Source organism: Neorhizobium sp. T25_13 (genome assembly GCF_002968675.1).
Taxonomy (GTDB): Bacteria; Pseudomonadota; Alphaproteobacteria; order Rhizobiales; family Rhizobiaceae; genus Neorhizobium; species Neorhizobium tomejilense.
In genome coordinates this window covers 1-49176 of sequence record NZ_PVBI01000022.1, presented here as the reverse complement: position 1 = coordinate 49176, position 49176 = coordinate 1, and the positions used below count along the sequence as shown (strand labels likewise).

45 protein-coding genes, 2 tRNA genes and 4 pseudogenes are annotated in these 49176 nt (G+C 61.1%); 26 read left to right on the top strand and 25 right to left on the bottom strand.

From position 1 onward, the window contains the following. Positions 1 to 118 (top strand): annotated as a pseudogene (locus tag C5J22_RS29025) (IS630 family transposase); the annotation flags it as partial. An 89-nt stretch (positions 119 to 207) separates the two neighbouring features. Here the strand turns inward: C5J22_RS29025 and C5J22_RS29020 are convergent. From C5J22_RS29020 to C5J22_RS28980, 9 genes are all read right to left on the bottom strand, one after another. Continuing rightward, positions 208 to 283, bottom strand: a tRNA-Phe gene (locus tag C5J22_RS29020). A gap of 167 nt (positions 284 to 450) precedes the next feature. After that, positions 451 to 660 (bottom strand): DNA gyrase inhibitor YacG, encoded by a 210-nt coding sequence (gene yacG, locus C5J22_RS29015; protein WP_105441082.1) that lies wholly within the window; start codon positions 658 to 660, stop codon positions 451 to 453. Between the two features lie 133 nt (positions 661 to 793). Further along, positions 794 to 1414: a Maf-like protein gene (locus C5J22_RS29010; RefSeq protein ID WP_046607347.1), complete on the bottom strand. Its 621-nt coding sequence runs from the start codon at positions 1412 to 1414 to the stop codon at positions 794 to 796. A 25-nt stretch (positions 1415 to 1439) separates the two neighbouring features. Then, complete coding sequence (gene infA / locus C5J22_RS29005) at positions 1440 to 1658, bottom strand: translation initiation factor IF-1 (RefSeq protein WP_004435948.1); 219 nt, start codon at positions 1656 to 1658, stop codon at positions 1440 to 1442. Between the two features lie 152 nt (positions 1659 to 1810). Continuing rightward, entirely contained in the window at positions 1811 to 2290 is a 480-nt protein-coding gene (locus C5J22_RS29000; RefSeq protein ID WP_105441081.1) for a low molecular weight phosphatase family protein, read from the bottom strand. Between the two features lie 2 nt (positions 2291 to 2292). Next, positions 2293 to 2766, bottom strand: a complete 474-nt coding sequence (locus C5J22_RS28995; RefSeq protein ID WP_046631669.1) for a UPF0262 family protein — start codon at positions 2764 to 2766, stop codon at positions 2293 to 2295. A gap of 3 nt (positions 2767 to 2769) precedes the next feature. Beyond that, positions 2770 to 4083, bottom strand: a complete 1314-nt coding sequence (gene hisD, locus C5J22_RS28990) for a histidinol dehydrogenase (RefSeq protein ID WP_105441080.1) — start codon at positions 4081 to 4083, stop codon at positions 2770 to 2772. Between the two features lie 67 nt (positions 4084 to 4150). Continuing rightward, the gene (locus C5J22_RS28985; RefSeq protein WP_105427427.1) at positions 4151 to 4585 is read right to left on the bottom strand and encodes a DUF2948 family protein; all 435 of its coding nucleotides are present in this window, start codon (positions 4583 to 4585) and stop codon (positions 4151 to 4153) included. A 205-nt stretch (positions 4586 to 4790) separates the two neighbouring features. Then, positions 4791 to 5681, bottom strand: coding sequence for a LysR family transcriptional regulator (locus C5J22_RS28980; protein ID WP_105441079.1), 891 nt, complete (start codon positions 5679 to 5681; stop codon positions 4791 to 4793). A 103-nt stretch (positions 5682 to 5784) separates the two neighbouring features. Here C5J22_RS28980 and C5J22_RS28975 point away from each other — a divergent pair, with 103 nt between their 5' ends. Beyond that, positions 5785 to 6654 carry an SDR family oxidoreductase gene (locus C5J22_RS28975; RefSeq protein ID WP_105441078.1) on the top strand — a complete coding sequence of 290 codons (870 nt, stop codon included), beginning with the start codon at positions 5785 to 5787 and terminating at the stop codon, positions 6652 to 6654. A 39-nt stretch (positions 6655 to 6693) separates the two neighbouring features. Continuing rightward, entirely contained in the window at positions 6694 to 7167 is a 474-nt protein-coding gene (locus C5J22_RS28970; protein ID WP_105441077.1) for an SRPBCC family protein, read from the top strand. A 163-nt stretch (positions 7168 to 7330) separates the two neighbouring features. On the opposite strand, the gene C5J22_RS28965 is transcribed toward C5J22_RS28970, so the two are convergent. The 3 genes from C5J22_RS28965 to C5J22_RS28955 all read right to left on the bottom strand — a co-directional run bounded on the left by C5J22_RS28965 (position 7331) and on the right by C5J22_RS28955 (position 9960). Continuing rightward, entirely contained in the window at positions 7331 to 8173 is an 843-nt protein-coding gene (locus tag C5J22_RS28965) for an oxidoreductase (protein WP_105441076.1), read from the bottom strand. Positions 8174 to 8313: 140 nt separating this feature from the next. Further along, positions 8314 to 9606, bottom strand: a complete 1293-nt coding sequence (gene murA, locus C5J22_RS28960; protein ID WP_046669444.1) for a UDP-N-acetylglucosamine 1-carboxyvinyltransferase — start codon at positions 9604 to 9606, stop codon at positions 8314 to 8316. A gap of 123 nt (positions 9607 to 9729) precedes the next feature. Then, on the bottom strand, positions 9730 to 9960 hold the full coding sequence (locus tag C5J22_RS28955) for a hypothetical protein (protein WP_105441075.1): 231 nt from the start codon (positions 9958 to 9960) through the stop codon (positions 9730 to 9732). Positions 9961 to 10112: 152 nt separating this feature from the next. On the opposite strand from C5J22_RS28955, the gene C5J22_RS28950 reads away from it, so the two are divergent. The 4 genes and pseudogenes from C5J22_RS28950 to istB all read left to right on the top strand — a co-directional run bounded on the left by C5J22_RS28950 (position 10113) and on the right by istB (position 12835). Next, positions 10113 to 10187: transfer RNA gene (locus C5J22_RS28950), tRNA-Thr, on the top strand. 81 nt (positions 10188 to 10268) lie between these two features. Beyond that, complete coding sequence (locus C5J22_RS32125) at positions 10269 to 10514, top strand: DUF6538 domain-containing protein (protein ID WP_371412681.1); 246 nt, start codon at positions 10269 to 10271, stop codon at positions 10512 to 10514. An 88-nt stretch (positions 10515 to 10602) separates the two neighbouring features. Next, positions 10603 to 12159 (top strand): annotated as a pseudogene (istA, locus tag C5J22_RS28940) (IS21 family transposase). After that, positions 12101 to 12835 (top strand): IS21-like element helper ATPase IstB, encoded by a 735-nt coding sequence (gene istB / locus C5J22_RS28935; protein ID WP_105441073.1) that lies wholly within the window; start codon positions 12101 to 12103, stop codon positions 12833 to 12835. Before istA ends, istB begins: the two are co-directional and overlap by 59 nt. Positions 12836 to 12927: 92 nt before the next feature. Here the strand turns inward: istB and C5J22_RS28930 are convergent, their stop codons facing one another. Further along, on the bottom strand, positions 12928 to 13308 hold the full coding sequence (locus C5J22_RS28930) for a hypothetical protein (RefSeq protein WP_105441072.1): 381 nt from the start codon (positions 13306 to 13308) through the stop codon (positions 12928 to 12930). A 317-nt stretch (positions 13309 to 13625) separates the two neighbouring features. Then, a pseudogene (locus tag C5J22_RS31830) lies at positions 13626 to 13902 on the bottom strand (ATP-dependent DNA ligase); the annotation flags it as partial. A 1134-nt stretch (positions 13903 to 15036) separates the two neighbouring features. Between C5J22_RS31830 and C5J22_RS28915 the strand changes: the two are divergent. The 3 genes from C5J22_RS28915 to C5J22_RS28905 all read left to right on the top strand — a co-directional run bounded on the left by C5J22_RS28915 (position 15037) and on the right by C5J22_RS28905 (position 20443). Continuing rightward, on the top strand, positions 15037 to 16236 hold the full coding sequence (locus C5J22_RS28915; RefSeq protein ID WP_105441071.1) for an IS256 family transposase: 1200 nt from the start codon (positions 15037 to 15039) through the stop codon (positions 16234 to 16236). A gap of 449 nt (positions 16237 to 16685) precedes the next feature. Further along, entirely contained in the window at positions 16686 to 17528 is an 843-nt protein-coding gene (locus C5J22_RS28910) for a glycosyltransferase family 2 protein (protein ID WP_205837239.1), read from the top strand. Positions 17529 to 18610: 1082 nt separating this feature from the next. Next, the gene (locus C5J22_RS28905) at positions 18611 to 20443 is read left to right on the top strand and encodes an ABC transporter ATP-binding protein (RefSeq protein ID WP_371412682.1); all 1833 of its coding nucleotides are present in this window, start codon (positions 18611 to 18613) and stop codon (positions 20441 to 20443) included. Between the two features lie 77 nt (positions 20444 to 20520). Here the strand turns inward: C5J22_RS28905 and C5J22_RS28900 are convergent, their stop codons facing one another. From C5J22_RS28900 to C5J22_RS28890, 3 genes are all read right to left on the bottom strand, one after another. Beyond that, positions 20521 to 21387, bottom strand: a complete 867-nt coding sequence (locus C5J22_RS28900) for an alpha-1,2-fucosyltransferase (RefSeq protein ID WP_172746814.1) — start codon at positions 21385 to 21387, stop codon at positions 20521 to 20523. Next, positions 21384 to 22157: a glycosyltransferase family 25 protein gene (locus tag C5J22_RS28895; protein WP_105441068.1), complete on the bottom strand. Its 774-nt coding sequence runs from the start codon at positions 22155 to 22157 to the stop codon at positions 21384 to 21386. Before C5J22_RS28895 ends, C5J22_RS28900 begins: the two co-directional genes overlap by 4 nt. A 127-nt stretch (positions 22158 to 22284) precedes the next feature. Continuing rightward, positions 22285 to 23166, bottom strand: coding sequence for a glycosyltransferase family 10 domain-containing protein (locus tag C5J22_RS28890; RefSeq protein WP_172746813.1), 882 nt, complete (start codon positions 23164 to 23166; stop codon positions 22285 to 22287). A 369-nt stretch (positions 23167 to 23535) separates the two neighbouring features. On the opposite strand from C5J22_RS28890, the gene C5J22_RS28885 reads away from it, so the two are divergent. Together C5J22_RS28885 and C5J22_RS28880 are read left to right on the top strand one after the other, a co-directional pair. Continuing rightward, positions 23536 to 24930: a sensor histidine kinase gene (locus tag C5J22_RS28885; protein ID WP_245440577.1), complete on the top strand. Its 1395-nt coding sequence runs from the start codon at positions 23536 to 23538 to the stop codon at positions 24928 to 24930. Beyond that, the gene (locus C5J22_RS28880; RefSeq protein WP_172746815.1) at positions 24927 to 25595 is read left to right on the top strand and encodes a response regulator transcription factor; all 669 of its coding nucleotides are present in this window, start codon (positions 24927 to 24929) and stop codon (positions 25593 to 25595) included. The genes C5J22_RS28885 and C5J22_RS28880 overlap by 4 nt, the downstream gene beginning before the upstream one ends. On the opposite strand, the gene C5J22_RS28875 is transcribed toward C5J22_RS28880, so the two are convergent. Continuing rightward, positions 25575 to 26219: a hypothetical protein gene (locus C5J22_RS28875; protein WP_105441064.1), complete on the bottom strand. Its 645-nt coding sequence runs from the start codon at positions 26217 to 26219 to the stop codon at positions 25575 to 25577. The genes C5J22_RS28880 and C5J22_RS28875 overlap by 21 nt on opposite strands. A gap of 530 nt (positions 26220 to 26749) precedes the next feature. Between C5J22_RS28875 and C5J22_RS28870 the strand changes: the two genes are divergently transcribed. The 3 genes from C5J22_RS28870 (at position 26750) to C5J22_RS28860 (ending at position 28229) form a co-directional block, all read left to right on the top strand. Further along, on the top strand, positions 26750 to 27550 hold the full coding sequence (locus C5J22_RS28870; protein WP_105441063.1) for a DUF1236 domain-containing protein: 801 nt from the start codon (positions 26750 to 26752) through the stop codon (positions 27548 to 27550). Between the two features lie 22 nt (positions 27551 to 27572). Further along, on the top strand, positions 27573 to 27758 hold the full coding sequence (locus C5J22_RS28865) for a hypothetical protein (protein ID WP_105441062.1): 186 nt from the start codon (positions 27573 to 27575) through the stop codon (positions 27756 to 27758). Positions 27759 to 27830: 72 nt separating this feature from the next. Continuing rightward, a complete protein-coding gene (locus C5J22_RS28860; RefSeq protein WP_105441061.1) occupies positions 27831 to 28229 on the top strand; it encodes a DUF1236 domain-containing protein in 399 nt (132 codons plus the stop codon). A 93-nt stretch (positions 28230 to 28322) separates the two neighbouring features. Here the strand turns inward: C5J22_RS28860 and C5J22_RS28855 are convergent, their stop codons facing one another. The 4 genes from C5J22_RS28855 to mscL form a co-directional block, all read right to left on the bottom strand. Further along, positions 28323 to 29105 carry a polysaccharide deacetylase family protein gene (locus tag C5J22_RS28855; protein WP_105441060.1) on the bottom strand — a complete coding sequence of 261 codons (783 nt, stop codon included), beginning with the start codon at positions 29103 to 29105 and terminating at the stop codon, positions 28323 to 28325. 132 nt (positions 29106 to 29237) lie between these two features. Further along, positions 29238 to 30272: a UDP-glucose 4-epimerase GalE gene (gene galE, locus C5J22_RS28850; protein WP_105441059.1), complete on the bottom strand. Its 1035-nt coding sequence runs from the start codon at positions 30270 to 30272 to the stop codon at positions 29238 to 29240. Between the two features lie 159 nt (positions 30273 to 30431). Further along, complete coding sequence (locus tag C5J22_RS28845; protein WP_105441058.1) at positions 30432 to 31601, bottom strand: pyridoxal phosphate-dependent aminotransferase; 1170 nt, start codon at positions 31599 to 31601, stop codon at positions 30432 to 30434. Between the two features lie 117 nt (positions 31602 to 31718). Beyond that, positions 31719 to 32144, bottom strand: coding sequence for a large conductance mechanosensitive channel protein MscL (gene mscL / locus C5J22_RS28840; protein WP_105441057.1), 426 nt, complete (start codon positions 32142 to 32144; stop codon positions 31719 to 31721). Positions 32145 to 32341: 197 nt separating this feature from the next. Here mscL and C5J22_RS28835 point away from each other — a divergent pair, with 197 nt between their 5' ends. Then, the gene (locus C5J22_RS28835) at positions 32342 to 35857 is read left to right on the top strand and encodes a PAS domain-containing hybrid sensor histidine kinase/response regulator (protein WP_105441056.1); all 3516 of its coding nucleotides are present in this window, start codon (positions 32342 to 32344) and stop codon (positions 35855 to 35857) included. Positions 35858 to 36055: 198 nt separating this feature from the next. Further along, positions 36056 to 37291 carry an OpgC family protein gene (locus tag C5J22_RS28830; protein WP_105441055.1) on the top strand — a complete coding sequence of 412 codons (1236 nt, stop codon included), beginning with the start codon at positions 36056 to 36058 and terminating at the stop codon, positions 37289 to 37291. 212 nt (positions 37292 to 37503) lie between these two features. Here the strand turns inward: C5J22_RS28830 and C5J22_RS28825 are convergent, their stop codons facing one another. Next, a complete protein-coding gene (locus C5J22_RS28825; protein ID WP_105441054.1) occupies positions 37504 to 39036 on the bottom strand; it encodes a UxaA family hydrolase in 1533 nt (510 codons plus the stop codon). Positions 39037 to 39070: 34 nt separating this feature from the next. Continuing rightward, the gene (locus C5J22_RS28820) at positions 39071 to 39772 is read right to left on the bottom strand and encodes a FadR/GntR family transcriptional regulator (protein ID WP_046638285.1); all 702 of its coding nucleotides are present in this window, start codon (positions 39770 to 39772) and stop codon (positions 39071 to 39073) included. Positions 39773 to 40066: 294 nt separating this feature from the next. Between C5J22_RS28820 and C5J22_RS28815 the strand changes: the two genes are divergently transcribed. The 9 genes from C5J22_RS28815 (at position 40067) to C5J22_RS28775 (ending at position 49052) form a co-directional block, all read left to right on the top strand. After that, the gene (locus C5J22_RS28815) at positions 40067 to 41617 is read left to right on the top strand and encodes a sugar ABC transporter ATP-binding protein (protein WP_105441083.1); all 1551 of its coding nucleotides are present in this window, start codon (positions 40067 to 40069) and stop codon (positions 41615 to 41617) included. Positions 41618 to 41626: 9 nt separating this feature from the next. After that, the gene (locus C5J22_RS28810; RefSeq protein WP_105441053.1) at positions 41627 to 42655 is read left to right on the top strand and encodes an ABC transporter permease; all 1029 of its coding nucleotides are present in this window, start codon (positions 41627 to 41629) and stop codon (positions 42653 to 42655) included. A gap of 97 nt (positions 42656 to 42752) precedes the next feature. Beyond that, on the top strand, positions 42753 to 43694 hold the full coding sequence (locus tag C5J22_RS28805) for an ABC transporter substrate-binding protein (RefSeq protein ID WP_046607376.1): 942 nt from the start codon (positions 42753 to 42755) through the stop codon (positions 43692 to 43694). Between the two features lie 75 nt (positions 43695 to 43769). Then, on the top strand, positions 43770 to 44783 hold the full coding sequence (locus tag C5J22_RS28800) for an aldo/keto reductase (protein WP_105441052.1): 1014 nt from the start codon (positions 43770 to 43772) through the stop codon (positions 44781 to 44783). Between the two features lie 2 nt (positions 44784 to 44785). Further along, positions 44786 to 45604: an amidohydrolase gene (locus C5J22_RS28795; RefSeq protein WP_105441051.1), complete on the top strand. Its 819-nt coding sequence runs from the start codon at positions 44786 to 44788 to the stop codon at positions 45602 to 45604. Positions 45605 to 45608: 4 nt separating this feature from the next. Next, the gene (locus C5J22_RS28790; RefSeq protein WP_105441050.1) at positions 45609 to 46616 is read left to right on the top strand and encodes a zinc-binding alcohol dehydrogenase family protein; all 1008 of its coding nucleotides are present in this window, start codon (positions 45609 to 45611) and stop codon (positions 46614 to 46616) included. An 11-nt stretch (positions 46617 to 46627) separates the two neighbouring features. Further along, complete coding sequence (locus C5J22_RS28785) at positions 46628 to 46957, top strand: L-rhamnose mutarotase (protein ID WP_041364556.1); 330 nt, start codon at positions 46628 to 46630, stop codon at positions 46955 to 46957. 65 nt (positions 46958 to 47022) lie between these two features. Next, positions 47023 to 47757 carry an SDR family oxidoreductase gene (locus tag C5J22_RS28780; protein ID WP_105441049.1) on the top strand — a complete coding sequence of 245 codons (735 nt, stop codon included), beginning with the start codon at positions 47023 to 47025 and terminating at the stop codon, positions 47755 to 47757. Between the two features lie 17 nt (positions 47758 to 47774). Further along, positions 47775 to 49052 (top strand): L-fuconate dehydratase, encoded by a 1278-nt coding sequence (locus C5J22_RS28775; protein WP_105441048.1) that lies wholly within the window; start codon positions 47775 to 47777, stop codon positions 49050 to 49052. Between the two features lie 6 nt (positions 49053 to 49058). On the opposite strand, the pseudogene C5J22_RS28770 reads toward C5J22_RS28775, so the two are convergent. Beyond that, positions 49059 to 49176 (bottom strand): annotated as a pseudogene (locus tag C5J22_RS28770) (IS630 family transposase); the annotation flags it as partial.

The window sequence follows — 49176 nt, the reverse complement described above, 5'->3', positions numbered from 1 at the left end:
ACAAAAGCGCACCATCGATGACACCTGGCGTCACATCGGCAGACTGGTCGAAACAATCCTGCCCGACGAATGCGCCAACTATCTCACAAATGCAGGATATGCTTCCGTCAAAACATGAACCGCTCTAAGCCGCACGCGTGATTAGGAAACTTCGCAACACGCTGAAAGGTGCAACTGCACCAAACGCCTGATTTCTTAAAGAAGAAATGGTGCCCGGAGGCGGATTTGAACCACCGACACGCGGATTTTCAATCCGCTGCTCTACCAACTGAGCTATCCGGGCATCGAGGCCTATGAAGCCTTCCGGCCCGAGGCCGGCGGGGGCGTATCCCCCGGAGCGAGCGGGGTTATAACATCTTGTTCGGCCATGTCCAGCGCCAGAGACCACTTTTTTGACAGGTTTGCGAAAATCGCGATTTCCTGAACAAAAACAGGCGCGACCCGCCCGGCTCAGTCGTCCGAACCGTCGGCCTTGGTCTCGTCGTCCGAGACGGGAATGGCATATGAGCCCGTCAGCCAGCGCGACAGGTCCAGCGTACGGCAACGGTCGGAGCAGAAGGGATAGTGGTCGCGCGCCGAGGGCTTGCTGCATTCCGGGCAGGGCCTCGTCTTCCTGAGCGGCTCGACCTTGCCGCCGGTCTTGATCGGTTCTGATGTCATCTTTGAATACTCCTTTCTACAGGGGGGGGAATGGCGCATTCGGCAGCCTTCCAACGCCGATGACACCCTGCGGGCGCAGCCGGAGCGCCTTTCGGCCTGCTCCATCGGCCTGCACCGTCTGGACCCGCCTCTATCAGCCCTCCGGCCAGGCCGCCACCACGTCGAAGCCTTCGCCGGCCAGAAGTCCCGTCACCTCGAAAAGCGGCAGCCCGACGACATTGGTGTAGGAGCCGACGAGTTTCTGGACGAACGATCCGGCAATACCCTGGATCGCGTAGGCGCCCGCCTTGCCGCGCCATTGCCCGGACGCAATATAGTTTTCGATCTCGCGGGTGGAAAGCCGCTTGAAGCGCACCTTGGTCTGCACGACCTTCTGGCGGAACTGGCCGCCGGGGGTGATCAGGCAGATGCCGGTATAGACCCAGTGGCCGCGCCCGGAGAGCAGGTGCAGGGCGGACGAGGCCTCCTGCGTATATTCGGTCTTTTCGAGAATGCGGCGGCCGACGGCGACCACCGTGTCGGCCGACAGGATATAGCTGTGCCGCCAGGCCGGATCGTTTCTGATCCCTGCCAACGCCGCTTCGGCCTTTTCGGTCGAAAGCCTGCGGGCGAGCGAGCGCGGATGTTCGGATTTCTTCGGCGTCTCGTCGATATCCATCGGCATCAGCCGCGCCGGCGTAATGCCGGCCTGGTTGAGGAGGTCGAGGCGGCGCGGAGAACCGGAGGCCAGTATCAGCTTTTGTTCCAGCGCCATGAGAGCCCGCCGCGGATGATGAGGATTACTTGAAGCGGTAGGTGATGCGGCCCTTGGTCAGGTCGTAAGGCGTCATTTCGACGAGCACCTTGTCGCCGGCCAGAACGCGGATACGGTTCTTGCGCATGCGGCCGGCGGTGTGGGCAATGATCTCGTGTTCGTTTTCCAGCTTCACGCGAAACGTCGCGTTGGGCAGGAGTTCGGTCACGACGCCCGGGAATTCGAGGACTTCTTCTTTAGCCATCTATAGTTTTTCTTCCTGTGTTGGTTTGGGCCGGCAACGCTTTTCGCGCCCGCCCGGAAATTTGCGCGGAAACTACACAATCATGTCCGCTTTGTGAACCTCGCTTGAGCGCTATTCTCAATGTCGTTTCAAGCGGCCTGCGGCGAGCGGTTTCAGGCGGTCTCGGCCGGATGCCGGCTGATGCGGGAAAGGCGCTCGTCGATCAGCTTCCAGAGATGGTCGCGAACCTCCCGATAGGCACCCAGCATCTGGTCGCGGGTGCCTGTCGCAGCGGTCGGGTCCATGGTCGGCCAGTAGACCACGTCCACGGCATTTGAACGGGTCAGTTCCAGCGCGGCATGGTGGGCTTCCGGAGTCAGCGTGACGATCAGGTCGAAAAAATCGTCCTCGAGTTCCTCCAGCGTACGCGGCTGATGGCGGCCGATCGAAAGCCCGACCTCCTCCAGTACCGCATCCACGAAGGGATCGCGCTCGCCGGAGCGCACGCCAGCCGACTGGACGTAGATATCGGGTGGCAGCAGCCGCTTTGCAATGGCCTCCGCCATCGGCGAACGGATGACGTTGAAGCCGCACATGAAAAGAATGGCGCCCGGTCTTTTGGCCTTCATCAGGGGAGCGGGCACTGCCTCCATGCTCAGCCGCGCCAGTAGAGCACGCAGACCAGCGTGAAAAGCCGCCGCGCGGTATCGAAATCGACGCGGATCTTGCCGTCCAGCCGGTCCATCAGCGTCTGCGAGCCTTCGTTATGGACGCCGCGGCGGCCCATGTCGATCGCCTCGATGCGGCTTGGCGTCGAGGAGCGGATCGCCTCGTAATAGCTCTCGCAGATCATGAAGTAGTCCTTGATGATCCGCCGGAAGGGGGTCAGCGACAGGATATGGGTCGCGACCTGCTCGTCTTTGTCCGTCGTGATGCCGAGCATCAGCTTGGCATCGACGAGCGAGAGCTTCAGCCTGTAGGGGCCGCCGGCATGGCCGAGCGGCTCGAAGGAGTTCTCCTCGACGAGGTCGAAGATGGCGACCGCCCGCTCATGTTCCACATCGGGCGTCGAGCGCCCGATCGAGTCGTCGAGAACGACGTCGTAGAGCCGGAAGTCCCCTTGCCCCATCCGTCAGCCCTCGTCGTCGAGGGGCAAGCCGTTCAGGCGGATCGCAACGGAACGGGCGTGGGCATCGAGGCCTTCGGAATGGGCAAGCGTGATCGCCGCGGGCGCAAGCTGGCGGAGCTGATCGGGGCCGAGCCGCAGGATCGAGGTGCGCTTGACGAAATCGAGCACCGAAAGGCCGGACGAGAAACGGGCCGAGCGGGCGGTCGGGAGCACGTGGTTGGAACCGCCGACATAGTCGCCGATCACTTCCGGCGTATGGCGGCCGACGAAGATCGCGCCGGCATTGCGGATGCCCGGCAGCAGCGTATCGGGATCGGCAACGGCAAGCTCCAGGTGCTCGGCGGCGATGCGGTTGGCAAGCGGCAGCGCGGCCTGCAGGTCCGGCACCAGGATGACGGCGCCGAAATCACGCCAGCTGGCGGCAGCGGTCTGCGAACGTGACAGGGTCTTCAGCTGGCGCTCGACGGCCGCCTCCACCGCCTTGCCGAGCCCAGCATCGTCGGTAACGAGGATCGACTGCGCGCCGGCATCGTGTTCGGCCTGGGCAAGCAGATCGGCGGCCAGCCAGTCCGGATCGTTTTCGCCGTCGGCGATGACGAGGACTTCCGAGGGGCCGGCGATCATGTCGATGCCGACGGTGCCGAAAACATGGCGCTTGGCAGCCGCCACATAGGCATTGCCGGGGCCGACGATCTTCGCGACCGGGGCGATCGTCTCCGTGCCATAGGCGAGTGCCGCGACCGCCTGCGCGCCGCCGATGCGGTAGATCTCGGTGACGCCGGCGATGTGGGCGGCGGCAAGCACTGCGGGATTGATCGTTCCGCCATTCGCTGGCACGACCATGACCACACGCGGCACGCCGGCGACCCTTGCCGGCACTGCATTCATCAGCACGGAACTCGGATAGCTCGCGGTGCCGCCCGGAACATAGAGTCCGACAGCCTCGATCGCCGTCCAGCGAGACCCAAGGCCGACGCCGATCGCGTCCTCGTAGATGTCGTCCTTCGGCATCTGGCGGGCATGGTGGCGCTCGATGCGCTCGGCGGCGAACTTCAGCGCGTCGATCACCTTCCTGTCGGTCGCGGCAAGTGCGGCGTCGATCTCGGCCTCGGTCACCTTTATTCCGACCTTGGCGAGGTCGATACCGTCGAAACGGGCGGAATAATCGATCAGCGCCTGATCGCCGCGAGCGCGCACATCATCGATGATGGCGCGCACCACCGTGTTCACGTCTTCCGAGACCTCCCGCTTGGTCGACAGAAATGCGGAAAACCTTGCCTCAAAATCCGGCGACGCCTGATCCAGCCAAATTGCCAAGCGGATATTCCTTCCAGCTCAAAAAACGATGTTATCCCGGTCGGGCTGTTCGGACAAACGGGCCAGATCAGGGATGACGGGGCTTGGACGCCGTTTCCCATGCGCCGCCGACATCCGCAAGAGCAACTTCGATGCATTCGACGTCGAGCGCAATCGTCGATTTGCCGGAAAGCACCAGTTCGATCGTGCCTTCCGGGCCGTCGCCCTTCTGCGAAAAGGTGATCGCCAGCAGCGACAGGACCTCATCCTGGCGGCCGCGGTTGATGCCGGTCGAGCGCACCGCCTCGACCCGCTTGAAGACGATCGCCGCACGGCGACGTTCGAACCCCTTGCGCTGCTTGGCCGCGGCATTCTCCCAGACGAAGCGATTGGCCGCGAGCGAGAAGTTGCGCTCGGGCTGCGACCAGCGCACGTCGCCCACCTTGAAGACCGCATCCTGCATATGGGCGGAAATGACGCCCAGGTCGTCCGTATCAAGGGCCAGCAGCTTCAAGTCGGTCATCGCTTCCAATATCCATCCAGAGGCGCGTATTCACGCGAAAGTTCTTAGGACTTGAGATAGGATGTGGCGAGGCAAGAAGCAACGGCGGAGCGCAAGACAGAACGTAGCTTTATCCGCACCGACGGATGTGTCGCACGGTTGAGGAGGGAAATGGGGCAGGCAGACATCGCATAGGCCTTTCTGCGCCTGAAAGCCGGTCCGGTCATCACCTGCCGATATAGGCGGCGAGTTCGTCTGGCGTCCCATTTGGGAAGGCCTGCTTGAGAAACTCCAGAAACGCCGACACGCGGGCACTGAGCAGCCGTCGGGAAGGATAGAGCGCCCATAGTGCGATTTCCGATCCCTCTATATTCCCCCAGTGCAGCAAGGTGCCGTTGGCCAGATCGTGGCTCACCAGCGAGATCGGCAAACGTGCGGCGCCAACGCCTGCCCGGACCGCATCCCGCACCATGATCAGCGACGACAGAGAAAGGACGGGCTCGATGGTGATCTTCGCAGACCCTTTTGAAGTCGCGACATTCCAGGTCTGTCGATCGCCGGCGCCGCGTATGACACCCGGCGCTGGTGAGTCGGCGGCCGGGCGAGGAAGGTCAGGGCTCGCCACGACGACCAGGCGGTCGCGCAGAAACGCCCGCCCGACCAGGTTTTCGTCGGGATTCGGATTGACCCGGATGACCAGATCGTAGCCTTCCTCGATCATGTCCACAGGCCGATCCTCGGTCGTCACCTCCAGCCGCACCTCCGGATATTTAAGAGCAAATCCCGCCGCAATCTTGCCCATCGCGCTCTGGGAGAAAAGCGCCGGCGCGCTGATGCGCAACTTCCCCTTGGGCGTCTGGCCACCCGAAGCAATCGCCGAAGCCGTCTCGTCGAGTTCGGAGAGCAGCCTCGCCGTCCGCTCGAAGAGCGCACGTCCTTCTTCGGTGAGCTTCAGGTCACGCACGCCCCGCTCGAACAGGCGCAGGCCAAGGCTGCTTTCCAGTTCTCCAACGCGCCGGGACAGGGTTGCCTTGGGCCGGCCGGTGGCCCTTGCCGCTTTGCCGAAGCCGCCGTGGCGGGCCACGAGATTAAAATCGGCGAGGGCAAGAAGGTCCATATGTGTCCCACCAGTGAGACGGTGCGTCTAAAATTTCCGTCTATTGGGCTGCCAATGGATCACACATATTCGGCGTGTCAAGTAACCAACACGGAGAAATATCATGACCATTCTCGTTACCGGCGCCACAGGCAATGTTGGCAGCCAAGTCGTCGAACACCTCGTCAAGCGCGGCGCTGATGTCCGTGCTCTTATCCGCGACCCATCGAAAGCCGTTTTCCCGGCGGGCGTCAACGTTGTGCAGGGCGACTTTCTCGATATCGATTCACTGCGAAACGCCATGTCTGGAGTTTCCACATTGTTCCTCTTGAACGCAGTGGTGCCGGACGAATTCACCCAAGCGCTGGTCGCGCTGAACGTCGCCAGGTCGGCCGGCATCGAGCGGATCGTCTACCTGTCGGTGATCCACGCCGACGTCTACGTGAACGTGCCGCATTTTGCGGGCAAGTTCGGCGTCGAACGAATGATCGAGCAGATGGACTTCAAGGCTACGATCCTGCGCCCGGCCTACTTCATCCAGAACGACCTGATGATCAAGGACGTCATCACCGGCTACGGCGTTTATCCGATGCCGGTTGGCGACAAGGGGCTTGCGATGATCGACGTGCGTGACATCGCCGAGATCGCCGCCCTTGAGCTGCTGCGTCGCGAACAGGCTGCACAGCCGCTTCCACTCAACCGCATCAACCTCGTCGGTCCCGACACGCTCACGGGAACGGACATCGCCGCCATCTGGTCGGACGTTCTTGCCCGCCCGATCAGCTATGGCGGTGACGATACGGCAGCCTTCGAGCAGAACCTCAAGCAGTTCATGCCGCAATGGATGGCCTATGACATGCGCATGATGGGCGAACGCTTCCTGACCGACGGCATGCTGCCCGAAGGCGGCGACGTCGAGCGCCTGACAACGCTCCTCGGCCGACCGCTCCGCTCCTATCGCAACTTCGCCACGGAAACCGCGGCTGCTGCCTGAGGCAGGCCGTCCCACAACGTCAAAACAAGGACCATCGTCATGATCTATTCGACCGCCATCGTCCCGGTAAATCCGGAAGGCGAAACAAAGCTCACCCGCGAGCAGATCTGGAAAGGCCTGGAACTAAAGGCGCGCGATGCGCGCCTGTTCCTCCCGCCCGGTCTCTGCACCCGCTGCGACGTCGTGGAAGAAAGCGCGACACACTTCGTGCGCGAAGCCACCATCGCCGGCTCCGACCTTCGCGAAATCATCACCCTTGAACCGCAGAGCAAGGTCACGTTCTTCCAGGCAACCGGTCCGCGCGAAGGCGCCATCGTCAACGAACTATTCGAGGATGAAGCCGGCGCACTGCAGCTTCGGTTCTACTGCTACCTCGGCCTGCGCGGCAAGGAACCGAACGGCCCAGAGGAACAGGCCGAACAGGCGCAGTTCGACAGCGATAATGGCTACAAGTCCGCTCTGCTGTCGACGCTGAAGCGGACCCGCGAGCTGCTTGCAGAGGGAAGGCTCTAAATCGTCACCAGAGATGCAAACAGCAGGGCCGCCTCTTAGGGAGGCGCCCTGCGTTCCGAGTGAACCAAATGACGACCAAATCCATCCCCGACGCGCCCCGCCACGCTTTCGATCTCGGTAACGTCAATCGATAGGTCGCCAGCAGACCCCACCGCCATCGAATTCACGTGGGAAAATCGGCTGACAGGCTGATTTCCTCCCAGAGTTCGATCTGGGTCAAGCGCTCCTTCAGCTTTTGGGTGACGGCGTTATAGCAGATGGCCCCTAATACCAGGTGGCGGGGCGCCTGATCCGCTTCGGTCGCGGCGATCATCGCCTCGCCGGCGCGCACCGGATCGCCCGGCTGGCGGCCGCTATAGCCGGAGGTCGCGCCCATGCGGGCGGCGGCGGTCTCGGCGTAGTCGGCGATCGTGCTCGGCGTCTGCTTCAGGGAGCGCCCGGCCCAGTCGGTGCGGAACGGACCGGGCTCGACGCAGGTGACCTTGATGCCAAGCGGCGCGCCTTCGTGGGCGAGCGCATCGGAAAAACCTTCGACTGCATGCTTGCTCGCCGCGTAGTAGCCGGAGCTCGCAAGGCCCATGAAGCCGGCCATCGAGGTGATATTGAGGATATGGCCCTTGCGCTGCGCACGCATGCCCGGCAGCACGGCGCGGGTCATGGCGAACAGGCCGAAGACGTTGGCGTCGAACATTGCGCGGATCTCGTCCTCCTCGCCTTCCTCGATCGATGCCTGATAACCGTAGCCGGCATTGTTGACCAGCACGTCGATGCGGCCGAACCTCTCTTCGGCGGCGGAAACCGCATCAGAAATCTGCTTCATGTCCGTCACGTCGAGATCGAGTGCCAGGACGTGATCCTTGCCATCGGCCAGATCGGCGACCCGATCCTTGCCGCGGGCGGTGACGACGGTTGGCCAGCCGCGCTCGATCGTCAGCTTGGCGAGTTCGTGGCCAAAGCCGGTGGAGCAGCCGGTAATGAACCAGACGGGGGCTTGAGTATCGGTCATGGGGAAATCTCCGTAGGGTGCCGGATCAAACGATATGAGGCGGGAAAGGGATGGACGTCTCAAAGAGATAGAAACGCAAAAAAGGACGGCAAGGGCAAAGCCCCGACCACCCTTTGCAAAATATCAGCCTTGCGGATCGATCAGTCGCTGACGCGTTCGACCACGGCGCCGCAGCGCGTAAGCTTTTCTTCCAGCCGCTCGAAACCGCGGTCGAGGTGATAGACACGGCTGACCATGGTCTCGCCTTCGGCGGCAAGGCCGGCGATGACCAGCGAGACGGAAGCGCGCAGGTCGGTTGCCATGACCGGGGCGCCCTTCAGCCGCGTCACGCCTTCGACCCGAGCCTTCTGCCCGGAGAGCGAGATCCTGGCGCCGAGGCGGGCAAGTTCCTGCACGTGCATGAAGCGGTTCTCGAAAATGGTCTCGGTAATGTTGGAGACACCGGAAGACCGGGTCATCAGCGCCATGAACTGCGCCTGCAGGTCGGTCGGGAAACCCGGGAACGGCTCGGTGGTGATATCGACCGGCTGGATGCCGTTGCCGTTGCGCACGACGCGCAGCCCGCTTTCCGTCTCGGTGATATGGGCGCCGGCCAGCCGCAGCGTGTCGAGAGCGTTGTCGAGCAGCGAAGCTTCGGTGCCCTCGAGCACGACATCGCCGCCGGCCATCGCAACCGCCATGGCATAGGTACCGGTCTCGATGCGATCCGGCAGGACCCGATGGCGGGCGCCCGAGAGCGAGGTGACGCCCTCGATGGTGATCGTCTGGGTGCCGGCGCCGGAAATCTTGGCGCCCATGGCGGTCAGGCACTTTGCGAGATCGACGACCTCCGGCTCGCGTGCGGCGTTTTCGATCACCGTTGTGCCGCGGGCAAGCGTCGCCGCCATCATCATCACGTGCGTCGCGCCGACCGACACTTTCGGGAAGACGTAGCGGGCGCCGATCAGGCCGCCCTTCGGCGCCGTGGCGTTCACATAACCGCCGTCGACCTCCAGGGTGGCGCCGAGCGCCTGCAGGCCTTCGAGGAAGAGATCCACAGGACGCGTGCCGATGGCGCAGCCGCCCGGCAGGGAAACGCGCGCCTGGCCTTCGCGCGCGAGCAGCGGCCCGATGACCCAGAAGCTCGCCCGCATCTTCGAGACCAGCTCATAGGGAGCGGTCGTATCGACGATGGTGCGGCAGGTGAAGTTGATGGTGCGGGAATAACTCTCTTCCTGACGCTCGCGGCGGCCATTGACGGCGACATCGACGCCATGATTGCCGAGGATGCGCAGGAGCTGTTCCACGTCGGCCAGATGCGGCACGTTTTCGAGCGTCAGCGTATCGCTCGTCAGAAGGGAAGCGATCATCAGCGGCAGAGCGGCGTTTTTCGCTCCCGAGATCGGAATGGTGCCCTTGAGTTCGTTGCCGCCCACAATTCTGATGCGATCCATAAGTTTTAACTCTTCCTTCTGAGCGCGAAAGGTGGCGTCCTTAGACGAAATCCGCCGCTGCTTCAATGATTGCTGAAATGCCTGCCCGAATAGCCTGCCCGCTGCCCCGTCTCGGCGCATAAGCTATGATGATTCGTCCGTTTTTGCGGCAGGCAGCCCTTCCGTCGAATCCTCCTCGCCCGCCCGGCGCGCCCGCGCCTGGGTCTTGCGGCGCATCAGATTCTCGCGAAGTTTGGCCGCAGCCTTTGCCTTGCGCTGCGCCTCGCGCGCTGCAGCCGCCTTGCGAGCCCGGTCGCCGCGGCCTTCGCCGATATCTGCGCCTTCTGGATCGTGCCGTTCTTCATCATTCGCCATGGCTCTCCATACCCAAAAAGCGGGATTCTTGAAAGCGGAAGCGACGTTTTTCCCACTCGTTGGCAAAGAACTTGGAATTTGCGGCTTGCGCTGCCGGTGAACCTATGGCAATAGGCCGCTGCCGACGACGCGGGTCTTTCGCGCCGGCTGACGCTGCTATAGCTCAGGGGTAGAGCACTCCCTTGGTAAGGGAGAGGCCGAGAGTTCAAATCTCTCTAGCAGCACCATTACTTTTGCCGTCAAAATCAAAATGATGAATGCTATCAAATCGCTAGAGACGACCCCGGTCATACACACGGGTCGTGAACATGGTCCATTTGATGCCTAACCCCACGAAGTCGCCAGACAGCGTCTACTATTTTCGAATGCGGGTCCCGAGGGATCTTACCGAGAAGGTCGGTAAGGACATTTATTCCATATCTCTCCGCACCAAAGACCCCCGGCACACCAAAACCCTTTTCACGGAAATGCTTGCGGCCAAGAACGCGAACACGCGGCGTTGCGGGCAGGACCACAGGCGGTTCCCCATAGTGTGTTCCGGCGTGCAAATTTGACCCCCTTGTCGGGGTAATCGGCGTCCAATTTTGCCCCCCCTCAGATTTCATCTGACCATCCGGCTTTTAGCGGCGGATGGAGCGGGAGTTGAAGCGAGTGGATACGATTGCGCGTGTTCGACGGGCCTTCCATGTGCAGGGCTGGTCGGTGAAGAAGATTGTCCGGGAACTCCACGTGTCGCGCAACACGGTTCGCAAGATTCTGCGTTCCGACGAGACCGATTTTACCTATGAACGAGAGCGGCAACCGCTGCCAAGGATCGGAGCGTGGAAGGCCGAGATCGAGTGGTTTCTGACAGCGAATGAGGGCAAGCCGTCGCGTGAACGGCTAACGCTGATCCGGATTTACGAGGAGGTTCGGGCACTCGGCTACGATGGCAGTTATGACGCGATCCGGCGATATGCCAAGACCTGGGCGAAGAACCGGGGAGCCGTGACAGCGGAAGCCTATGTGCCCTCTATTACGCGCCAGGCGAAGCCTACCAGTTCGACTGGAGCCACGAGATCATTCTGGTCAACGGGGTGACGACGACCGTGAAGGTCGCGCACGTCCGGCTCTGCCACAGCCGGATGATGTTCGCCCGAGCCTATATGCGCGAGAGCCAGGAGATGGTGTTCGATGCCCATGACAAGGCCTTCGCCTTCTTCCGTGGCACCTGCACGCGCGGCATCTACGATAACATGAAGACTGCGGTCGAGGCGGTGTTCGTCGGCAAGGAGCGACAATACAATCGCCGCTTCCTGCAGATGTGCAGCCACTATCTGGTCCATCCCGTTGCCTGCACGCCCGCATCCGGATGGGAGAAGGGACAGGTCGAGAACCAGGTTGGCCTCGTGCGCGAACGCTTCTTCACCCCACGCCTTCGCGTCAAAAGCCTGGAAGAGCTGAACGTCTGGCTGCTCGATAAGTGCATCGCCTACGCCAAGGCACACCGCCATCCCGAGCAAACCGAGCGGATGATCTGGCAGATGCTCGAGGAGGAGCGCGGCAGCCTCGTACATTACGTCGGCCCGTTCGATGGTTTCCACTGTGTCCCGGCCTCGGTGTCGAAGACCTGCACAGTCCGCTTCGACAACAACAAATACTCTGTCCTCTCAACGGCTGTCGGCCGCCCTGTTGAGGTTCATGCCTATGCCGAGAAGATCGTGATCCGGCAGGATGGCGTGAATGTCGGTGAGCATCCTCGTTGCTTTGGCCGTGGCGAGACGATCTACGATCCTTGGCATTATGTCCCTGTTCTAGCTCGTAAACCTGGTGCTTTGCGCAATGGTGCGCCGTTCCGGGAATGGGTCTTACCCGCAGCGATGGAGAAGGTGCGCCGCCGGCTGAAGAGCGTCCATGATGGTGATCGGCAAATGGTCACCATCCTCGGCTGTGTTCCCACCGACGGTCTGGCGGCTGTCGATGCTGCCTGCCAGGAGGCTTTGGATCACGGCGTCTGCTCGGCCTCGGTGATTATCAACATTCTGGCCCGCAGCCGTGATCCGGCTCCGGCCGCAACCCTGCAAACCCCGGATGCGCTGCGGCTGACCCATGAACCGGTCGCCGACTGCGCACGCTATGACAGCCTCAGGAGGGCAAGCTGATGGAACGCACACAGATTCTCGAACTGATGAGCACGCTGAAGCTCTATGGAATGCGTAGCGCTTACGACGAGGTCATGGGCAACGGCATCAAACGGCAGCACGAACCGCCGCGCATCGTCGGTGATCTCTTGCAGTCGGAGATCGCCGAGAAGCAGGCCCGCTCTATTCGCTACCAACTCAGCATCGCCAAGCTGCCCCTCGCCAAGGACATCGACGATTTCGACTTCACCGATACGCCGGTCAATGAATCCCTGGTGCGGGAGCTGGCTACCGGCACCTTCGTCGCCGATCAGCGTAACGTCGTCCTCGTCGGTGGCACGGGAACCGGAAAGAGCCATCTCGCCATCGCGATTGCCCGTGCACTGATCCGCAACGGAACACGCGGGCGCTTCTTCAACGTCGTCGATCTGGTCAATCGGTTGGAAACGGAAACGCGCAGCGGCAAGCAAGGGCGGACGGCCGACTATCTCAACCGCCTCGACTTCATCATTCTCGACGAACTCGGCTATCTGCCCTTTGCCCAGGCGGGCGGCCAACTCCTGTTCCATCTGATCAGCAGGCTCTACGAGCGCACGTCGATCATCGTCACCACGAACCTGGCGTTCGGCGAATGGCCATCAGTGTTCGGGGACGCCAAAATGACGACAGCACTTCTGGACCGTCTGACCCATCATTGCGAGATCGTTGAAACCGGAAACGAGTCCTGGCGCTTCAAGAACCGCTCTCAAAGCTAAAGCCGAAGACGATCATCACCCGCGCTTGACCTACCCTCTGCAACCCCGGCCAGCGCCGGGCAGGCCAAGCGCTGATCTACACCACCAGGGGGTCAAAATTGGATGCCGATAAGGGGTGAATTTTGGACGCCGATTGACACTCCAGCGATGCCAATGCTCGCAATGACCGCGAAATTCGCAACGTATGGGACGATGCGTCTCCCTGGTGGAGCCTTTCGACGCTGGGCAATTGGCAACGGACCGTATGGACCCTCACCGTTGCTGGAGTAGTAAAAATCGCCAATCACCATATGCAGCAACACTGACAATGTAGCCATGGACAACCAAAGAAGACTTCCGGTTAGATAGCTCGCGCCGCAATTTGCGAATGGATCGGCGATATCGATATGCGTTGCGATAAAATAAAATCTGCTTACTGCACGAAACGCAATCAACGAAACGGCCAAATAGTAAACGACTACGGCCTTCTCCATCCAAGGGCTCATTCTTATCGATCCATTTGCAGTTCGCCGTCTCGCCAAGTGTCGAACCGACGAATATCTGACCCATCCGGATTCTGCAGCGACTGCTGTCTGTCGGTACAGGATATCCTCCGGCGTTGTGCCATAACCTGCGGCTGGCTTGCTCGACCAGTTGAGCCCGCAATATAGGCCATGGTTCTTGAGAACTGGAAGCCTTCACTGGGTGACTGGCATTTTTGCGAGTTGCCCTTTGGGAAATTTACAGCAGTTAGTTAGTCATCGGGAGCCATGGTTAGCGTACTCCACGCAAGCCCGCATGAGATCCAGGGATATTCCAAGCCGCGCAGATCGTGCCCGTCGAGATAGAGCAGATCGAAGCGTAGAGGATCGAGTTGCGGCAAGGCAGCTTGCCGCCTGCCTTGCCGGGGGCGCCCCAGGGATTCTGCAGCAGGCCGAAATCTCATCGCCCCGCTCGTCGAGCACCACCGACTCCCCGTCGATGATCATGGTGGTTGTGCGAAGTGGCTTCACCGGATCGACGATGGCGGGAAAGCGATGCGTCCAGTCGTGGCCGCCGCGGGTAGTGATCCGGACGCCGACCGGCTCGTCCGCATCCTGAACGCCGCTATTCGAGGAACCCACAAAGCCACTCTCTTGATCCAGTCGAGGTCGTGACTATGTGCTCGCGGATGGGAACCCTGCCGCAACTGGAGCTTGGCACCGTCAACAGGCAACACAGGGCGATCTGATGGGAGCGCGATGCAGCTTCGACAGTTGTCGGCTGGAACGAATCCATCGGGTTCCCGTTCATAACGCACAACAATGGAGGCTCTCTTCCGAGAGCGATTTGGGAGGATAAGATGAAAGCAAATTACATCGCAATATTGGCGGGCTTGGTCGCCATTTTTACCGGCACGAGCATTGTACCTAATCCGGCAGTTGCTCAGGTGGAATTTGAGTTCGGAATCGGCGGCGGGCGATCCTACGACAATAGGAGATACTATCGGGATGAATACCGGGAGGATCGCCGATATGACCCCAGGTTCGCCTATCGAGGTTGCAGCCCGCGCCAAGCGCTGAGTGCGGCTTCAAGATGGCTCGACGCCCCACGGATCCGGTCGGTGAACCGCGCCTACTATGACATCGACGGCTATGGCAAAAGCGGCAGAAACCGGGGCCGTCCGGACGGTGTTCGGATATCGACAGCACCTGATTGTGAACGCTCCAGGCCCTAAGAAGGGTGAACGAGATTTTCAGCGTTATGAATGGGTAACCGCGCCTCTAGTCAGGCGCGGTTAGTGTCCCCCTGAAGGGTTCGGCAGCGCGCGGCTCGAACCTCTTGAGTTTGCCTATTTTATTCAGTTCGTATCGAATTCGGGGGCCATCTTCCGGTCATGCGCAGGCATTCACTCGGACACCCGTCCCGTAGATGCGGCCACATGCAAATCTGTGGTCATGCGGTTTTGTCTCCGATGAGCCTGAGTGGTCAGCGATGGCGGACAGAGCGTTTAGCGATCAGCATGCGGAGGCCGGGCGCAAAGAAAGCGTGGAGATTGCGCAGAGCACCATTGGCCTCAACGATCTCCTCTGAACCTACGCCTCTCCCGAGAAAATCGTTCATCAGCGTCGACACCGAAGGAAACGGATCGTGTCCCAGCGAGTGGTGTAGCTGGGTTTCATAGCCATCGGTGATTTCCGGTAGGGTCGGGTTGCTTAGAGCCAACCTGAAGGACACCACCGATGACCGACGATATGATGAACCTGCGCTCGCTTGTTGAGAAGAGCGCTGATGCGGATTTGCTGCGCGAGATGATCGGCTTTGCCGCCGAAAAGTTGATGGCATTAGAAGTGGGCGCTGCTACGGGTGCTGGCTATGGTGAGAAGACCGGGCTTCGTCTTGCCCAGCGCAACGGCTATCGCGACCGCGATTGGGAAACACGTGCTGGAACGGTGGAGCTGCGGATTCCAAAGCTGCGAACAGGCAGCTATTTCCCGAGCTTCCTAGAGCCACGCCGCATGGCGGAAAAGGCTCTGACTGCCGTCATACAGGAGGCTTATATCCAGGGCATCTCGACGCGTTCGGTCGATGACCTTGTCAAAGCCATGGGCATGTCGGGCATCTCGAAAAGCCAGGTCTCCAGGCTTTGCGAGGAGATCGACGTCAAGGTCAAAGCCTTCCTCGACCGACCCATCGAGGGCGAATGGCCGTACGTCTGGATCGATGCCACCTATCTGAAGGTGAGACGTGGTGGCCGCATCGTGTCGGTCGCGGCGATCATCGCTGTCGGCGTCAATGCCGATGGACGTCGAGAGGTGCTTGGGCTGGAGATCGGTACGTCCGAAGCCGAGCCGATTTGGACGGAATTCCTTCGCAAACTGACCCGCCGAGGTTTGAGAGGCGTCAAACTCGTCGTTTCCGATGCCCATGAGAGCATCAAGACCGCCGTCAGCAAGGTGCTCAATGCGACCTGGCAACGATGCCGGGTTCACTTCATGAGGAAAGCCCTGGCGCATGCTGGAAAGAGCGGGCGGCGTGTCGTTTCTGCCTTCATCGCCACGGCATTTGCCCAGGAGACGCCGGAGGCAGCGAGCATCCAGTGGCGCAGCGTTGCTGATCAGATCCGGCCGAAAGTGCCGAAGCTTGCCCATCTCATGGACGAGTCCGAAAGCGAAGTGCTCACCTATATGACCTTTCCTAAGCAGCATTGGGCTAAACTTCACAGCACCAATCCCATCGAGCGGCTCAACGGTGAGATCAAACGACGAACTGAGGTCGTTGGCATCTTTCCCAACGATGATGCGATCATCCGGCTCGTCGGCGCGCTCCTGCTCGAACAGAACGATGAGTGGGCCGTCCAACGTGCCCGATACATGACGCTGGAAACCATCGGACAAATGAGCGATGATCCTCTCATCAGCCTACCAGCAGTGGCGCGCTGATACTCCCTCCGGCCAAGCCCGGAATACGCCGTGGATGTCAGTAGCTACACCACGAGATGGGACACGATCAGGAAACGAGCCAGATGTCTTGTCATCCTTTGATTTCGATAGGGATGCAGCTACCTTTCTTGCGTCGAACCCAATTATACAAAATCGAACGGGAGACTTGATCAAATCATGTTTCAGAGAGGCTATGGGCGCGTGTACCGCGAATGGTAGGTTCGGCGCCTGGTAGTAGAAAGATCTGATGCCGTTCGGCAATAGTCGAGTTGATTGTTATCCAATGCTCTGCCATGAAAGTTTGAGCAAGTCGGATCGGATTGCACCTCTACATCCCTTTTCGCCGGGCACGGAAGCAAGAACTTGTGCTTTGCGGCGGCGGCTACAAGCTCGGATGATTGGTACCATCTGGCATCGGCGGGCTTATGAATGTGAAGGCGGAGGTGAGAATGCCAGAAATCAGTATCGGGCTCCCTGTTTATAACGGAGGGCAGCATCTCCGGTCCGCTATAGATTCAATTTTAAAGCAGACGTTTTCGGATTTTGAACTTATTATCTCCGACAACGCGTCAACTGATGAGACCGAAAAAACCTGTCGTGAGCTTGCAAGTCGGGATAACAGGGTCAGATACTTCAGGCAGTCAGAGAGTATTGGCGTCGCTGATAACTTCCGCTTTGTTTTTGAGCAGGCAACCGCACCATTGTTCAAGTGGATGGCTCATGATGATTGGATCGATGGCGATTGGCTTTCTGTCCTGGTGCCGGTGGCAAAAGCCCAGCATGCTATTATTTTTGGCCACGTGCAAATGGTGACCTATGAGGGGCAGAACATGGCCCATCAAGCCAATGGGCGGGCAATGCAATATATAGGCCCGGCTTGGTGGCGTCGATTAGCATTTGCTATCGAACCCGCGAACCTTGGGAAGGCAAATATCATCTATGGCATATTCCCACGAGATGCGATCACCCCGGAAAGCCTTAGGACATTCTCTGCCTATGGCGCCCCCGGGGACGTGATGATGCTGACTGAGTGCCTCAGCCGACTACCGATTGTTTTTGGTGGACCCAGCCGCGTGTTCAAAAGGTCGCCCCCCCCGCGTCCATTAGGCGCGGTGAAGGAGAGACGTGCATCGATCTTCGAACGCACGATGTTGCGCCAATTCCTATCAATCGGTCCGATATCGTTTCGGATCGGCTATCTGCTGCTTTACCCGCTTACTATGGGCCGTATGAAGTACGAACGGAAGCTTCGTCGACTTCGCGCTCACTTTATGGGCAGTTCGCCGGCGTGACGTTCAACCTGTAGGATGATTGTGATCTCATCAATTTGTTTCCAGCAGGTGGTCGCTAAGAGTTTGGGCCGTGAATTTAAGCGGGTGGTTCGAACTCTGTGCCACGCAATTCCCACATGGAACATTGTTGGAAACGCTTAGTTTTTGCGGGCAAGCGACCGCCCCTGGGATTGGAAGGATGAATTTGTTGTGCTCCCGTTCATCTTGCTGACGCTATATGTGCGGTCCAACATTGGAGAAAGCGATGAAAGCGAAACAATTTGCCGCGCTGGTGGGCATGTCGGCCTTGCTTTTGGGAACGAGCATCCTGCCTGGACCCGCAGCGGCCCAAATGGAATTCGACCTCCGCGACGGCGGTGTTAGAATCGTGAGGCCGGGCGATGACAGGCGATATTATCGTGAGGATAGACGATCTGAGCGCAGATATGCTCAACCCGGTTGCAGTCCCCGCCAGGCCTTGGCCGCAGCTTCCCGGTATGTCGATGATCCGCGTATAAGGTATGTGAACCGCGCATTTTATGATATCGAGGGTTACGGGAAGCGTGGCAGCAAGCGTGGCCGCCCGGACGGTGTTCGAATATCCACTGCCCCTGATTGTGAAAGATCAAATTAACATCTGGTTCCGGTCGAACTCGGTATTAGCCTTGTGGCTAGGCTATTTATTCCATGGGCGCTGTTTGCAAGCACCGCTCATGACATCGTTGTTCACTCTGGACCCAAGATATGCATTGCGCCGTGTCGGCATCGGTGAAATTGCAACGGGTCCTAGTTGGATAAAGCCCACCCCTCTCGGCAGAGAGGCCGCGACGTTTTGCTTGGGCTTGGCGCGAGCCCGTGGGCGTTGCGCTGTGGTCACCCCAACTCCCCTCCCGTTCAAGGTGTTCAATATTAGCGCGGAGATCGGTTGCCACCCGGTCGAAAAAGGACACCAAGGCGTTGAAGCTTCGGTCCTTTCGTCGAGCATCGCATGGTTCTGCGCAGGCTCAGGCCATCGCCCATCCCTTTGCGGGAATGCAACAGGCAGTCGGAATCGTCTTTCCGAAGGTGGCAAAATGAACGACAAACGTTTAATACGCCCGCATATGCGCAAACTTCCGGCGAGCCTGCCGGAGCGGGAAACCCTATTGAACGCCAAGAAAAATAAGAAACACCATGTAGACTCGGATACTGTGACCAGCGTCCTAAAACGGGTGATCGCCGAAAACGGCAAGGATCATATCCGTGGCTATGCCTTTGCGATCTTCTGTCTGGTTGGGACCGCCATGTCCACTGCCTTTACCGCCTGGATCATGGAGTCGGTAGTCAACGAGGCTTTCGCAAACAAGCGTGCAGATATGGTCCTGGTGATCTGTGGAACGATTTTTGCGGCCTTCGTCATTCGCGGCCTTGCGACCTATGGTCAGGCTGTGACGCTTTCCAAGATAGGCAACAATATCGTTGCCCGTTATCAGCAGCGCCTGTTTTCGCATCTCATGAAGCTTTCGGTCGGCTTTTTCGCAGAGGCTCGTTCCGCGCATCTTGCCGCACAGCTCAGCCAGAACATCGGCGGCATAAGAGATGTTCTCAACCTGATCATCACGTCGACCGCCCGCGATCTGCTAACCCTTGTCTCGCTGATTGCCGTCATGGTTTCAAAGGACTGGGTGCTCTCGCTGATCGTGTTTGCCGTGGCGCCCCCTTTGATTTTTGCGCTCCGCTACGTGTCACAGCGGCTGCGCAGCGTGACGCGCGAAGCGGTCGAGGTGGGCAGCAAGGTGCTTGGCGCCATGCAGGAAACGATCCAGGGTATCACCGTGGTCAAGGCATTCACGATGGAGCAGCAACTGGAGCAGAAGGTTCGACGCATCATCGAGACCTCCGAAAGGCAAAGCAACCGTATTGCCCGCCTCTCGGAGCGCACCGCACCGCTCACCGAGACGTTCGCCGGCGTGGCGATCTCCAGCGTGATCGCCTACGCAGCGTTCCGCTCGATCTATGACAATGTCCCGCCTGGTGCGTTCTTCGCCTTCATCACAGCGCTTCTGATGGCTTACGATCCTGCCCGCCGGCTTGCCAGAATGCAGGTCCAGATTGAACGCGCCGTCGTCAACGCCAAGATGATCTACAGCTTGCTCGATATGCAGCCGTTGCAGCGGGAAAAACCGGACGCACCGGATCTCATCATCACCAATGCGCAAATCGAACTGAAGGACGTCGGTTTCGCCTATGGAAATGGCACACCCATCCTGCGAGGAGTCAGCCTGATCGCGGAAGGCGGCAAGACGACGGCGCTGGTCGGTCCCTCCGGTGCCGGAAAGTCAACTATCATCTCGCTAATACCGCGTTTCTATGATCCCGCCGAAGGTCAGATTCTGATCGACGGACAGGATATAGCTGGTGTTACCAAGGCGTCGCTGCGGCATGCCCTCGCCTATGTGACGCAACAGCCTTATCTATTCGAAGGGACAATCCGCGACAACATCCGCTACGGACGGCCGGAGGCCACCGATGCGGAAGTCGAGGAGGCCGCGCGGCAGGCCTATGCCCATGACTTTATCCTCGCGCAACCGATGGGTTACGACACGCCTGTCGGCGAAAACGGCATGACCCTCTCGGGCGGGCAGCGGCAGCGGCTTTCCATCGCCCGCGCATTGGTCCGCAACGCACCCATCCTACTCCTTGATGAAGCGACCTCCGCGCTCGACAATGAATCCGAAGCAGCCGTACAAAGAGCGCTCGATTCGACTATGCGGGGGCGGACCGTCGTCGTCATCGCCCATCGCCTGTCGACGATCGTCAACGCTGACAAGATCATTGTCATGCATGAAGGCCGTGCGGTTGAAGAAGGTACGCACGAAGAGCTCGCAAAGCGCAAGGAAGGCCTTTATGCCCGCCTGAACAACCTGCAATCGTCCGATACGCTTGTCGTTGAATGAGCTAAATTAGAGCGGCAGTGGCGCTCGCCGCTTCGCATAATGGCGGCAATCATCCGATAGCCCTGTCCTCATGCCGTTCACAGGCGTTCCCAGCTGGCCGGAACGATGTCCCTGTCATCCCTGTCGGATGCGCGGAACCATTGCCTCGGCGCAATCACATGCTTATCCGGGCGCGGGTTAAGCCATGCGCCCCACCAGCTGAACGAGCTATTAGCTATGATATGCGCGTGGCATGCAGCCATAATGTGCATATCCTCCCAATCCCGGCCATCGTCCTGGGGTTCGATAAAAACCATTGGGCGCGATGATTGCAAGTTGTGCTTTGCCCATTGCGGTTCGTCCGAAAAGACGAAGAATGAGGCGTCGCGGGCGCGGTCGAGCATGCGGCGCATCGCCTCGTGGTACCAAGGCGGCTCGCATGTGCCGTGAACTGCATTTGCCGAAGGGCTTGTGACGTAGTCACCACGCCGGACATGAATGGAAACCGGCGTGGTGGCGGCGCGGATCCGGGCGAGTACGTCTTGTCGCGCAGGGCTCAACCGAGACTTCAGACTGAAGTCGCTGCGTATAGCGTCAGCCGATGATGCGAAATATTGTTCGCTCTGCCAATAGCCGGAAAGATGCAACGATCCGCGTAAGGTTGGGATCCTGCTATCGAATGAGAGACCGTTCTCGACGATCCGCTCGCAGCTTAAGCGGTCATGCTTGAAGGCCGACGCGACCTTGCGGAAGAAGCCCCTTTTCGGTTTTGCAGGGACTTCATGGGGCTTCGCGATCGCTGCCTTTATGTTGAACTGATCTAGGGCGAAGGGCCGCAGCTTGTACGCGGCCATCTCGATCAGATCCAGTTTCAGCTCGGCTTCGTTCGCAATCGCCAGGGCACGGCCGGCCGCATACTGAAACATCTGGTTGCCCAGGCCACCAAGGATACGCGTGATGATCATAGGTTGCTCTTTCGCTGCTGCCATCGCCCGATGTTAGGTAAATTCCAGACAAAGCGGCCGATATCGTCGCCGGCCCGGTAGATGGCCCTCAGCTTGCGGAAGCGTCGCGACTTGCGCTCGCGCGTCGTGCCCTGCCAGATGTCGGATTGCTCGGCCGCTTCTGCGGTGTGGGTCACCGGCAAGGGCGAAATGCCGTAACTGCCGACGCCGTGTGTCCAGAAACGGTCCAGATGGCAATCCACCGGCTCGAACCACACATCGGCCTTTGCCAGAAGCTTGGCAGCCGCCTCCGGAGACACCGCGTAACATGAGGTGCCATGCGGCCCTATCTTGAATCGGATAATCTCCATGCCGGACCCGGACGTTTCACAAACACGAAAACTGCGCTGCTTGTGCCCGGAAAACCGTATGAGCCCGTATGTCCCGATTTTGTCCGCAGCATACCGGTATGCCTCGAGGAAATTTCCGTCGATGGAGACGTCGTCCTCGAAGATCAGCAGGGCCTTGTCGTCCCTGACGCTCCGTTCCCAGAGCAGGTAATGACTGGCGTAGCAACCTAATTCGCCAGCGTTGAGGATGAAGCCGCGCCTGATTTCTGCAAGCCTCGGATCGAATTTTTCGAAAAGCGGATGTCCGTTACGGCCCTCGACGGCATCGAAAAAGCTGTAGGGCAGGCCGAGTGGCCCAAGCGTCTCGATCATCTTTGCGCGACGGTCGGCGGAGCGCTCAAGGTTGACGACGACGATTTCAAGCGCATTATCTTCTGCCATATACCAGTCACCGGCTGTGATTTCAGGTTAGCTTTCTGCTTTCGGCGCATATCGTTGTCAATGCATGATGATGCTTGCGACTAACGTCTCGGTGACGACTCGGGCTCGGTCAGCAGGCGCGATGCGGCTACCTGAACAAGTCGGCGAGCTGTTGAACCCGTTTCCGGATCGAGTTCCGGAGCTTCAGGCTTTTCGGCCGAAACGACTTCTCCGGCTTCAGGGACGATATCCTCGGAGGTGCGGCCCCATTACGCTGCCCGACAACTTCCTTGGCAATTCCCGAGAGGATTGCAAACAGATTGTGCTCGTTGAGAACCCGGCGACGTGATTCCTCCAGATAGGGCAAGGCGCGTTCCGCCGTGTCGGATTCGATCACGTGCTTGATCACCCGAACGGCGTTCTCATGATCGAGGATGTCGATCCTCGTCAGGGCCTCTTCGGGGAAATACTCCAGGATGTTTCTGCTGCCGTGATAGATCGGATAGGTAAGCGTCAGAAATGGATCAGCAAGCTTTTCCGTCCAGTAGTGATCAAATGTCGAGTTTTCGATCGCGATGTGATATCGATAATCCGAAAGTACATTCACCTTGTCGGTAAATTCGTTGATCCCCCGCCCGAAAACGTCGATCTCATTGCCGAAATATGACTTTATGCGCTCGACGAATGCAAGTCGATCGCGATGCCCTTGGGTATAGGCTTTGTTGGACGAGACAATGGAAACCTGTTTCGTCTTAACCGGGCGAAAGGTTTCGAACTCGGACCAGCCAATACCTCGCGATTTCAGCTGCCCCGGCTTCTCCCAAATCCCGACATGCCATGGCAGTCCAACTTGCGACAACCTGACATTCGGATGACGCGTCCCGATATCCGTCGTCAACACAAGGTCGAACTGGGACAAAAATCCTCGACGATAGGTTTTAACCGTGCTGGGTTCCGAAGCAACAAAGACCCGATACGATGCTTTGACGGCGGGTAAAGGCTTCGGCAGCACGTCGTAGACGAACAGCACGTCGCACTCCTGCCCATCCCAAGCAAGGGAGAAGCGGACCTCATCCCACTCAGACACGAATAACGGAAACTGGCGGGACCAAATTTCCCCATCGGGCGCTGCCGATACGAAGCCCGCGTTTATCAATTCAAAGATCCATTGTCCATATCATTCTTGTAGAGGCCGCAACTGCATCCTACTCTGCGCCGGCAATACTTACCTCCACTTGCAGGTGAAAGTCCACCGCATCGTCGTGTCATTTTTCCTATTGCTTGGCAGACTATCCGGCTTTAGATCTAGCGTCCGTGCAACAGATTTAGACTTTGCGCGTTACAGGGCATCGGTTCAATCTGCGAGCTGCCGAAAAAACCGGAGCCGTGCCAATTGCCGTTGTGCGCAATTCTTGATCGCTGGAACGACCAATCCCTCGCCCGGCAGTTTCTGCTGGCGGGTGGATTGGTTGCCTTCGCGGCGATGCTTCTGGTCGGGGCCTATGTGACGAGCCTGATCGAGGCGGCGGTCACCCGCAATTCGGCGGCTTCCACCGCCCTTTATGTCGACAGCATCATCGCTCCGCTGCTTCCCGACATGAAGACCAACCAGACGCTCGACGACGTCACCACGCGCGCGCTCGACGAAACCTTCGGCCAGGGCGCCCTCGGCGGCAAGGTCATATCCTTCAGGCTCTGGCGCAGGGACGGCACGATCCTCTATGCGACGGACAAAAGCATGGTGGGACAGAAATTCGGGCCGAGTGAAGGCCTGCAAACCGCATTTTCCGGGCAGATGGTGGCGCGCTTCGGTCTGGCCGAAGACCCCGAAAACAAGATCGAGCGGGCGACCGGCATGCCACTTCTCGAAATCTACAATCCCATCCTGCAGCCCTGGTCTGGAGAGGTCGTCGCGGTCTCGGAGTTCTACGAGGTTGCGGGCGATTTCGAGCGAAGCCTTTATCAGGCCCAGCTTCGAAGCTGGGCGGCGGTCGCCGGCGTCACGCTCGCCTTCTTCCTGATCCTTTCGGCGATCGTTTTCCGCGGCAGCCGCACGATCGACCATCAGCGACAGGCGCTGACGCAGCGGGTTGCTGAACTCTCCGACCTGCTTTCGCAGAACGAAGCTCTTCACGCGCGGGCCCAGCGGGCCTCGCGGCGCGCCACCGCCCTCAACGAGAGTTATCTGCGCCGGCTCGGCGCCGACCTGCATGACGGGCCGGCCCAGCTTGTCGCCTATGCGGCACTGCGGGTGGACAGCCGGCTCCTGACCGATCCCGCAACGCCGCCGACCGCCCGCGAAGCGGAGGTCACCACCATCAAGGCCCGCCTCGACGAGGCGATGGACGAGATCCGCAGCATCTGCAGCGGCCTGGTTCTGCCGCAGATCGAGACTGCGGAGCTGCCGGAGGTGCTGCAGCGGGCCGTCAACGCGCACCGGCAGCGTACGGGCGTCGCCGTCGCGCTGTCGGTATCGAGCGGATCACGACCGCTTTCGCCCTCGGCCAAGATCTGCATCTATCGCTTCGTGCAGGAAGCGCTTAACAACGGTTTCCGGCATGGCGGCGGCATCGATCAGAGCGTCCGCCAGAGTTTCGACGACGGCAACGTTGTAGTCGAAGTTGCTGATCGGGGGCCGGGTTTCGACCCCCAACACATACGCCCGGAGGGTCTCGGGCTCGCAGGGCTCAGGGAGCGGATCGAAAGCCTCGGCGGCACATTCGAGATCATCACATCGAAGGACGGAACCACGCTCAGAATGTCGCTGAACGTGCAGGAAATGGAGCAGACCTGATGGCAGGAATAAAGATTGCGGTCGTCGACGATCATCCGTTGTTCCGCGAAGGAGTGACGCGCAGCTTCGGCGAGATCGAGGATTTCGAGATGGTCGGCGAAGGTGGTTCGCGCGACGACGCGCTGCGCATCGTGCGGGAATTGTGCCCGGACGTGATGCTGATGGACATTTCCATGCCCGGAAACGGTCTCGAGGCCGTTGCCGAAGCGCTCGATCATTGCCCAGACCTCAAGATCGTCATGCTGACGGTCTCGGAGGCAAGCGAAGACATTGCGACGGCACTGAAGCTCGGCGCAAAGGGCTATGTTCTCAAGGGTGTCGGCTCGAGAGGGCTGGCAGACGTGGTCAGAACCGTGGCATCCGGAGAGAGCTATGTTTCGCCTGCCCTTTCGGCTCGACTGATCGCCGGCCTATCGGCTTCCAGCGAAGCGCCCGCTAAGCCGAACCTTCTGTCGGAACTGACCGATCGCGAACAGGAGGTTCTGAGCCTCGTGGCATCCGGACTGAGCAACAAGCGGGTGGCGCGAGAACTCGACCTTCACGAAAAGACCGTCAAGCACCACATGACCCGCATCCTCTCGAAGCTGAAGGTGACCAACCGGACGGAGGCGGCGCTCGCTCTTCGCGATGCGACCGATCAACGATCAGCGGCCGAACGACCGTAGTCTTGAGGTATCCGAGGGGGTCGCGGTCCGGTTGACGATCGTGCGGGAATGCGAATCCCGCATCTCGTAACGGCCTTGAGATATCCGTTCTGTCGCGCCGTTGTGATGCCGGACGGTGATCGAGGGTCCCCGAACATCGACCTCGACGGCGGCTTTCGCGGGAGCAGCCGGAGCCGGAGCAGCCGGGACCGCGGGCCGCGCGGGAGCAGCGGTTGCGCTGCGCGGCGTTGTGGTTGGGCCTGCCGGGGCCGATCCTGCACCTGTACCGGTTCCGGCGGTCCCACCGGTGCCGGTATCGGTTCCGCCGCTGTTACCATTTCCGTTGCCGCCGCTATTGCCGTTGCCGGAACCGTTTCCGTTATTGTCGGAATTGCCGCCGGCATTGTCACTCCCGTTCCCGTTGCCGTTGCTGTCCCCACCGGAACCGCCGCTACCGTTTTCGCCGCCGTTTCCACCGTTGCTTCCGCCCCCGCCCCCACCATTGCCATTGCCGTCCTGGGCCGCAACGCTCGACAGCGTGACGCGCAGCAAGCCGTCCGCACCGGTCACAACCTTCAAAGGCAGCACGGTTGCAAGAATGACGGTGAGCGCTCCGCTCAAGAAAAGCATTCTACGGATCGGCATCTCTTGGCTCCTGGCTGACCATCTCCTGCTTGGGGCATTTTTGAACCGTTATGCAAGTCTAAACCGGAGGCCTGCCTTATGGTTCCGAAGCCCTAATTCGCGGTCAAAGAGCCCGCCGACCGTGACAGGGACGGTCGGCGGGCAAGGTTCTGCGCTCAAAAGGACCGATGATCGCGCAGGAACCGGGTTTGATCCCATCGGACGACAAGCGCTCCCAAAATGGCAATGCAGACAAAGCCGCGACGGGGATCGATAGCCATCTGGCCGGGAACATGCGGTGGTCCGTGACGGAAACCCCTGAAAAACCTCCAGGATCAGCTGCACCCTACCAGCGCGGGTCCTTGATTTCATCCCCCCTTGGACCTTTACCCCGCCCCATCAGACCAAAGGCCCAAAAAATGATCGGCCTGAAGTCCTGCCCTGCCCGACTGAAGCCCGAATCCCGGAACGAGCCAGGGCAGCGGAAGTTCGAGGTGTGAGTGCGGCCCACCCACGGGTTCGCAGGTCAACCAGAAAATAGAGGAAACATCATGAAACCGTCAATGAAACACACGCTCGCGATAGCGCTCCTGGCCGGATCGACGCTGTCGGTGGTACCGGTGATCGCTCAAAGTCAGGCTCAGGACAAGAGCGACGCCGCGGCTCCCATCCTGCCACGCAAAGGCACCCCAGGCTCGGACGGTTCGTCCGGCGCCAAACAGGCTCAACCGCAGCAGGATATGGGCGCCACGACACAACAGCCACAGGGTTCGACCGGCGGTAATGACAAAATGAACGCCCAGGCCCAGGGCGGTGACCAGCAGCGCCTTAAGCCGAAGGGTGATAGGGCGGCTCAGGAGAAATCCGGCGATACCACGAAGACGCAGGCCGGCGACGCCCAGTCGCCCGCCACCGACAATACTGCGCAGCAGAAACCTGCCGACCAGAGCGGCAGTTCCACGACCGCCACTTCGGGCTCTGGAACGGATGCCGGCAAGCCGGCAACCGACGACACTGCCCGCCAGAATAGCGGCGCCCAGCAACCCAGTTCCGATCAGGCTGCCACCGACAAACCTTCTAGCGAGACGACCGGCAGCATCAATATCTCGGCCGAACAGAAGACGGAGGTGCGCAATATCCTCGTCCAGAACAAGGTCGAGCCGGTCGATGTCGATATCAATGTCGATGTCGGTGTCGCCGTTCCGACAACCGTGGAGCTGCATCCGCTGCCGCCGCGCATCGTGGAGATCGTACCGGCCTATCGCGGTTACCAGTACTTCGTGCTGGCAGACGGCCGGATCATCATCGTCGACCCCTCGAGCCATGAGATCGTCTACATCCTGGTCGGCTGAGCGCTGAACGCGGGAGAAAACGATGAGTGACCGGGAACCGACAGTGATCCATACGGGCGGCGGCGGGTGGGCCGTCGCCGCCATCCTGCTGATCGTGGTCATCGGAGGCGCGCTCTTCCTGTTCGAAAGCGGTTACCTCGCAAACCGCGACATCGGCATCGACGTGACCCTGCCGTCGATCGAGCCGCCTGCGCCAGTCACGAGATAGCAGCCTCGATCGCCTCCAAGACGCGGCGCAAACCGTTCGTCCGCGTCACAACACCTAGAAGGAGAACCATCAATGAAGACCAAGATCCTTATTCTTTCCGCCGCAATGCTCGGCGTCCTCGCACCTGTTGCCTCGGCCCAGCAAGGCACCGTCAATGGTGCGGCCGGCGGCGCTGTCACCGGTGCGATCATAGGAGGCCCGGTCGGTGCTGCCGTCGGTGGCGTTGCCGGCGCAGTTGCCGGGACCGCCATCGACCCGCCACCGGAACGCGTCGTTACCTATGTGGAACAGGCCCCCGCCCCGGCATCGCCCGTCGTCATCAAGGAGAAGATCGCCGTCGGCAAGCCCATCCCCGAGACCGTCGTGCTGACCCCGGTTCCGGACAGCCCGAAATACGCCTATGCGGTGGTGAACGAACAGCGCGTCATCGTCGATCCGCAGACCCGCACGGTCGTGCAGGTCGTCCGGTAAATGCCCCCATTGCCGAAACGAGATCGGGGAGAGACGGATCCGTCTCTCCCCGATCTGTATTCAAGGGTTAAAATGGTCCGAGAGACCGCGCCCTCACTGGGTCGTGTTGTCGTCGCCAATGCCATCCACGTCGGAAAGGCGTACGAACTCGACGCCACGCCGTTTCAGGGCAACGAGCGCGCGGACCACGCCCTCGCCGGCCGCATGAGTGGGCTGGTTGATATGTGCAAGGACGACATCGCCGTCCTTGGCGGCGGCGATGCGTTTTTCGGTGACGTCGGCACCGAGCAGGGAACCGCCGTCGCCGTTCAGCGAATAACCGGCGACCCGATAGCCCATATCGCGGATCTGGCGTATGGCCGAAGGATCATATTTTGCGGTCGAGCCGCGGAACCAGCGTGGTGCGGAAAAACCCGCCGCCAGCATGGCATCGACGCCGCCTGCCACTTCCTGGCGAACCGCTTCCGGCGATCCGGCAGCGGCGATGCCGTAGATCAGGACCGGCACATCGACCGCCGGCACGTGGTTCTGGCCGTGGTTTTCCAGTTCGAAGAGGTCGAGATTCTGCAGAAAGATTGCGACCGACTGCGGGTTGTTTCTCAGCCAGCGGGCCGTGACGAAGATCGTCGCCGGAATTCTCTCCCGGACAAGCGTCGAAAGGATGCGCTCGTCGGCTTGGCCCATGCAGGCATCGAAGGTCAGCGCCACACGGGGGCGAACGGCATTGCCCGAACGCGCGACATGCAGATGCGGCTCGACCAGTTTGGGAGCGTGTACAGCATTCTGGGCCGCAGGTTTCTGTGGCGCCGGCATGTTTTCAGCCGTTGCCACGACCGGGAGAAGGGCAAGAAAAGCACAAAGAAGAAAACGTCGCATGGGATACCGATAAGGGGGGTGCCCCCTCGCTTTATCGCCAAATGCTTAAGATCGCCATGCGACCGAATGGCCCGGATAAAGAAATGGAAAAAGGCCGGGCAGTGCCGGCCTTTTGTCTTCTGACCGGGAACCCTAGAAGCGTGCCGACGCAAGCCTGTTCTGCAGCGACTTGAGGTCTTCGGCCTTGCGGGAAGCCAGGCCTTTCTCCCAGGAGATCGCAGTCTCGACGATGAGATCGAGGTCGTCGTGGCGCGGTTTCCAGTCAAGCAGCCGGCGTGCGAGCGTCGAATTGGCGACCACGCTTGCCGCGTCGCCCGGCCGGCGGGGTCCATAGCGGATTTCGAACTTGCGGCCGCCAACCCGCATCACGGCGTCCAGAACCTCCAGGACCGAGTAACCGCGGCCGTAACCGCAATTGGCGATCAGAGGCTCGCCGCCGCGACGCAGGTAGCTCAGGGCCTTCAGGTGCGCGTCCACGAGGTCGGTGACATGAATGTAGTCGCGGATGCCGGTACCATCGGGTGTCGAGTAATCGGTCCCGTAGACATCGACCCCACGGCGCTTGCCGAGTTCGGCCTCGCAGGCGATCTTGATCAGGTGGGTCGCGCCTTCGGTCGACAGCCCCGTGCGGCCAAGCGGATCGGCCCCGGCGACGTTGAAGTAACGCAGCGCCACGAACCGGAAATCATGCGCCGCGGCGGCATCGCGCAGCATCATCTCCGACATCAGCTTCGACTGGCCGTAGGGGTTCTTCGGGTGCAGGTCGGCGTTTTCGAAGACGGGGGTGTCGTCTTTCTGGTCTCCATAAACGGCAGCCGTCGAAGAGAAGACAAAATGGCGGATACCGGCGGCGACCGCGGCTGCGGCAAGCAACCGGGTATTGCCGGTGTTGTTCTCGTAATAATCCAGCGGGTTGGCGACCGATTGCGGCACCACGATCGAGCCCGCGAAATGCAGGATCGCGTTGATGTCATTTTCCGCAAAGATCTGCGAAAGAACAGCGCGGTCGCCGACGTCGCCGAGATAGAAGCGCGCCTCCGCCGGCACGGCCCAGCGAAAACCGGTCGAGAGCCGGTCGAGAACGACAACTTCCTCGCCCGCGTCGAGCAAAGCCCAGGCCATGTGGCTGCCGATGTAACCCGCCCCGCCTGTTACCAGAACTGCCATGTCTATACTTCCCTGCTTTCTTATCGTTGGCAGGACAAAAACACGGGCAGTCTTCAACAATGCTTACCCGACGCTGGTTGCGCCGGGTTTATCTCGGGTCAAGGCGAATGGGCTCTTGAGCATATCGCTCGAATTTTATCGTTTGCGTGCCGGACCGGATCAGAGACGCTTGATATAGTCCGAGAGGCGGCCGGCTGCCTCTTCGATCTGCTTCGGATCGCGCAGGAAACAGGCGCGCAGGAAAAGCTCGCCGCCCATGCCGAAAGCCGAGCCTGGAGCCAGCGCCACGCCGATCTTGTCGACGATATCGAGCGCCGCACTGCGGCTGTCGGTGATGCCGTCCACCTTGACGAAAGCGTAAAGCGCGCCATCCGGCTTCAACGTTTCGACCCGGTTGGTCGCAATCAGCGCGTCGCAGAGGATGTCGCGGGCCATGGTCGCCCGGGCGATATTCGCGTTCACGAAGTCGTCGCCCTGATCGAGCGCGACCACGGCGCCGCGCTGCAGGAACTGTGCCACGCCGGAATTCGAATACTGCACCAGGTTTTCGATAACCTGTCCCATTTCGGGCGGAGCGACGATCCAGCCGACCCGCCAGCCGGTCATCGACCAATTCTTGGAGAAGGAATTGGCGAAGATGATCCGGTCGCCTTCCTCCATGATGTCGAGGAAGGACGGAGCCCTTGCGGCGCCGCCGTAATAATACCGGGCATAGATTTCGTCGGCGACGATCCAGATGCCGTACTTGCGGGCGAGCGCCAGGATGTTCTTCAGGTCCTCAAGCGTCGCTGTCCAGCCGGTCGGGTTGGCTGGAGTGTTGATGAACAGGCCCTTGGTCTTCGGGGTGATCTTCGCCTCCAGCTTGGCGAGATCGAGCGACCAGCGGCCACCGACGAAATCGAGCGGCAGGCCGACGGAATGGGCGCCGGAGATCTCGATCGCCGAGATGATGTTCGGCCAGGTCGGCGACAGGTAGATCATCTCGTCGCCGGGAGAGGTCACCGCCTGCACCGCCAGCATGATCGCGTGCATGCCGGAGCCGGTGACATAAAAATGCTCGACCGGCAGCGAGACCGAGAAATGCCGCGCGTAATAATCCGACAGCGCCTGGCGCAGCTCGGGAATGCCACGCTGCCAGGTATAGAAGGTCTCGCCGCCCAAAAGCGCCTCGGTTGCGGCGCGGTTGATGAAATCGGGGCTCGGCAGATCGCCTTCACCGGCCCAGAGCGGGATCAATCCCTCCCGCCCGCGGGCGTAGTTGAGGACCTCGACAATGCCGCTTTCGGGCGCTGCGACGGCGCGGGGGCTGAGACTGGAGATGATCGACATGGAATTCCCTTGAGGCTGTTTCCCACATCCTTAGCGCAGGAAAGCCGCGGAATCCCATGATAATCCGTGACGCGGAGATCGATTCCGCTGATGATTCCTTACCGCGTGATCAAAAGATCACTTCGACTTCAGGAGGTCGCGGATTTCGGTCAAAAGCTGGATATCGGCCGGCGGCGGGGCCGGCGCTTCGTCAGCCGACTTCTTTTCATCGGCCAGGCGCATCTTGTTCACGGCCTTCACCATCAGGAAGATGATGAACGCCAGGATCACGAAATTGATGAGAACGGTGATGAAATTGCCATAGGCAAAGACCGCACCCTGTTCGCGGGCAGCGGCGAGCGACGGCGCTGTGACCGCGCTCGACAGTGGCAGGAAATAATTCGAGAAATCGAAGCCGCCACCAGTGATCGCGCCAACGATCGGCATCACGATGTCATCGACCAGCGATTTTACGATGCCCGTGAAAGCGGCGCCGATGATAATACCGACCGCAAGGTCGACGACATTGCCCTTGGCAATAAAGGAACGGAATTCGCTGACCATTGACATCGCCAATATCCCCCATGGCTTTTCAGTTTCGGTAAAACGCAAGATAGCGCTTTCTGCGGACGTGAAAAGATGGTGTCCGCCGAAGCCCTAAATACGATCGTCTATTGGACTTTTTGCCGAGAGGCTCCCTGATTCCCAAGCGCATGCTTTTCCCCTAATGTTTGAGGCTCAAAGCCTTTTGCGGAGGAGCAATGCTTCCGGGCTGGATCATTTTCGTTTCGGCTTTCGCCTATGTGCTGCTGCTGTTTGCAGTGGCGAGTTACGGCGACCGGCGGAGCCGTGTCTTCGGCGTGCCGAAGAACGGCCGGCCGATCGTCTATGCGCTGAGCCTTGCGATCTACTGCACCTCCTGGACCTATTTCGGCGGCGTCGGGCTTGCCTCGCAAAAGGGCCTGGAATTCACCGGCATCTATATCGGCCCGATCCTCGCCTTCACGCTCGGCATGCCGATCATCCGGCGGATCGTCGAGCTTGCCAAGGCCGAGAAGCTGACGTCGGTCGCCGATTTCATCGCCGCCCGCTACGGCAAGAACTCCACCGTCGCGATGATTGTCGCGATCATCGCGCTCGTCGGCGCTGTCCCCTATATCGCGCTGCAGCTGAAGGCGGTGTCGAGCTCGGTGGCCGCCATGGTCAACCCGTCGGATTACGGCATCGGCAGCGGCAATCTCTACTTCATCGACCTGGCGCTGATCGTCACGCTGATGATGGCCTGTTTCGCGGTCATCTTCGGCACCCGCCACACGGATGCGACGGAACACCAGGACGGGCTGATCCTTGCGGTGGCGATGGAATCGGTGGTCAAGCTGCTCGCCTTTGCGACGGTCGGTTTTTCGGTCTTCTTCATTCTCTTCGATGGGCCCGCCGACCTGCTCGCCAAGGCATCGGAAAACATGCTCGTCGGTTCGGCGCTCGCCTACGAGACGCCGATCAGCCGCTGGCTGATCCTGATTGCGCTGTCGGCGTTCGCGATCATCATGCTGCCGCGGCAGTTCCACGTGACTGTGGTCGAGAACCGCACCACCAAGGAACGCAAGGTGGCCGGCGTGCTTCTGCCGCTCTACCTCATCGCCATCAATATCTTCGTGCTGCCGGTCGCGATGGCCGGGCTGATCACTTTCGGCGGCACCGGCGATGCCGACCTCTATGTGCTGACGCTGCCGCTTGCCGGGGAACTGAAGGTCGTTTCGCTGATCGCCTTCATCGGCGGCTTTTCCGCCGCCACCGCCATGGTGATCGTCGAATCCGTGGCGCTTTCGATCATGGTGTCGAACGACATCATCATCCCGATCTTCCTCAGGCAACGGCTGATGGCCGCCCGCTCCGGCCAGCGCACCGACTTTACGCGCACGCTGCTGCACATCCGCCGCGTCGCGATCTTCGGCGTTCTCATCCTCGGTTATGCCTATTACCGCATGGCCGACAGCCAGTCGGGCCTTGCCTCCATCGGCCTGCTCGCCTTCGCGGCGATCGCCCAGGTGGCTCCTGCCCTCCTCGGCGGCCTCGTCTGGCGCCGTGCCAACGCCCGCGGCGCGATCCTCGGCATGTCCTTCGGCTTCCTCGCCTGGGCCTACCTGCTGTTCGTGCCGAGCCTCGGCGGCCCGGACAATTCCCATGTGGCGACGGCTGTCCTCAATTTCCTGTTCCCCGGCACCGGCATATTCTCCGGGCCGCAGACGGACCCGCTGGTCAGCGCGACGATCTTCAGCCTGACGCTCAACATACTCGCCTTCGTGCTCGGCTCGTTGTCGCGCAATCCGCGGCCGGTCGAGCGCATCCAGGCCGGCATCTTCGTCAAAAGGCATCTGCGCTCGCAATTTGCAACGCGCGGCTGGAAGACCCGCGTCAGCGTCGGCGACCTGAAGACGGCGATCGCCCGGTATCTCGGCGAAGAACGCATGCGGCGTTCCTTCTCCAATTACGAACAAAGCGCGGGCCGCAAGTTCGGCGACGACCAGCCCGCCGACATGGCGATGATCCATTTCTCCGAACAGCTACTCGGCAGCGCGATCGGCTCGTCCTCTGCCCGGCTGGTGCTGTCGCTGATCCTGCAGAAGGCCGAGGACACCAATTCCGACACCGCCTGGCTGCTCGACCAGGCAAGCGAGGCGCTGCAATATAACCAGGACATGCTGCAGACGGCGCTGTCGCAGATGGACCAGGGCATCGCCGTCTTCGACAGTTCCGAACGCCTGACCATCTGGAACCGGCGCTTCCGCAATCTGCTGGACCTGCCGGAACAGGTCGGCCAGGTCGGCTTTCCGCTGGCCGACATGGTCGCCATCCTCTCGGAACGCGGCGATCTGGCTGCGTCGGATCAGGTCGAAGTCATCCGCCAATTCCAGACGCTCGACGCGCCATTCTCGCTCGTCCTCAACGGCGGCGAGCGGATCGTCGAGGTTCGCTCCAATGCCATGCCCGACAAGGGCATCGTCGCGACCTTCACCGACATTTCCGAGCGCGTCGCGGCCGACCAGGCGCTGAAGCAGGCAAACGAGACGCTCGAACAGCGGGTCGACGAACGCACCGCCGAGCTCACCCGCGTCAACAAGGAGCTTGCCGAGGCCCAGGCATCCGCCGACGAGGCCAATATCGGCAAGACCCGGTTCTTCGCCGCCGCCGGCCACGACATCCTGCAGCCGCTCAATGCCGCCCGGCTTTATTCCTCGGCACTGGTGGAGCGGCTCGGCACCTCCGACAACAATGGTTCGCTGGTCCGCAATATCGATTCGGCCCTGGAATCGGTCGAGGCGATCCTCGGCGCCGTTCTCGATATCTCCAGGCTCGATACGGGAGCCATGAAGCCGCGCTTCACCTCGGTGCCGCTCGACGACCTTTTGAAACGCATCGAGACCGACTACGCGCCGATGGCCCGCGAGAAGGACCTGGAATTCGTCGTCATGCCGACATCGCTGAAGGTCCGCTCCGACGCCAACCTGCTGCGCCGGCTGGTGCAAAACCTCGTCTCCAACGCGATCAAATATACGATCGACGGCAAGGTGCTGATCGGCGCCCGCCGGCGGGGCGACCAAGTGGTCATCGAAGTGCTCGATTCCGGCATCGGCATTCCGCCCTCAAAATTCCGCACCGTGTTCAAGGAATTCGCCCGGCTGGACGAGGGGGCGAAGACGGCGGCCGGCCTCGGTCTCGGCCTGTCGATCGTCGACCGCATTTCGCGGGTGCTCAACCATCCGGTCCAGCTCGCCTCCACGCCCGGTCGAGGCACCGCCTTCCGGGTGCAGGTGCCTATGGACCTGACCGCATCGCAGACAATCCATGCCGCCGACCAGTCGGACCGCCGCAAGCGCTCGCAGCCGCTGAACGGGCTGCGGGTGTTGTGCATCGACAACGAGCCGCGTATCCTCGAGGGCATGGCGCTGCTGATCACCGGCTGGGGCTGCAAAGTCGGCCAGGCGGATTCGCTGGCCGCACTCGACGACATCATCGAGCGCCGCGAACCGCCACCGGAAATCATCATCGCCGACTATCATCTTGACGATGGCAACGGCATCGAAGCCGTTCTCAAGCTCCGCCAAAAATACCAGTCGGACATCCCCGCGCTGATCATCACCGCCGATCGCACGCCCGAAGTGCGCGCCGAAGCGGAGCGTCACGACATCGGCGTACAGCACAAGCCCGTGAAGCCCGCCGCCATGCGGGCCTACCTCACGCAGGTTGCAGGGCTGAAGCGCGTCGCGGCGGAATAGTGTGAACCTCACCCAACCCAGCGTTCATCCCAGAGTCATCACGGACTGTTTACAGTAGATCAGGTCTAAACGCCCAGATTGGGCTGGAACTGTCCGGCTTTTTGCCGCGTTTAGCCGCGTACATCCTGGCCCGCAGAGGCCTTACGGACCGAAAGGCGAAAGCCCATCGGAACCGGCAAAAGACGGAGACCGCGACCGATGAAACGCTTTGATATTATTGATGGTATGCGAGGATATTTCCTCGTTTTCATGGTGCTGAACCATCTGATCTTTGCCGGCGGCTATCTTCTGGTGAAGATCAACCACAATCAGCTGGCCTTCGTTGAAGACGCCCAGGGCTTCGTTTTCCTGTCCGGCCTGCTGATCGGCATGGTCTATGCCAAGAAGATGCTGAAGAACGGTTATGCGGCTGGACGGACGGCCATCTACAACCGGGCGTTCGAGCTTTATCGTTATGCGATGGGCATCGTGCTGGTTGTGCTGGTCGCGCAGATGCTTCTGCCCGGCGCCTATTCGATCTGGTTCAATTGGCTGGGTTACACGACCTTCGACGACCCGCTGCGTCTCGCAGCGATCGCGACGTTCCTGTACCAGCCGACCTTCATGGACATCCTGCCCCAGTATATCGTCTACATGCTGTTCGCGCCCATGCTGGTGAAGCTCGTGCTGGAGGACAAGTGGCACTACGTGGTGGCCGGTTCGGTGATCCTGTGGATGGCGGCCCAGCTCGGCCTGCAGCAGATCGCCACGACACCGCTCAACGACATGGTCATGGGTGCGGACGACCAGGGCATCCGCGTATCGTTCAACCTGCTCGGCTGGCAGGTCGTGTTCTATTCGGGCCTCGTGCTCGGCGCGCTGACCTCGTCCGGCAAGATCAAGTGGAGCAATATCCTGTCGCCGGACAATACCTTCATCCCGAAGCTGGCGCTGCTGATGGTTCTCTTCTTCCTGCCGCTGCGCCTGATCACCGCGCATGAACTGATGCCGCCGCACATGATCGGCAAGTTCGCCTCGATGGAGATCCGCGCCGATTTCGGTCCGGTCTATCTCCTGAACTTCGCAGCCGTCGCCATGCTCGTCACCTGGCTGATCGTGGCCGGTCCGAAACACAAGGACGAGTGGGTGCGCCGCATCGCCGGTGCCATCACCTGGGTGTTCTCGATCAAGTACCTGCAGCTTCTCGGCCGCCACTCGCTCTATGTCTATGTGTGGCACGTCGCGATCGTCTATTTCGTCTACTATTTCGACGGGCGGACGCCGGAGCTCGACGAGTTCACCAAGACGGCGATTGCGCTGGTCTCGATCGCGCTGCTGTCGCTGCCGGCCCTGTGGCGCGAACGCGACAAGCTGTTCGGCACGGCGGAACCGGCGCCGGTCAAGGTGCAGCAGCCGGCAAAGCCCGGCGCACCGCAGCAGATGGTCATTCGGTAAGGCGACATAAGGTCAACGCAAAACAAGGGCAGCGGCTTAGGCCGCTGCCCTTTGCGTATAGGAACCCTGCAACCCACCCGACGTCATCCTCGGCCTTGAGCCGAGGATCCAGCATCCGCACCGCCAGCCCATGGATCCTCGGGTCGAGCCCGAGGATGACGGAGAACGGGGCGAGTAGCCGCTTTCCCGCGATATCCCCCGTAGACTGCTTTTTACGTCACTGCCCCGACCTGCCACGGCACGAATTCGTTGTCGCCGTAGTCGTAGATTTCGCTGAGCGTCTTCTTGCCCGAGGCGACCGCGATCACATCCTCGAAAATCCGCAGTCCCGCCTGCTCGATCGTCTCCTCGCCGGTGACGATGCCGCCGCAGTTCAGGTCCATGTCTTCCTTCATGTGCTCGTACATTTCGGAATTGGTGGCGATCTTGATGCAGGGCGATGGCTTGAAGCCCGAAACCGAGCCGCGACCGGTGGTGAAACAGATGACGTTGCAGCCGCCCGCGACCTGCCCGGTCACCGCGACCGGATCGTAGCCGGGCGTATCCATGAACACGAAACCAGGCTCCGTCACCGCCTCGGCGAACTCGTAGACGGCCTTCAACGGCATCGAACCGCCCTTGGCGACCGCGCCGAGCGACTTTTCCAGGATCGTGGTCAGGCCGCCGAGCTTGTTGCCGTGTGAAGGATTGTTGTTCAGCTCGTCGCCGTTGCGGGCGGTGTAGTCCCGCCACCAGTCGATCCGCTGCAGAAGTTTCTGGGCCACGTCCGGCGTCACCGCGCGGCGGGTGAGCAGATGTTCGGCGCCGTAGATCTCCGGCGTTTCCGACAGCACCGTCGTGCCGCCGTTGCGGACGATCAGGTCCGAGGCATAACCGAGGGCGGGATTGGCGGAAATCCCCGAATAGCCGTCGGAGCCGCCGCATTCGAGCGCCAGTTTCAGTTTCGACAGAGGCTGCGGCGTGCGCGTCGCGGAATTCACGCCGGGCAGCATTTCCTTGATGATCGCGATCGCCGCATCGATGGTCTTGCGGGTGCCGCCATGCTGCTGGATGTTCATGGTCCGCAGCCGCTCGCCCTCTTCCATGCGGTAATGTTCGAGGATCGGCGCAATCTGGTTGGTTTCGCAGCCGAGGCCGATCATCAGGATGCCGCCGAAATTCGGATGCCGTGCATATCCCTGGATGGTGCGGATCAGCAGCCGGTAACCTTCCGACTTGTTGTTGAGCGCGCAGCCGCCGCCATGGGTGAGCGCCACGACGCCGTCGATATTGTCGAAACCGTCCAACCCGCCGAGGCGGTTGAAATAGTCGGCGATGTAGCGGGACACCGTGGCGGAACAGTTCACCGACGAGATGACGCCGATATAGTTGCGGGTGCCGGCGCCGCCAAGGCCCCGGTCGTAACCCATGAAGGTGCGCCGCTCGGCGTCCGGCAGCATGCCCTTTTCCTCGATATCGACGCTGAACTGGTGCTCGTGCTCCGAGGGCAGCATCGCCAGGTTATGCAGGTGCACATGGCTGCCGGGGGCGATGTCCTGCGTTGCGACGCCGATCACCTGCCCGTATTTCTTGACCTCGCCACCGTTCGGTATAGCCCTGATCGCCACCTTGTGGCCGCGGCCGATCAGCTCGCGGGCCGCAACGTCGCCGAAACCGGTCGGCGCGCCGGCCTGCATCGGCCGCCGCGCGACACCCACGTCGTCGATCGGGTTCAAGATGATGATGGGTGAAGCCGCAAAGTCCATTTTTTTGTTTCCTCCCGAAACAGCCACAGGAATATCACCGTGTCTCGTGGTTCATCCAGCGCTGTTTCGATTCCTCCAGATGTGCATGCATCATCGCCTGGGCGAGAAGCGGATTGCGTGTTTCCAGCGCCGCATAGATCGCCTCGTGTTCGGCCAGCGCAGCGCCCCAGGTTTGCGGGGTCTCGAACCTCACCCGGATCTGCGCCGACATCGGGCTGTGGCGCTCGTCGAACAGGTCGCCGACGATATGCGCCAGTACCGAATTGCCCGACTGGCTGGCGATGGTCAGATGGAAAAGCCGGTCGAGATCGAGCGCCTTGCGCCCTTCGGCGATCTCGGTGCGCATCTGGTCAAGCGTCTGGCGCAACGATCGCAACGTCTCCGGCGTGATCCTTGCCGCTGCGAGCAGGATGACCGCGCCTTCGACGGCGGCCCTTGCCTGCATCAGCTCAAGCGGGCTTTCGCCCATGGAGCCGCTTTGCCATGGCCGGCGGTCCGGCTCGGCTGTCACGTAGATACCCGACCCCATTCGGATTTCGACGCTTCCGTCGATCTCGAGCGCGATCAGCGCTTCACGCAGGGACGGGCGCGAGACGCCAAGCTGCTGGGCAAGCTCCCGCTCGGCCGGCAGGCGCGCGCCGGCCGGAAACTGGCCGCCCTGGATCAGCACCCGGATCTGGTCGGCTATCTGCTGATACAGCCGCCGCGGTTCTGCCGTCTTGATGGGTCCGTTCATGAATTCGCCGTCCTGACAATGTGGCCTTACCATATCAGGAGGCGTGCGGAGAGCAACAATGAAATTTTCATCGTTGATTTTTAACGACTTTATTCACTTTCGCCTGTTGTTCCTTTTGCCGTCACGGGTCTGCGGCTAGGTCCTGAAAAAATTGGCTTGACCACTTCCGCCCTCAGGTTTACCCATTATCAACGCCGGAGGGAGGAGCCGCCGGCGAATGGGCCTGACCGGCCCGGGGAGGCAAATGTGGAAAACCGTCCGGCCGAGCTTGGGCAGACTATGCATGGCGCCGCCATGCTGCCGGGCCGTGCCGCATCGGCTTCGACGACCCAGCCGCTGCTCCGCCTCGACAATATCAGCAAGGACTTTCCGGGCGTCAAAGCGCTCGCCAACGTCCATTTCGACCTCCGCCGCGGGGAAGTTCATGCCGTCTGCGGCGAAAACGGCGCCGGCAAATCGACGCTGATGAAGATCGTCAGCGGCGTCTACCAGCCGAGCGCCGGCACGATCACCTACAAGGGCGAGGAACGGCATTTCTCCTCGACGCGGGAATCCGAAGCCGCCGGCATCGCCATCATCCACCAGGAACTCAACCTCGTGCCGCACCTGACGGTAGCGGAAAACATCTATCTTGCCCGCGAGCCGCGCCGTGGTTTCCTCGCAGGAAGCCTCCTCGTCGACCGCAAGAAGCTGCGCGCCGACGCCAAGCGCTGCCTCGACCGGCTCGGGGTCGACATCAATCCGGATCGTCCGGTGCGGGGCCTGTCCGTCGCCCAGTGCCAGATGGTCGAAATCGCCAAGGCGCTGTCGCTCGACGCCGAAGTGCTGATCATGGACGAACCGACCTCGTCGCTGACCGAGCAGGAGACGCGGCTGCTGTTCAAGGTCATCCGCGACCTGAAGGCGTCGGGCGTCGGCATCGTCTATATCTCGCATCGGCTGGACGAAATGTCCGAGATCGTCGATCGCGTCACGGTGCTGCGCGACGGCCGCTACATCGCCACCGACGATTTTGCCGCCACCAGCATCGACGCGATCGTCTCCAAAATGGTCGGCCGGTCGCTGGAGGAGAAGTTTCCCGAACGGACCTCGGTTGCGAGCGACGAGATCATCTTCTCGGCGCAAGGCCTTTCGCGCGCCGGCGTCTTCCGCGACATTTCCTTCACGCTGCGCCGCGGCGAGATCCTCGGCTTTGCCGGCCTGATGGGCGCCGGACGCACGGAAGTGGCGCGCGCTATCTTCGGTGCCGATCCGCTCGACACCGGCACGGTCACCCTGCATGGCCATACGCTCACCATCACCTCGCCGCGCGATGCGATCGCCGCCGGCATCGCCTATCTGTCCGAGGACCGCAAGGCGCAGGGGCTGGCGGTCAAGATGCCGGTCGACGCCAATATGACGCTCGCCAACATGGAGGCGGTCTCGAACCGCTTCGGCCTGATCGACTTTGCCAAACATGCCCGCGCGACGAAGGAATACATCGATCTCCTGAACATCCGCACGCCCTCGATCAAGCAGCCGGTGCGGCTGCTTTCGGGCGGCAACCAGCAGAAGATCATCATCGGCAAGTGGCTGTTCCGCAAGTCGAAGCTGCTGTTCTTCGACGAGCCGACCCGCGGCATCGACGTCGGCGCCAAGCTCGCGATCTACCGGATCATGGACGAGCTTGCGGCAAACGGCATCGGCGTCGTGCTGATCAGTTCCGAGCTTCCGGAAATTCTCGGCATGACCGACCGCGTCGCCGTCTTCCATCAGGGCCGCATCACCGGCGTGCTGGAGACTGCGAAAACCGACCAGGAAGAGATCATGCGATACGCCTCCGGCTACGCTCGGTCGGCAGGATGAGGGCATAACATGGCTGACATTACCGAAATTACCAAACAGAAGAGCGGCACGTTCAGCGACCGCCAGAAGGATATCATCCAGAAATTCGCCGCGCTCGGCAGCCTGTTCGTGCTGATCGGCGTGTTTTCGGCGACCAGCAGCGCCTTCTTCACCATCGACAACGGCATGACGGTGGCGCTGCAGGTGACCTCGATCGCCTTTCTCGGCATCGGCGCCACCTGCGTCATCATCACCGGCGGCATCGATCTGTCGGTCGGTTCGGTGTTGGCGCTGTCCGGGGTGGTCGCGGCGCTGGTGGTCAAGGATTTCGGAACGCCCGTCTGGCTCGGCATGATCTGCGGCATTCTCACCGGCTCGGCCTGCGGTTTCATCAACGGCATTCTCGTCACCAAGATGAAGCTGCCGCCGTTCATCGCGACACTCGGCATGATGATGATCGCCCGCGGCGTGGCGCTGCAGATCACCGGCGCGCGGGCCGTCTCGGGGCTCGGCGAATCCTTCGGCGAGCTGGGCAACGGCTCACTCTTCCGGGTCGTCACCATCGGCGACGACGGCTTCCCGACCATCGTTTTTCCCGGCATCCCCTACCCGGTCATCCTGATGATCGCAATCGCAATCGCCGTCTCCTACATGCTCAACCGCTCGGTGCTCGGCCGGCATATCTATGCGGTCGGCTCGAATGCCGATGCGGCGCGGCTTTCGGGCGTCAATGTCGCCCGCATCGTCAGCTTCACCTACGTTCTCTCCGGCACGCTGGCCGGCCTGACCGGCTGCGTGCTGATGTCGCGCCTCGTCACCGCCCAGCCGAACGAGGGTGTGATGTACGAACTGGATGCGATCGCCAGCGCCGTCATCGGCGGCACCTCGCTGATCGGCGGCGTCGGCACGATTTCCGGAACCGCGATCGGCGCCTTCGTGATCGGCATCCTTCGCAACGGCCTCAACATGAACGGCGTCTCCGCCTTCACGCAGCAAATCATCATCGGCCTCGTCATTCTGGTCACCGTATGGATCGACCAGCTGCGCAACCGCCGCTGAGATAAGGGCACGCGGACCTTTACCCGCGAGACGTCAAGGGAGTGAGGAGCTCTCTAAAAAACCGGCCGTTTCAGGCCAACGAAAAGAGGAGGAAGACATGAAAAAGCTTGCTGCCGCACTGCTGACATCCGTGATCGCACTGACCGCGTTCTCGGCTCAGGCTGGCGAAATCGCCGTCATCGTGAAGACCGTCAATTCCACTTTCTGGCAGAATGTCCAGAAGGGTGCCGATGCCGCCATGAAGGCCGGCGGGGGCAGCAACACCATGACCTTCCAGGGACCGGCTGCGGAATCCGCGATCGCCGACCAAGTCAACATGGTCGAGAACGCCGTCAACCGCAAGGTTTCCGGCATCGTGCTGGCGCCGTCCGATCCGGACGCACTGGTTCCGGCCGTGAAGAAGGCCTGGGAAGCCCGCATTCCGGTTATCATCGTCGACTCGCTGCTCGCCAAGGGGTCCGAGCAGTATTACCAGTCGTTCCTCGCCACCGACAACAAGAAGGCCGGCGAGCTTGCCGCCAAGGCACTGATCGACAAAGTGGGCAAGGAAGGCAAGATCGCCGTGATGTCCTACGTCGCGGGTGCAGGCTCCGAAATCGGCCGCGTCGGCGGATTTACCGACTACATCAAGGCGAACTCGAAGCTGACGATCGTGGGGCCGTTCTACTCGCAGTCCCAGATGGCGACGGCGCTCAACCAGACGACCGACGTACTTGCCGCCAATTCCGACCTCAAGGGCATATTCGGCGCCAACGAGCCGACGGCTATCGGCATGGGCCGCGCGCTGAAACAGTCCGGCAAGGCCGGCAAGGTGGTCGCGATCGGGTTTGACGGAAACCAGGACCTGCAGGAATTCGTCAAGGACGGAACGCTTTCCGCCATCGCGGTGCAAGGTTCGTTCCAGATGGGCGAACTCGGCGTCAAGACCGTGCTCCAGTCGATCAACAAGGAGAAGGTCGAAAAGTTCGTCGATACCGGTGTCGTCGTCGTCACCAAGGACAATATCGACAAGCCGGAAGCCAAGAACGTTCTCTACTAACCTTACCCCCAGCGGGCGCGCATCGCGAATGGTGCGCGTCCGTGATCCTATCCCAAAAGGACTTCGGACGATCCCATGAATGTCACCGAGCGCCGCAAGCTGCCCCACGCCTCCGTCGAATTGACCCAGATGGCGCTCGGCTGCGCGCAGATGGGCAGTCTTTACCACAAGACCTCTTACGAGGAATCGGCCGGCGCCTTTGGAGCCGCCTGGGAGGCTGGCATCCGCTATTACGATACGGCGCCCTTCTACGGATATACGCGCTCCGAACGGCGGCTCGGCACCATGCTGACGGACCTGCCGCGCGACGACTTCGTGCTCAGCACCAAGGTTGGCCGGCTCATGCAGCCGGACGAGACGGTCAGCTCGCAGGAAGACGGATATGTCGAGCCGCTGCCCTTCCGGCCGGTCTTCGACTACAGCTACGACGGCATCATGTGGTCCTTCGAGGCAAGCCAGCAGCGGCTCGGCATCCTCAAGCCCGATATTCTCTACATCCACGATATCGGCAGCATGACCCATGGCGACCGGCATCAGCACTACTGGTACCAGCTGACCGCCGGCGGCGGCTTTCGGGCGCTGAAGAAGCTGCGTGAGGAAGGGCTCACCAAGGCGGTCGGCCTCGGCGTCAACGAATGGGAGATCATCCGCGACGCGATGCAGGTCTTCGATATCGACGTCGCCATGCTCGCCGGCCGTTATACGCTGCTCGAACAGCAGAGTCTCTCCTTCATGGACGACTGCGCCAGCCAAGGCGTCGGCATCGTGGTGGCCGGGCCGTTCAATTCCGGCCTGCTCGCCGGCAACCGCAAATTCAACTATGCGGACGCTCCGGCCGATATCCTCGCCCGCGTCGACGTGTTGCGGGCGGCCTGCGAGGAAGAGGGCGTCAGCCTGCAGGCGGCGGCATTGCAGTTTCCGCTGGCCCATCCCGCCGTGGTGACGGTCGTCTCCGGCGCACGCACCGCCGAACAGATCAGGGCGAATGTCGACTGGTTCGGGGAGGAAATCCCCGCCTCCTTCTGGTCCCGCCTGAAAGCCCGCGGGCTGATCGCCGATGGCGCGCCGCTGCCCGGTCAGGAGGGCTGAACATGCGGGTCGACGCGCATCAGCATTTCTGGCGGATCGCGGACCGGACCGGCCAATGGCCGCCGGCCGAGCTTCAGGCAATTCATCGGGACTTCCTGCCCGGCGATATGCGCCCGTTTCTCGCGGCCGCCGGCATCGACGGCACGGTGCTGGTGCAGACCATGGAGAGCGAAGCGGACACCGCCTTCATGCTCGATATCGCCGACAGCACGCCTTTCATCCTTGGCGTGGTCGGCTGGACCGACATGAAAGCGCCGGGCGCACCGGCCACCATAGCCCGGCTGGCCCGGCATCCGAAGCTCAAAGGGCTGCGGCCGATGCTGCAGGATATCGCCGACGACCACTGGATCGGCGATCCGGCGCTCGACGCCGCTGTTGCCGCCATGCGCGAGCACCATCTGGTCTTCGACGCCCTGGTGCTGCCGCGCCATCTCGAACCGCTAGTTGCCTTCGCCCGGCGACACCCTGGTCTGCCGATCGTGATCGATCACGGCGCCAAGCCGCCGATCTCTGAAGGCCGTTTCATCGACTGGTATGCGCGCATGAAAGTGCTCGCCGAACTGCCGTACGTTCATTGCAAGCTTTCCGGCCTGCTGACCGAGGCCGGCGACCAGAAGCCCCAGGCGGTGCGGCCTTATGCCGAAACCATATTCGACCTGTTCGGCCCCGAACGGGTCATCTGGGGCAGCGATTGGCCGGTGCTGAGGCTTGCCGGAGATTACCAGGCCTGGCTGGATCAATGCCTCGATATCGTGCCCGCCGACGCTCATGGCGAGGTCTTCGGCGGCAATGCCCAGCGTTTCTATCGACTCGGAGCGTAAGAGTATGCTGACTATCATCTGCGACGAACCAGGCAAACTCAGCGCCATCGACCGTCCCAAGCCTTTTCGCGGCGAGGGTGAAGTGCTGGTGAAGCTGCGGCGCATCGGCGTCTGCGGCACCGACCTGCACATCTTCACCGGCAACCAGCCTTATCTCTCTTATCCGCGCGTCATGGGTCACGAGCTCGCCGCCACGGTCGAGGAAGCACCGGCCGGCAGTGCGCTTGCGGTCGGCGATACCGTCTCGATCATGCCCTACATCTCCTGCGGCCACTGCCATGCCTGCCTCAAGGGCCGGACCAATTGCTGCCGCAACCTCGGCGTCCTCGGCGTGCATCGCGATGGAGGCATGACCGAATATCTGAGCCTGCCGGAAGCATTCGTGCTGAAGGCCGGCGGGCTTTCGCTCGACCAGGCGGCGATGGTGGAATTTCTGGCGATCGGCGCCCATGCGGTTGCCCGCGCCAGGATCGAGCCGGGACAGAGCGTTCTGGTCACCGGCGCCGGTCCGATCGGGCTGGCGGTCGCGATCTTCGCGACGCTCGAGGGCGCAGCGGTGACGCTTCTCGACAGCCGTGGCGACCGGCTGGACTTCGCCCGCCAGCAGCTGGGGCTCACCTCCACGGTTCAACTTGGTCCGGACGACCAGGGGCAGCTCTCGGCGCTGACCGGCGGCGACTTCTTCGATGCTGTCTTCGACGCGACAGGCAATCCGAAAGCGATCGAACGCGGGTTCGGCTTCGTCGCCCATGGCGGCACCTACGTGCTCGTCTCGATCGTTTCGAGCGACATCACCTTTTCCGATCCGGAATTCCACAAGCGCGAGACAACGCTGCTCGGCAGCCGCAACGCGACGGCCGTGGATTTCGAGCGGGTGATGCAGGCCATGCGCGAGGGCAAGATCCCCGCAGCCCTGGTCACCCATAGAATGATGCTGTCGGAAGTGCCGGAGCGTTTTCGGGGACTGACCGATCCGGCGGCAGGCGTCGTCAAGGCGCTGGTGGAAGTCTAAAGGAGGCGATGATGCAGCGAATGGGCATGGTGATCGGCATCGAGCCGCAGATGATCGCGGAATACAAGCGCCTGCACGCCGCCGTCTGGCCGGAAGTGCTCGCCCTCATCAGCCGCGCCAACATCAGGAACTACACGATCTTCCTGCGCGAGCCGGAGAACCTGCTGTTCGGAACCTGGGAATATCACGGCACGGATTTTGAAGCCGACATGGCGAAAATAGCCGCCGACCCTAAAAATCAGGAATGGTGGTCTTTCACCATCCCTTGCCAGAAGCCGCTCGACAGCCGCAAAGAAGGCGAGTGGTGGGCGATGATGGAAGAGGTCTTTCATCATGATTGAGGATTTCCTCAATCAGACTGACGGCCGGCCAAACGGTATGAGAACCGGCAATTCGAGGATAAGACATGACGATCAGACTTGATGGAAAAACCGCATTCGTGACTGCCGCAGGCCAGGGCATCGGCCGGGCGGCGGCGCTCGCCTTTGCAGAAGCCGGCGCGATGGTCCATGCAACCGATATCAATGAAGGCTTGCTGGCTGCGCTGCCGAAACTCGACAACCTGAGAACCGCAAGGCTCGACGTGCTTGACAACGCGGCCATCGTCGCCTGTGTCGAGCGCATCGGCACGGTCGACATCCTCTTCAACTGCGCCGGCTTCGTCCATGGGGGCTCGATCCTCGAGATGAAGGACAGCGATTTCGACTTCGCCCTCGACCTCAACGTCAGGGCGATGATCCGCACCATCCGGGCGGTGCTGCCCGGCATGCTTGCGAAAAAGGACGGCGCGATCATCAACATGTCGTCCGTCGCTTCCAGCATCAAGGGCGTGCCGAACCGCTTCGCCTATGGCGTCACCAAGGCGGCCGTGATCGGGCTCACCAAATCCGTCGCCGCCGATTACGTGACCGACGGCATCCGCTGCAACGCCATCTGCCCCGGCACCGTCGAGAGCCCTTCGCTGCAGGACCGCATGCGGGCCCAGGGCAATTACGACGAAGCTCGCGCCGCCTTCATCGCCCGCCAGCCGATGGGCCGGCTCGGCACTCCGGAAGAAATCGCCGAGCTCGCCCTCTACCTCGCCGGCGCCACCTATACGTCAGGCCAGGCTTACGCCATCGACGGCGGCTGGACCATCTGAGGCAATACGAGAGAACCATGACCCGCATCACCGATCTCCGAGTCTTCGATCTTCGTTTCCCCACATCGCAGAGCCTCGACGGCTCCGACGCGATGAATCCGGACCCGGATTATTCGGCGGCCTATGTCATCCTCGATACCGATAGCGGAGATCTTGCCGGCCACGGCCTGACCTTCACGATCGGGCGGGGCAACGACATCTGCTGCATGGCGATCAAGGCGATGCGGCATCTGGTGGTCGGACAGGAACTCGAAACCTTCGCCAAGGCGCCCGGGAAATTCTGGCGGCATCTGACCAGCGACAGCCAGCTGCGCTGGATCGGTCCGGATAAGGGCGCCATCCACCTCGCCACCGGCGCCGTCGTCAACGCCTTCTGGGATCTGCTCGCCAAGCAGAAGGGCAAGCCGGTCTGGCAACTGGTTGCAGAGATGTCGGCCGAAGAGATCGCCGATATCGTCGACTATCGCTACCTGACCGACGTTCTGTCGCGCGAGGATGCGCTGGCGATCCTGAAACGGGCGGAAGTGGGCAAGGCGGAGCGCATCGAGGTGCTGAAGCGCGAGGGTTACGCCTGCTACACGACGTCTGCCGGCTGGCTCGGTTATCCGGAAGAGAAGCTGCGCCGGCTCTGCAAGGAAGCCGTCGATGCGGGCTTCAACCATGTGAAGATGAAGGTCGGACGCGATCTCGAAGACGATATCAGGCGCCTGACGATCGCCCGTGAGGTGATCGGCCCCGACCGCTTCCTGATGATCGACGCCAACCAGGTCTGGGAAGTCGACCAGGCGATCGACTGGGTCAACAAACTCGCCTTTGCGAAACCCTTCTTCATCGAGGAGCCGACCAGCCCGGACGACATTGCCGGGCACCGCAAGATCCGCAATGGCATCCACCCGGTAAAGGTCGCGACCGGCGAAATGTGCCAGAACCGCATCATGTTCAAGCAGTTCATCGCCGAAGGCGCGATCGACATCGTCCAGATCGATTCATGCCGCATGGGCGGGCTGAACGAGGTGCTGGCGGTGCTGCTGGTCGCCGCGAAATACGGCCTTCCAGTCTGGCCGCATGCCGGCGGCGTCGGCCTCTGCGAATACGTCCAGCATCTGTCGATGATCGACTACATCGCCGTATCCGGCACCAAGGAAGGCCGGGTGATCGAATATGTCGACCACCTGCACGAGCACTTCGTCGAGCCCTGCATCATCGAAAACGCGGCCTATATGCCGCCGGTGCGACCGGGTTTCTCGATCGAGATGAAACCGCAATCGATTGCCGACTACACCTTCCGCGGCTAGAGCGGTTCATGTTTTGACGGAAGCATATCCTGCATTTGTGAGATAGTTGGCGCATTCGTCGGGCAGGATTGTTTCGACCAGTCTGCCGATGTGACGCCAGGTGTCATCGATGGTGCGCTTTTGT

Bases quoted from the DNA above. Each gene is read 5' to 3' on its own strand.
- yacG (WP_105441082.1), bottom strand. From the start codon at position 660: ATGACATCAGAACCGATCAAGACCGGCGGCAAGGTCGAGCCGCTCAGG.
- C5J22_RS29010 (WP_046607347.1), bottom strand. From the start codon at position 1,414: ATGGCGCTGGAACAAAAGCTGATACTGGCCTCCGGTTCTCCGCGCCGC.
- infA (WP_004435948.1), bottom strand. From the start codon at position 1,658: ATGGCTAAAGAAGAAGTCCTCGAATTCCCGGGCGTCGTGACCGAACTC.
- C5J22_RS29000 (WP_105441081.1), bottom strand. From the start codon at position 2,290: ATGGAGGCAGTGCCCGCTCCCCTGATGAAGGCCAAAAGACCGGGCGCC.
- C5J22_RS28995 (WP_046631669.1), bottom strand. From the start codon at position 2,766: ATGGGGCAAGGGGACTTCCGGCTCTACGACGTCGTTCTCGACGACTCG.
- C5J22_RS28985 (WP_105427427.1), bottom strand. From the start codon at position 4,585: ATGACCGACTTGAAGCTGCTGGCCCTTGATACGGACGACCTGGGCGTC.
- C5J22_RS28980 (WP_105441079.1), bottom strand. From the start codon at position 5,681: ATGGACCTTCTTGCCCTCGCCGATTTTAATCTCGTGGCCCGCCACGGC.
- C5J22_RS28975 (WP_105441078.1), top strand. From the start codon at position 5,785: ATGACCATTCTCGTTACCGGCGCCACAGGCAATGTTGGCAGCCAAGTC.
- C5J22_RS28970 (WP_105441077.1), top strand. From the start codon at position 6,694: ATGATCTATTCGACCGCCATCGTCCCGGTAAATCCGGAAGGCGAAACA.
- C5J22_RS28965 (WP_105441076.1), bottom strand. From the start codon at position 8,173: ATGACCGATACTCAAGCCCCCGTCTGGTTCATTACCGGCTGCTCCACC.
- murA (WP_046669444.1), bottom strand. From the start codon at position 9,606: ATGGATCGCATCAGAATTGTGGGCGGCAACGAACTCAAGGGCACCATT.
- C5J22_RS28955 (WP_105441075.1), bottom strand. From the start codon at position 9,960: ATGGCGAATGATGAAGAACGGCACGATCCAGAAGGCGCAGATATCGGC.
- C5J22_RS32125 (WP_371412681.1), top strand. From the start codon at position 10,269: ATGGTCCATTTGATGCCTAACCCCACGAAGTCGCCAGACAGCGTCTAC.
- istB (WP_105441073.1), top strand. From the start codon at position 12,101: ATGGAACGCACACAGATTCTCGAACTGATGAGCACGCTGAAGCTCTAT.
- C5J22_RS28930 (WP_105441072.1), bottom strand. From the start codon at position 13,308: ATGGAGAAGGCCGTAGTCGTTTACTATTTGGCCGTTTCGTTGATTGCG.
- C5J22_RS28915 (WP_105441071.1), top strand. From the start codon at position 15,037: ATGACCGACGATATGATGAACCTGCGCTCGCTTGTTGAGAAGAGCGCT.
- C5J22_RS28910 (WP_205837239.1), top strand. From the start codon at position 16,686: ATGCCAGAAATCAGTATCGGGCTCCCTGTTTATAACGGAGGGCAGCAT.
- C5J22_RS28905 (WP_371412682.1), top strand. From the start codon at position 18,611: ATGCGCAAACTTCCGGCGAGCCTGCCGGAGCGGGAAACCCTATTGAAC.
- C5J22_RS28900 (WP_172746814.1), bottom strand. From the start codon at position 21,387: ATGATCATCACGCGTATCCTTGGTGGCCTGGGCAACCAGATGTTTCAG.
- C5J22_RS28895 (WP_105441068.1), bottom strand. From the start codon at position 22,157: ATGGCAGAAGATAATGCGCTTGAAATCGTCGTCGTCAACCTTGAGCGC.
- C5J22_RS28875 (WP_105441064.1), bottom strand. From the start codon at position 26,219: ATGCCGATCCGTAGAATGCTTTTCTTGAGCGGAGCGCTCACCGTCATT.
- C5J22_RS28870 (WP_105441063.1), top strand. From the start codon at position 26,750: ATGAAACCGTCAATGAAACACACGCTCGCGATAGCGCTCCTGGCCGGA.
- C5J22_RS28865 (WP_105441062.1), top strand. From the start codon at position 27,573: ATGAGTGACCGGGAACCGACAGTGATCCATACGGGCGGCGGCGGGTGG.
- C5J22_RS28860 (WP_105441061.1), top strand. From the start codon at position 27,831: ATGAAGACCAAGATCCTTATTCTTTCCGCCGCAATGCTCGGCGTCCTC.
- C5J22_RS28855 (WP_105441060.1), bottom strand. From the start codon at position 29,105: ATGCGACGTTTTCTTCTTTGTGCTTTTCTTGCCCTTCTCCCGGTCGTG.
- galE (WP_105441059.1), bottom strand. From the start codon at position 30,272: ATGGCAGTTCTGGTAACAGGCGGGGCGGGTTACATCGGCAGCCACATG.
- C5J22_RS28845 (WP_105441058.1), bottom strand. From the start codon at position 31,601: ATGTCGATCATCTCCAGTCTCAGCCCCCGCGCCGTCGCAGCGCCCGAA.
- mscL (WP_105441057.1), bottom strand. From the start codon at position 32,144: ATGGTCAGCGAATTCCGTTCCTTTATTGCCAAGGGCAATGTCGTCGAC.
- C5J22_RS28835 (WP_105441056.1), top strand. From the start codon at position 32,342: ATGCTTCCGGGCTGGATCATTTTCGTTTCGGCTTTCGCCTATGTGCTG.
- C5J22_RS28830 (WP_105441055.1), top strand. From the start codon at position 36,056: ATGAAACGCTTTGATATTATTGATGGTATGCGAGGATATTTCCTCGTT.
- C5J22_RS28825 (WP_105441054.1), bottom strand. From the start codon at position 39,036: ATGGACTTTGCGGCTTCACCCATCATCATCTTGAACCCGATCGACGAC.
- C5J22_RS28820 (WP_046638285.1), bottom strand. From the start codon at position 39,772: ATGAACGGACCCATCAAGACGGCAGAACCGCGGCGGCTGTATCAGCAG.
- C5J22_RS28815 (WP_105441083.1), top strand. From the start codon at position 40,067: ATGCTGCCGGGCCGTGCCGCATCGGCTTCGACGACCCAGCCGCTGCTC.
- C5J22_RS28810 (WP_105441053.1), top strand. From the start codon at position 41,627: ATGGCTGACATTACCGAAATTACCAAACAGAAGAGCGGCACGTTCAGC.
- C5J22_RS28805 (WP_046607376.1), top strand. From the start codon at position 42,753: ATGAAAAAGCTTGCTGCCGCACTGCTGACATCCGTGATCGCACTGACC.
- C5J22_RS28800 (WP_105441052.1), top strand. From the start codon at position 43,770: ATGAATGTCACCGAGCGCCGCAAGCTGCCCCACGCCTCCGTCGAATTG.
- C5J22_RS28795 (WP_105441051.1), top strand. From the start codon at position 44,786: ATGCGGGTCGACGCGCATCAGCATTTCTGGCGGATCGCGGACCGGACC.
- C5J22_RS28790 (WP_105441050.1), top strand. From the start codon at position 45,609: ATGCTGACTATCATCTGCGACGAACCAGGCAAACTCAGCGCCATCGAC.
- C5J22_RS28785 (WP_041364556.1), top strand. From the start codon at position 46,628: ATGCAGCGAATGGGCATGGTGATCGGCATCGAGCCGCAGATGATCGCG.
- C5J22_RS28780 (WP_105441049.1), top strand. From the start codon at position 47,023: ATGACGATCAGACTTGATGGAAAAACCGCATTCGTGACTGCCGCAGGC.
- C5J22_RS28775 (WP_105441048.1), top strand. From the start codon at position 47,775: ATGACCCGCATCACCGATCTCCGAGTCTTCGATCTTCGTTTCCCCACA.